Genomic DNA, 57,671 nt, shown 5'->3' with positions numbered 1-57,671 from the left:
ACAACTTCTTCCACAATGGACTAAGCCGGATAACGACTCATAATTTCACACTGTATCTGCATTTCTCCGACTAAGTAATCTTTACGTTTCCGATTGGCTATTTTCTTTTAAATTCACTGCTCATTAATGAAGATGAAAATGAGCAAAATCGCATTCATTACGGGAGCAACCTCTGGCATCGGCCGAGCTACTGCTTTACTATTGGCTGAGGAAGGGTATGACTTAATTATATGTGGACGCAGGGAAGACAGGTTGAAAGCATTGAGCGATGAGGTGGCTGTTAGAACACTTGAACTAAGTTTTGATGTTCGAAATAGAGTGGAAGTGGAAGGGGCGATTAACTCAATTCCCGATGCTTGGAAATCCATCGATGTTCTTCTCAATAATGCTGGAAATGCTCACGGGCTTTCTAAGATTCAAGATGGAAATGTGGACGACTGGGATGCAATGATTGACATTAATGTAAAGGGCTTACTTTATGTTACAAAGGCTTTGGTACCTGAAATGGTGAGCAAAGGTTCGGGGCATATTGTGAATATTGGGTCGATTGCAGGGAAAGAGGTATATCCAAATGGCAACGTCTATTGTGCCTCTAAGCACGCTGTTGATGCCATTAACAATGGTATGCGTATGGACTTGAACGGCACGGGAGTCAAAGTATCTCAAGTTTGTCCTGGTTTGGTAGAAACAGAATTCTCGATGGTACGCTTTAAAGGTGACACAGACAGGTCAAAGTCAGTTTACGAAGGTTTCGATGCACTGACGGCATATGATGTCGCGGACCTGATTCGATTTATCGTAACCCGACCTGCTCATGTAAATATTAGTGATACCGTCATTTTTCCGGCAGCACAGGCGGCATCAACATTAGTAGATAAAAAATAATATGGAAGAGCATAGAGAAGAAGAGGAAAGAGCGGAGGGGCTTCCAATCCCTGATATTTTTTTAAACAGCGATACAAAAGGACCTTTGACCAATTGTGTACAGTGTGACTATGACCTGATGAAGGGTGATCGCTACTATATGATTGAAAAAGTCTTTAAGAAATACCCGTCTTTTCAAAAGACCGAAGTGCTGTTTGAATATGCTGTCTGTTCTACATGCTATGAGAATATGAAAGACCAGATGTCTGCTGAGAGCATGGCCAATTTGTCAGAATACATGATGATGAATACGGATTTTCAGGCGATGCAAAGACGAATTGAAGAGCACCCAGACAATCCTGAGGCCTGGCTTTCAGAATGTATGATCAAGGGAACTCCAAAAAGTGAGATGACCGAATTTCAAATGGGGGCTTGTTTCAAAGGCGATCGCTTGGTTACCAATTTCATGCCTCCGTTTATGATTGGTGAATTGGCAATGGAAGAAATGAATGCATTGCTTTCTAAAGAGACCAAAGATGAAATGGACGATTTCATGGGAGAGAACTTCGGCATTCCTCCAGAATTAAGAAAAGACCTAATCCTGATTTGATATGTTAAAGAAAAGCCTGGCAATATTACTGCTTTCGATTACCCTTTTTGCCTGTAATGATGAGACCAAGTTATCGGTGGAGTCTGGGGTGTCACTCGAACTAGCAGAATACCGAAAAGGGGCGCTATCAATTATCAATTATAAGTTGGAGTTCAGAGTGCCGGACAACATAAATCAACAAATTCAGGCATTGGAAGACTTAACTTTCAACCTGAAAAACAATTCACAAGACCTTCAGCTTGATTTTAAGGAAAGCCCAGAGAAGCTCAAAGGACTGATCGTCAATGGTAAAAGCCAGGAGCTGTTAATCGAGAATGAACACATCATTCTGAAAAAGGAGAACCTCAAAGAAGGGTTCAATCAGGTAGAGATTAACTTCTTTGCAGGTGAGACTTCACTCAACCGAAAAGAAGAATTTCTATACACACTCTTTGTTCCCGATAGGGCCAGAACTGCCTTTCCCGTTTTCGACCAACCGAACCTAAAGGCAACTTTCGAACTTACACTTGATGTACCAGCAAATTGGTCGGCCATTAGCAATGGACCAATTGCCGTTGCGGCTGTTAAGGATGGTCGAAAGAACTATCAGTTCTATAAATCTGACTTAATTAGTACCTACCTGTTCTCCTTTGTAGCAGGAGAGTTCGATGTGGTCAGTAAGACAATTGCTGGTAGAGAAATGACCATACTGCACAGGGAGAGTGACAAAGAGAAAGCAGATCGAAACTTAGATTTGATTTTCTACCTGCATGCGGCCTCATTACAATGGCTAGAGGAGTACTCTGGTATAAAGTATCCTTTCAAGAAGCTGGATTTTGCATTGATTCCAAGTTTTCAATATGGAGGGATGGAGCATGTTGGAGCGATTCAATACCGAGCCAATTCATTGATGTTGGATAAAGATCCGTCTCAAAGCCAATTGCTCGGAAGAGCCAGCTTGATTGCCCATGAGGTAGCTCATATGTGGTTTGGTAATCTGGTCACCATGGACTGGTTCAATGACGTTTGGACCAAAGAAGTGTTTGCCAATTTCATGGCTGCCAAGATGGTTAACCCTAGTTTCCCAGATATCAATCACGACCTAAACTTCTTAGTCAGGCATTATCCATCGGCTTACTCAGTTGATCGCACCAAAGGAGCTAACCCTATCAGGCAATTTTTGCCTAACCTGAAAGAAGCTGGGCAAATGTATGGTGCGATTATTTATAACAAAGCACCCATTATGATGCGCCAGTTGGAGGCCATGTTGGGCGAAGAAGACTTTCAATCAGGTATGCGTGAATACTTGTCTACTTTTTCAAATAAGAATGCCACATGGCCAGATCTTATTGAAATCTTAGATAAGCGAACCCCAGAAGACTTGAATAAATGGAGTGAGGTTTGGGTGAACACACCTGGAAGACCGCATTTTGATATTTCGGCTGTAAAGAATGGCAATCAGGTACTTATAAAGCTTGCTCAAAACGATCCTGAGGGAGAAAGAGTTTGGGCCCAAGCCTTGCAATTGAATTTGTATAATTTACAACGATCAGAGAAAAAAGAAGAGCTTATTTACTCTAATGATATACCCTATACTATTAGTTTAAAATCTAATTGGGATTTCTTCGAAGCTCTGCCAAATGCTGATGGAATCGGCTATGGTTTATTTCCGGCAAACTATTCTATGATTCAAAGCCGCTGGGATCAGCTCAGCGAAGTAGAAAAGGGAACAATGCTTGTTAACCTCTACGAAAATCTTCTGGAACCTGAAAATTATGGAAAAGAAGGTCAGTACAGTCCTGAGCGATACGTTGAACTAATCAAATGGATGGTAGTCAAAGAGAAGAATCAATTGCTATTGAACCTCATGCTGGGGCAATTGAATAATGTCTACTGGAACTTGATGACGCCTGAACAAAGAGAGAGTGCTGCGCCTGATCTTGAAAGGACGCTCTTCCATGTAATGAATGACAAGACGGATGATCCTTCAGTCAAAAAGATATTCTTTAATGCCTTCAGAAATGTGACAATTACGAATGTCAACCTAGAAAGGCTCAGGAGTATTTGGGCTGGAGAGACTCACTCGAAAGTTGGGGGGCTGAACTTATCTGAAAACGATTTAACAAGCTTAGCAGGTCAACTGGCAATTAAAATGCCTCAACTTTCAGAGGATATATTGACCAAGCAGCTCGAAAATATTAAGAATCCAGATCGTAGAAAGAGATTTGAGTTTTTACTCCCATCTCTTTCTTCAGATGTTGAAGCTAGGGATCAATTCTTTGCTTCTCTGAAAGATGAGAAGAACCGCGAGACTGAATCATGGGTACTAGGAGGGCTTGGAAACCTGCATCACCCTTTGCGGAGAAAAGAGAGCGAAAAATATATCACCGAGAGCCTGGAACTATTACAAGAGATTCAGGTGACAGGAGATATCTTCTTCCCAAAGAGATGGCTCGATCGCACACTAGGTAGGCACAACACCGAAACGGCTGCACAGATGGTAAGAGACTTTCTGGATAAGAACCCTGAATACAATGCTCAGCTGAAAATGAAGATTCTTCAGGCAGGGGACATGACTTTTAGATCAAGTGAGATTCTTAAGAAGACCAGTTTGAAAGTAGAATAGTCGAGGATGGGCAAAAAAATAACCCCTCAAATTGAGCGGTTTTCTTAATGACCTGTTTTTACGACTTAGGGCTGTCTTACATTATATTTGCCCCATTTTATAGCGACTTGGGTTTGTCATTTCGATTGTAAAACTACCCAATTGCTTTTTTAGTTCCTGAAGAGCGTGTTTACTAAAAGATTAAGTTTATGTGAATAAAAAAAGCCTCGATTTATCGAGGCTTTTTATTTTTTGTTCTTGTCTGGCTTATCCAGCGATTCTTTCGATCAAGTCGGCAGCTCTGTTAGAGTAACCCGCTTCATTGTCATACCACCCAACAACTTTAACTAAAGTTCCTTGAGCAGAAGTCAATTGAGAATCAAAGATGTTAGAGTGAGGATTGCCAACAATATCGATAGATACAATTGGGTCTTCTGTGTACTCCATAATACCTTTCATTGGTCCATCGGCAGCAGCTTTCATTGCCGCATTGATTTCTTCTTTAGTAGCTTCTTTTTTCAAAACTACAGTAAGGTCAGTCAATGAACCATCAGGAATTGGAACTCTCATAGCGATACCGTCCAATTTTCCAGCGAGGTGAGGCAACACAAGGCCTACAGCTTTAGCAGCTCCTGTAGAAGTTGGAATAATTGAATAAGCACCTGCTCTTGCTCTTCTCAAATCTTTGTGAGGAGCATCTTGCAATCTCTGATCTGAAGTGTAAGCATGAACTGTAGTGATATAACCATGCTCGATACCGAAGGCATCGTCCAATACCTTAGCCATAGGGGCTAGGCAGTTGGTTGTACAAGATGCATTAGAAAGAATGGTCTCTTCACCAGTCATAGTGTCGTCATTAACACCAAGTACTACAGTTGGAACTCCACCTTTAGCAGGTGCAGAAATAACCACCTTTTTAGCGCCAGCTTCCAAGTGTTGTCCAGCACCAGCTTCATCTAAGAAGAAGCCTGTTGATTCTAGAACTACCTCAACACCAAGGTCTCCCCAAGGAAGGTTTCTAGGCTCTCTTTCAGCGTAAATTTTGATTTCTTTCCCATTTACAATGATGCCATCTGTGGTTGCAGAAACGGTACCATCGAACCTGCCATGTACTGAATCGTACTTCAATAAATGGGCTAGAGTAGTAGTGTCAGTTAGATCGTTGATTGCTACTACTTCAATGTTTTCTTTTTTCAATAATGTTTTGAAAGTCAATCTTCCGATTCTTCCAAAACCGTTAATCGCTACTCTTGTCTTAGACATAATCCTTAACAGTTTAAAGGGTTGTTTTTTGGAGGCGTAAAGCTAAGAAAGCTATCCTCCTTTTCAAACTTTAATCATGCTAAGGCCGAGTTAGTTCCATGGAAATCGATTGTAATTTTTTCGGATAGAAATTTTTGCAAATAAAATAGTGACATCTATATTTGCAGTCCTTATGATGGTCCGTTCGTCTAGGGGTTAGGACGCCAGGTTTTCATCCTGGTAACAGGGGTTCGATTCCCCTACGGACTACATTCTAAAAGCTCGACTTTGTCGGGCTTTTTTCATTTCGTCCTTCGGTGACTTGCCCTACAAGCTGGCTCTTCGCTTAAAAGCCCCACTGGAGCTTTTCTTAACGCTCAGCCCTCCTACAGACTACTTTCAGAGAGCTCAGCTAATGCTGGGCTTTTTTTATTTCATTTTCAAGACAATGGTGTGTCACCTAGCCTTTTGTCTGATTCATTCACCAGAAGAGTTATGAATATTTGACTCTAATGCTTGCTGCTTTTAATCAATTAGCCTGTTCGATAACGCTCGTGAAGCTGGTCGATAGCGTTCAGTTTTAGCGTATCTTTATCATTTAAAAATGCTGAATAGTGCCTTGAGCGCCTTGATGGACTGTTTTCATTCTTTGGTATTTTTTTTGAGTAACACCGACCAGTTTAGTCGATAGAATGCTAAAAAATTACCTCAAAATTGCATTTCGGAACCTAATCAAACGTAAGGTGACCTCTATGGTCAATCTTATGGGTTTGAGTATAGGTATCACATTAACGGTTTTACTCATACTCTATGCGCAGTATGAACTGGACTACGACAAGTTTCATCCAGAACCGGAGCAGACCTACAGACTGCTAAGGATGGAGGAATTGGGTAATAACACCCAAATCGTAGCCAAGACGAGCCCTAGAATCATGCTTTCCCTGACCGAAGAGTTCTCAGAGGTAGAAAGCACCACGCTACTCTTTAAGCATTGGAATGTGCCCTTACTTAGTCAAGAGGATAAGGGCTTTTATGAACAAGACTTTCTTTTTGCCGATTCCTCTTTCTTTGACGTTTTCGGATATGAGCTGCTTCTGGGTAATCCTGAAACAGCCCTCTCAGAGCCTAATTCACTAGTGATTACCGAACAAATGGCTAAAAAGTACTTTGGAGACAAGGATCCAATTGGAAGGGTGCTGCGCTATGAGCTTAAGTATGACTTGGAGATCACTGGGGTAGTGAAAGCCTTAAACAATGTGGGAGCCCATTTCGAATTTGACTTTTTGGCTTCGATGCCCACCTTACCTAAGGTGATGACTTTGGATGTGTTGACGGGTGCTTATAATGGCTTTTACAGTTACATCCATTTCCGGCCTGGTACAGATGTTCAATCATTTAAAACAAGATATGAGGAATGGCTGGTTAACCGATTTCCAGAAGAACGAATCCGAATTCAGCCCCTCTTAGATATACACTTGAGGTCAGATGCAATTTCTGAGATTGAAGGACAAAGCGATATCATGTTTGTTCGAGTTGTCCTCATCATTGCCATAGTGGTTATCATTTTAGCCACAATCAATTATATCAACTCAGCCGTTTCTACCTCTGTTGAAAGACTCAAAGAGATGGGAGTGAGAATGGTCTCGGGGGCCTTTGCTCAACATATTTATTTTCAGTTTATACTGGAAGCCATTCTAACTATAGCCATTGCCATTGTCATCTCTTTGATCGCCCTGTATTTTATGATTACTCCATTCAACACCATGTTGGATACGAGCCTTATATTGAACCCTATCGCTCAGTGGGAGATTTGGTTGGTGATAGCGAGCCTTATATTGGTTACGGCTATAATCTCGGGTATGGCCCCGGCTATTGTTATCCTAAGAATGGAGCTCACAGATGTCTTGCTCAATGTGGTGACACTTGGTAAAATTGGTTACCTGAGAAAGGGACTTATGGTTTTCCAATTTGTTGTTTCTGTTGTACTGATCGTGGGTGCTGTTACTATTAATAGACAAGCTGCATTTGTTAAATCGAAAGACTTGGGTTTCGATCAGAGTGAAGTAGTAGTTGTACCTATTAGGGATAGAGGTATTCACACTGGTTATGAAAGTTTAAAAGACGATGTTCTGGGTATTGCAGGTGTTACCTCAGTTTCTAGAGCGAGCACGATTCCGGGCAGACCTTATGCGGCAAAGTATTATAAGCCTGAGCCTGCGGCTTTAGACTCTATTCTCATGAATGTTGGCAGTATTGATGATCACTATTTTCAATCCCTGGGCATTAGAATGTTGACCGGTACCGACTTTGAGTTTCTAAAAGATGAGCTGACGAATCCGGTTGTTGTCAATGAGACAGTAATTGAGGCTTTCGAACTGGGTGATCCGTTGGAGGCATTGGGCAAATCCATGTATCATGATGGTCAAAAGTTTATGATAATCGGAGTGATCCAGGATTTCAATTATGAGACTTTACATAAACGTATTCAGCCATTAGTAATTCAGCCTGGAAGGGCACTGGAAGACTTTATGATAGTAAAATATCAGGGAGTAAATGGAGACGCTGTAGCCAAACAACTCTCAGCTTTGTGGTATTCAACAGCTTATGAACAACCATTTACATATTCGTCTCTATCAGATGATCTGGCTTCGCTTTATCAATCCGAGAAAGTTTGGGGGGATATTGGCAATCTATCGATGTTGGTTTCAGTATTGATTGGAGCTCTCGGAGTGTTTGGTCTAGTTTCTTTGGTAGTTCAGAAGAGATTCAAGGAGATGGGCTTAAGGAAGATTTTTGGAGCAAGCCATGGAAACATTATAGGCATCATTTATAGTGAGTTTTTCACGATACTCTTTATTACCCTTTTAATATCGGTGCCATCAGCCTATTTATTGTCTCAATTATGGTTGCAAGACTTTGCCTACCGGATCGATGTACCGATTGATGGTTTTGTGATCGCGATGGCTTTGCTTGCATCTGTTACTTGCTTGGCCGTATTGTTCCATACGCTCAGGGCACTGGCCAAGGACCCTATTAATGCCTTGAGTGATTAGGAAGACTTGGAGTTATTGGATAAAACTGCTAATATCAATCTCTAAATTTTGGATGTATGATTTTAGGTGTATGTGGATGGCTTGGTGAAAAAATGGGTATCCAGGAGTCGAGTATTAGAATAGGCTTTGTTGTAGCTTTCTTTTTGTTTGGTGCGGGTTTGGGCCTTTACCTTATTCTTTGGCTGGTTAAGGTGCTTTCCAAGGATTGATATTGGCTAGCTTTCTAGATTGAAGCCATTTAATGTAGGAGAGGTTACCCTGTTTTTTGCTTGCACTTTCGAAGGCGTTTGAGGGGTAAATTCTAATCTACCCTTATTATGGCTGACAGCTCTAGTGTTAGAATGAGATCAAAGCTGTCTGGGGATACAAGTGTCACATTACGGCCCGAAACTTCAACCTCAAGCTCTAAACGGCCAGCAAGAATGGATAGGTGTGCTGCTGTTAGACCATCCAAAGTGACATTCCCTTCATCGTTATCATAAATCCTTTCCTTGGAAAGTATTAACTGATTATTTCCTCCAATGTCGGTTGTATTATCAAGGTTATTGATTGTGAAAGTGGTAAGGCGCTGAGGAACGCCAAAGTTATTGACAACACTGATTGTCACATCGAATATCCCTGCCATATTGCCTGGGTCCCAACTATCAATGTCATAGTACATCGCACTGACTGTTGGGTCAAAAAATTGATCTGCTTCTTGTACGTCAAAGTCTTGGATACCAATGAACCTTGCTTGTCGGTAACGCTCAGGAAACGTGATGGCTATATTTTGGTTTGATGGTAAACTTCTCCAGTCTATGGTAAATGTTTGTTGTATTTCGCCAGTTATGACTTCGAATGAATCTGGGTCACTACCGCCTCCCGAACATGCTGTAAATAGTGCTATTATCGAAAATAGGAGCAGAAATTTTTTCATCACTTTAGCTTATAGGTACTCAAAACTAGTAAATTCTGATGTTATAACGGAGATTTTGCCAAATCGCTACATTGACATTCAATTCCTTACTCTTCTGAAAGTAATTTCAGTAATACACCGTTAGTCCAGCCGAAACCGTCCTGAACAGGGTACTCTCCACCACCACTAAGCAAGTTAGTGTCCATGACATTATATTTTTCCATGAGTTTTCCAGTGTTCTTGAAGACCTTCACATTTAATGAAACCCAACGTTCTTTGATAGTTCCGGCTAGCTGATCGTGGCCATAGTTTCTAAGCCCCTTGATGGCAACCCACTGTAGAGGTGCCCATCCATTCGGTGCATCCCACTGTTGGCCTGACTCATAATTGGTGGTTAAAAGACCACCATCTTTTAACAATTCGCGATCAATCACTTTTGCAACTCCTCTTGCCTGATCGGCACTGGAAAGTTCAAAAAACAGAGGAAAAGCTGCTGCTGCACTGATTGACTTAGTCTGCGCTTTTTCAACCCAGTTGTAGTCGAAATAGTAGTTTTCATCTGCATTCCAGAAGTAATCATTTATCGCTTGCTTTCTTCTTTCACAAAGCTCAAAGTAGGATTCGCATTTTTCCATATCTCCATTTTCTTGGTGGATACTGGCGATCAGTTTTTCCAAATGATAGAGCAGACAATTCAAATCTACTTGGACCAGATCAGTTGTTCGGATCGTTTCGAGCTTATCAAAGTCCGCACACCATCTGGAACTGAAATCCCAGCCTGATTCGCAAGCAGCTCTAATGTTCAGAAGGGTTTTCTTTCCCGCTTCGCCTTGTGCAGCAATTAACTCCACATCGTCTTGATACATTTCCGCTCTTGGGTTTGGAATGTTGTCAAAATGGCGATTAAGAATGGAGCCGTCATCCATCAATACCACTCTTTTGTGAGAGGGGTTTTCTGTGTTCAATCCATCAGAACCTTCCATCCAAAAACGATATTCCTTTTCGAGGGCAGGTAAAAACTCTTGGAGTATAGATCGGTCTTTTTCTTCTGCCAACAGGGCCACCATTAATGAGAAGAATGGAGGTTGAGAGCGGCCCAAATAGTAGCTTCTATTTCCATTAGGGATAAAGCCAATCTCTTGAATCATCCAGGCAAAGTTCTTCACCATGTCTTCAATCATATCTGTTCGCTCACTCACAGCAAGTCCTAACATGGTGAAGTAGCTATCCCAATAGTATATTTCATTAAACCGACCGCCAGGTACAATATAGGGGTGTGGCAGTTGAATCAGTGTGGAATGAGTACTCGTGTCTTGTGGTGTTCTTGCGAGAATATCCCACAGCTTATTGATATGCTCAGTAACCGGGGCTTCTGTATCACTTATATAACCCGTCTCGCTTGACGATGCTTTGGAAAAGTGATTGTTGAAGAATTCTTTCAAGCCAAAATTGGCATCGTCTTTTTGATTACGATAAGCTGAAAGCACTTGAGCTGCACCTTCCTTAAGCAATGCATCAGATATTTCTTTTCCATCTTCCCAAAGTCCGGAAGCATGAAGGTCAGTAAAGAGTTCTTGAAGGTCTTTTTCTAAGTGAAGTGTTTTGGCCATTGTCGATTGGATTTTGATTGGCACGCATCATACCTAGATAGTTAAGCTTCAAACTTACTCTCCTGGTTGTCAAGTCTTTCGACTTGACTTATTGTGAATACCTTGACTAACTTAAGAAAATGGGTTTAAGAAACCGATATCTCGTAAAGAATGAACAAACCTTTTTTGTTACAACAACATGTAATGGGCACAAGCGGTTGATTGAATTATCAAAGGCTTACGATTTAATTTGCGAGAGCTTGACCTTTGTTAGCCTGAAGTATAATTGCGCTATTTTGGCTTACGTCATTATGCCTAACCACCTTCATTTAATACTTCATTTCAAAGTAGAAAATCGTATTTCGGATTACATGAGAGACTTTAAAAAGTTTACGGCAACCAAAATTAGGCAGGGACTTGAAGCGCAAGGGTTGACTAAAGTCATTGAGGATATTAGAATCCAGATGCCGAATCGTGTTTTCAAAGTTTGGGAGCAAAGGTTTCATGAAAAGCCGATTGATAGTAAGGGAATGCTGGAAGAAGTTTTGGATTACATTCATTCAAACCCGTTGCAAGCGCAATGGACCATGGTAGAATATCCTGAAGATTACACCTATTCCAGTGCTCTGTTTTATGAGAAGGGGCGTGACCAAGGGTTGGAGGTAAGTCATTATCTTGATTACTTTTAAAAAGAAGTGTTGTAAGTCGAGTTGAAAGACTCGACAAAAGAATCAGATGTCAAAATCCGTAATCGTAGTAGGCGCGGGCGCATGGGGAGGGTGGACAGCCTTCCATTTACAAAAGGCCGGCTTTCAAGTTACACTGGTAGAGAAAGAAGGGCCTGGGAATGTGCTTTCTGGTAGTGGAGGTAAAACCCGCATTATTCGCATGGCCTATGGCGGGAGTCAGGTATATACCGATCTAACAGCGCAGTCCTTTAATCTTTGGGAAGCTTATTCTAAGGAGTGGAACGATCCGCTGTACCATGAGAAAGGAGCGTTGTGGATGTTTAGAGGTGTGAAGCCTACTTATGCTGAACTTTCAATTCCTTTGATGAAAGAAAAAGGATTTAACCTTGATGCATTGGACCTAAAAAACCTCTCGGTTAGATACCCTGAGATAAATTTAAAGGACATCACCAGTGCTTATTGGGAACCTAAAGTGGCTTATCTGGAAGCGAGTAGAGCTTGTGGAGTCATAGCCGACAAGTTCAAGGAAGCAGGAGGTCAATACCTCAAGGCAGAAGTGGAGGGTATTAATTATCAAGAAGATAATATCAGCGGTCTTACTTTTAAAGATGGGACAGTCATTCAAGCCGATGAATATGTTTTCGCATGCGGACCTTGGTTAACGAAACTAGTGCCTGAAATGAAAGGTTTGATTCATATCTCCAGGCAGGAAGTCTACTATTTCGATGCACTCGACCAATATTCAGACCTTCCTATTTGGTTAGAGTTTCGAGAAGGTGACCAAATGTACTACGGCATACCGGATCACTTTGGACAGGGCTTTAAGTTTGCTTATGACGAAAGAAGGTGGTCTCTCGATCCAGATCAAGATGATCGGGGAATAAGGGATGGAATTCTGGCAAAAATGAGGGGCATTTTAGTCAATAGATTTCCTTCACTCAAGGACTCAGCCGTGTTGAAACATCATACTTGCGTGTATGAAAACTCCTTAGATGGTGACTTCATCATTGACAAGCTGCCCAAAGCTCAAAACGGCCTCGTGTTGGCTGGTTCTTCGGGACATGGGTATAAGATGGGACCAGCAATCGGTAAGTTGGTTACTGATCATTTGACAAATCAAAAAGCCATTCCATCAGAATTCTTATTGCAGCGATTTGAGAAAAGTTCAGCACGCAAGAGCCAGTATGAGGTTTAATTCTGTTTTAGTTGGTACTGAAGAAATCTTTCAGAATATGGTTTCTTGCTCGGCACCTTTGGAAATAGTGACATTAATTCTCGACTCAGGTTTTTCATGCTCTGGATATACTTAAATTGGAAGTCGTGTTATAGTAAGATATTTCTTAAACTGTTTGATTTTGAATTCGGTCTTGAGTCAATCAATGAGTACTCGATTGTACTCGATTTTCCCTGAACCCCCCTGGCTAATTCTTAAGAGGGCCTCCCTGTCTAATTTTGTGAGAAGCTTACTCCGTTGACACAAACTTTCTGCCATCTCTAAGTCTGATTCCCATGCCTTTATTTTTTCATTATATTCTTTGATTTGCCAGTCAAGGTTTGATCGCTCATCAGAAGACCCTACTCCTTCGTTCCTTTTTTGGATTTTCTCTAAAAGACCTTCAGTCTTTGCTATGTCTGCAAGCATCAGCTTTATGTCGGTTTTTATTCTTTTAACTGGATGACGTGAGATATTGTTTGTCTGTTGAATTCCACCATTGAAAACTAGGTCAACGGTCTTCTCTTCAATCTTTGAATGAGCTTCAAGGAGTTTTTCAAAATTCTTTTGAATATTTTCCTCTCCCATACGCCATAACAAAGCAGACAATCCTTGGCCTTCAGATTTCTTTTCAGATTCCTTATATAAAAGACCCTTGTTGAAAGAAAGTTGAGATTGAAGTACAAGAAAATGCTGATAAGTGAAACTTTTTAAAATATGCATTTCCAATTCTTCAATTACAGTGGTCAATGGTTTAGCTTCGAAATATGGAATGAGTTCTAGTAGAGCATTGATACCAATTCCCTTTGCAGTAATAAGCCTTGAAATAGACTTGTTTTCCTGGACATTAAGAAGGTGAAGAATGCACAAAGTGCCTGCGGATTTATTTGAAACATAGAGGTTTGTGGTTAAATACTTAAAACAAATTTCTCTTACCGAGTAGAGCTGACATGTGTTGGCAACGGCTATTGTTGTTTGAATTCCAATCTTATTCGATTTGGGTTTATTCAATTTCTCTTTTAGTAGAGTTATTAGTAGAGATTCGTGAGATTCGTCTATCTTGACTCTTTTTAAAATCTTGACACTCAGCTCTACTCTCTCATTGTTTTGTATTGACTCGAAAACAAACTTCAAGTATTTTTCTGTAATCATACTGGTTGATGACTCATAATCATAATATGAATTATTTAAGGTGTTCAATAGATTAGATAAGTAGCTAACACTTTCTCCTTGACGTATTTTCTTAATAATTCTTGATACCAACCTTTGTCTTATTGCTGGTTTGTTTTTGAAAGCAAAAAGTAAGAATTCGCTTAGGGACCCATTTTCAATGTTGCTCTCAAGCTCTGATAAATTTTCTTCATTGTCCAATGCCTTGAGTGCGAGCACTTCTCTAAATAGCCTGTGTGGAAAATCGTATTCGCTTTTACCGTCTTTTTTCCCAGCAAAAACGAATACACCAGAATAAATTATCTGTTCCACCATATCTGGGATGATGAGATTTGAAAGGCTACGCTCGTTCTTTGATAGTCCTTTCAAAATTTCATCCTTATTTTCAAAGCTGGTATTGGAGATGTATTTTATGGCTATCTGTCTTAAGAACTCCTTTGTAAAAACAGTCTTGGAGTTTAGGACGATATGGTAACTCAAGAAAACTAGAAAACCGAACTTCTCTTTTTGATAGAGGCTCCTTCGTCTCTTAAATCGAATCTTAAATGAGTCGGATTTGATATTTCTAACCTTCAGATCATCGTTGTCTTCAAGAAGAAGTCTCAAACATGATTCGATTAATTCTATGACAGATATGAATGACTCACCGGTGATCAGTTTCCTTTCGGAAGCTACTTTATTGACATATAAATATGCCATCACGGTTAAAAATAATGGGCGCCTTGAAAACGATTTTAACTCACTGTCATCGATCAAATCTATTTCTTCCATAAAGAAGTAGGGGTCTAATAAATGCCCCTGTTGAAAGCTTCTATCCCCTGTATAGCGTTTGAAGATTTTAGATACAAGGTTAATTCTTTGTTCTGTTTCAAGCCCTCTTAACATAATTGCCTCAAAGACTTGACCGAGTCTTAAATTATAATCGGGATCATAAGGGACTAAATTGAGATCAAGTTTGTTGATATCATAAAACTGTTCTCTCGATGAGAGCCATACTCTACACCTACTTAATTCTTGGTAGATTATTATAAACTGGCTATTTAACTTCTTATTAGTGGCATCGCTTTGCTCTATTACGGATGACATAAGAGCTGTAAGTTCAGTTTGAAGAAATCCATCTTTCTCTACCCTATCAATTTCATCATACCCATCAAGTAGTAAAAAAATATTCTTGTACTTCGCAAGCTCAGTTAGTTTTTTTATGCCATAATCAGATGGTTTTTTTTCTATTGAACCTCCTTGAGAGACTACTTCCGGTTTGAAGTAATGTATTTCTTTTAAAATGTATGAAAGTATTGGTGAGGGATTTCTATTCTCTAGGATTTTGAGCGGAATTAATATAGGTAGTTCGTCCTGGAGAGGTTGAAATAATGGATGTCTTTTATTGTCAATAATGTTTAGTGTGGCGAACCTGAAGAAAGTTGTTTTTCCTATCCCGGCATTACCCAAAAACAGGAGTTTTTCCTTGTTTTTGATAAGGTACTTAAGGTCATGTGCGGTATCAGATGGTTTTGGCTGGAAAGTATCAATATCTATTTTGACAGACTCAATATTTACAAAATCATCAAGTACATCAGAGTCAATACCGAGATATATAAAAGGCATTCTATTTATTTCTTCTTTGGTCTTTCTGAAGTAATATTTCTTTGAGCTTCGCGATGATAAAGATCTCAAATCAATCTTTGAAATATAGTTTTTGATGTAAGTTACAAGTAGGGAGATGCCTAATTTTGACAGAAAAGTAGATAAAAGTGACATTTTTTCTCAAAAAGATAGATTCTTAAGGTGTGACAAAAATGACTTTTCTGCAACAACAAATGGATTTTAGTTTTAACCAAAGTCCAAGAGACCGCTATTCTTCACTAGTTTTTAATGTCCTGAAATAAGAAGGGCTATAGGTTGAGAATAAAAAAGATTTACTGTTTGTAAGAAAATGCGGAGGATGTGGTACTAACTTATTGACAATTCGCTCAATGACAGAACAAATACAATCTCAAGTCTTCAATGACTGGTTAAAAGACCACAAGGGCATCCTCTTTAAAGTAGTAAGGGCCTATGGTGCTAACCTTGAAGATCAGGAAGATCTCTTCCAAGAGATTGCTGTTCAAGTCTGGCGATCTGTCCCAAAATTCAGGAACGACTGCGCAGTCACCACTTGGATGTATAGAATAGCGCTGAACACTGCTCTTAAGTGGAGTAGCAAAGAGCGCAAGCATCAGGAGGGGCGAGAAGGTATCGATCAGAAAGCACACGTCTTAACAGAACAATCGGGTTTTGCCGATGACCGACTAGACTGGCTCTATGAACAAATTGCTCGCTTAGATAATGTAGACAGATCTCTATGTCTCTTGTTACTAGATGGATTTAGTTATAAAGAGATGTCGAAGATCGTGGGTATTTCGGAAAGTTATGTGGGGGTTAGGATCAGTAGAATCAAAAAACACCTCGCCAAGCAATCAGAAAAAGTGACTTAACATGGAGTTTGAAGAGATGAAAAAAATATGGGACGCGCAGAATGGTCAGGCAATGTATGCCATAGACGAGACTGCCTTGCACAATCGTGTAATCAAGAAGAAAAACAAGGCCAGAAGAACGGCTGATTTAACAGAAAAGATATTTATCGGTGCCAATATAGTGGCGGCCACAATGGTAGCCGTACCAAGCATCCTAAAAGATAAATACAGCATATCGGGTATCTTAATGGTGGTACTGATGTATGTAACCGCAGGGTTCATTCTTTATATAAGAAACAAGCGGCTTAGGACTCAGGATAATTTTGATAGCAGCATGATAGGTGACTTGGATAATGCCATAGCAACGGCTGATTATCAAGTTAAGTTTTCAAAGACGAGTAGGTTCTATTTACTATCTGTTGTATTACTAACACTCTTTTCATTGATAGAATCGGGTTCTCCCTGGTGGGTCATTGTATTGGTGGTAATATTCTTTACAGTCACATATATGGCCGCAAGGTGGGAGCATAGGACTTTCTATGTATCACAGAAGAAGGACATCAGAGCTATGCGCGATAAGATCATCAGCATGGAAAATGAAGAATCCGATAGCGAGCTCGATCAGCAGCTCTAAGCCATAATTCATCAATAAGTTTTAATCAAAAAAATGGAGGCCAAGGCTTCGGACAGGACAAGTACGTCCAATACAAATCAAAAAGTATAATCATGAGATCATTTCAATTAATCATATTCGCAATTCTAATTCAATTCAGCCTTTCCGCTCAGAAAATTACCGGAGATTGGCATGGAGAAATTGGTGGAGGAAAGAACAAGATTCAGTTCATCTTTCATATCGCCAATACAGACGAGGGGCTTGCTGCTACCATGGATATTCCAGCGAGAAATTTGACCGGTATCAAGACACAGAAAACTACCTTTCAAGACAATCAACTACATATTGACGGTAAGAATTTTGGTTTTGAGTATAAGGGCGCCTTTCGAAAAGACAGCGTCAATATTGAGGGTCATTTCATTGAAGGGCCTAATCAGGTGCCATTGAAGTTATACCCAGGGCCAGGTGATGTGGTTGAGAAAAGAGTAAGACCGCAGGAACCGACAAAGCCTTATCCTTATAAGGAGGAAGAGGTGGTTTTTGAGAACACAAAAGACAATGTGAAACTCGCAGGTACTCTGACAATCCCGATGACAGGCAAGAAACATCCAGTGGCTATTTTAATTACTGGCAGTGGACCACAAAACCGCGATGAGGAGATTTTCGGACACAAACCCTTTCTGGTATTGGCCGATCACTTAACCAAGTTAGGGATTGCTGTATTGAGATATGATGATAGAGGGGTGAACGAATCGACTGGCAACTTTACAGAGGCCACGTCAGCTGATTTTGCCACTGATGTCGAAAGCGCGATTGACTACTTAAAAACCAGAAGCGATATTGACAAGAAGCAAATTGGACTGATAGGGCATAGCGAAGGTGGGATAATTGCGCCTATGGTAGCGGCTCGTTCTAAGGATGTTGACTTTATGGTCTTATTAGCAGGAACCGGGGTCTCTGGCTTTGAGACTAATCTCATCCAGTCTGTAACCCTTAGGAAATTCCCAGTACCAGATGAAGAAGCTTACAAAAACTTTATCACTGATGTGCTGACAATATCTTCAGCAGATAAAGATGTCAAAGAGGTGAGACAAGAACTTACCGATTACTACAATAAGTCGCCTTTCTTTGAAGCAATGGCAGGTCAAAGCCCACAGCGGGATGAGATTCTAAAAGGCCTAGTGGAGGCGAGAACAACGCCATGGGTGAGATATTTCTATCATTATAACCCTGCCGATATGATTGAGAAAGTAAAGTGCCCAGTCTTATCCATCAACGGAACAAAGGATCAGCAGGTAGTAGCAGATGTGAACCAGGCAGGCATAAGAGCAGCCTTAGAAAAAGGAAAGAACAAAGACTATCAGGTGATCGCATTGGAAGGGCTTAATCACTTCTTTCAGACTGCGGAAACTGGTGCAATGAATGAGTATGACGATATTGAAGAGACTTTTTCCCCTGAGGCATTGACATTGGTGTCAGACTGGATATTGAAAAGGATCAAATAGAAATAGAGTCATTAATACCCCGAAAGTTCTTACCAGTACATGGTGAGTTCCTTCGGGGTTTTTAGTAGTCAGTCAGTTTTATTTGTTCTTTAGCGTTTTCCAATTCTCGGCAGCCATCTTCTCCATCTCATTCTCATTGCCTAACCAAGGGATAATTGTGTTAAAAGGCTTCCCTTCATAGAAATCATTAAAGAAGAGATACAGTTTCCCGTCATCCACTCTAAAGGTTTTTGGATCAACGGGCACCTTCTGATTCATTTGGGCAACTGCAAAAGCACAGTAGCCGTCAAACTGAGGTAAATACTTCTCAGGGCTTGCTTTGAACTGCTTTTGGTGGTCACTGTTGACAAAGTAATAAGTGGCACCATTGTGTTGTGCAGAATAGTCTTTGCTCCCCCGGACAGCACTATTAGCAGTGAAGTAGTTAACAATGTCGTAACCATTGTTGGCCACCTTATCTTGATTGGTATTTACACCTTGTGCATGCGCTTGGACTGTTGCTGCCATAATACAAATTGTTAAAAGTTTTTTCATTGTGATTAAGTTTTGTTAATCAAATGTATTGTTCATATTTGTTCTATGAGTATAATTAAGTACATAAAAATTGATTCAAAATACATTTTCGATTAATGGATGCATTGAGTGACGTACTGAGGAGCATCAGGCTTTCGAGCGCTTTTTACTTTAAATCTGATTTTTCCGCCCCGTGGGGGATGAATGTGCCTTCAGTACCTTTTGCACAGTTTCATATTGTCGTTTCGGGGCAATGTCTACTACAAACCCTTAAGGAACGGATCCTTTTGAAGGAAGGAGATATTGTTGTCTTTCCGCATGGTATTCGGCACTGGATAGCCGATAGTGAATCGAGTGTAAGAGTTTCAGGAGGAGAAGTAGTAGAATCAATAAATGCTGGATGCCCGGTTTTTCAGGGACCAGAAACAAATAATACCTTGGTATGTGGTCACTTTGAATTTGACCGAAGTGTTGCCGGACTATTCCTTGGTGAGTTGCCAAGCATCATTCATATTTCAAGTCAAAATCAGGAGACTAATCAATGGTTAAGACAAATCACTGACATTTTAACTTTTGAGGCAGACAATGAAATGCCCGGGCGAGATGTCATTATCCAAAAACTGGGAGAAGTACTATTTATTCATACACTTCGCTCTTATGCTGAAGGAGATAATCATATTACAGGAGTATTTGCAGCGCTATTCCATGAGAGAATTAGCAAGGCCTTAAAGGTGATTCATAGTGATTATGCTCAAAACATTCAGATAGAGCAGCTTGCCAAGGTAAGTGGCATGTCTAGAACTAATTTCATCAATAAGTTCAGAGCACTAACTGGTGAGACTCCTATGAATTATGTTTTGCAATGGCGTATGCTAAAGGCCAGTGAGTTGTTACAAAACACAGAACAAAGTATTTCTCAGGTGGCTGAAGGTGTAGGCTATACGGCCGAGGCAGCGTTTATCAGAATATTCAAAAAACGCACGAATTATACACCATTAAAGTATAGGCTGGCTAAACGCTAGTAAGGAAGGAACCTTTATTTCCATCATTCTTAGGATGGTACTACCTAAATCATCGAATTGAGGTCCTAATTAGATTGCTTCTCTGATTTTTTTATGTTGTAATAACTTATAAAAGCCGAGGTAGTCATGATCAACCATCCTAATCGAAAAAGCCAAATACTTCCTAATATAGCGCCAGGTTCAGCATCTAGTAAAGAGCTAACGAATACTATCCCGGCTAGAGTCCCAGCTATTAAGTATAAGTTCTTTTTGTTCATTCGGTTTTGGTTTTAGTGTTCAATATAATGAATGATCAGCTTTAGAGTACATACCGACCATTTCCTCAGAGTGACGTTGTTAATCAACTCGCATTCGCATCAAGAAGTCATCTTGAAGCTCATTGCCAAGTTGAAACTGGCGGACATCAAAAATCTCCATGCCTTGTCGCTTATAGAATTCAACTGCTTTGATATTCTCTTGCCAAACGCCCAGCCATAACCATTCTGACTTCCTCGTTTTCGCAAGGCCTAGACTAAACTCGAACATTGCCTTGCCGATGCCAGTACCCTGAGCCGTTTGGCGTACATAGATCCTTTCTATTTCTAGCCCTTTTTTAGAAGTGTTGAGTTTAAGGTAACCATAAATCTCACCTCCTTTTTCCACAAAATAGAATTCCGAAACTGATGAGACGAGCTGTTCCTTTACATTCGCCAAGTCAAAGCTTTTTTGTAGGTAAGCTGAAAGATTCTCTTCCGTATTCTGTGCTGCAAAGGTCTCCCGAAAAGTAGTAGCGCCAATCTCTTTTAACAAAGGTGCTTCTTCTAGTCGAACAGGTCTAATTACTAAGTTTCCGGTCATGTATTCTGCAAGGGTAAAGGATGTAAAGGTAGCCCTCGAAAGCGTTAAGGGCAAGCTCGAAATATCCACTCCCTAACCCCGCCAGCGGGGGGCATAAACGATGCAAATGCTCAAAAGTGATTGTCCACCCTTGGAGGAGCCTTTCCCATACTTACCGTCATTCTGAGGGAGCTTGCCTGCTGTAAGCAGGGTACGACCGAAAGAATCTCATCATTGATTTGGAAGACTCGCTGCCTACAGAGGGCAGGTTTCATCAGCATATCTCGCTATTGCTGATAAGCTTTGCCTCAGAGTGACGTGTTATAAGGAGGAAGCTATTTATCGAATCGCTTTAAATCCAAAAGCTTTTGATCAAATAGAATACCCTTCTCAATCTCAGCGATGAGTTTTCGACTTTTAGTCAAAGGATGGCTTGGGAAACGAACATCCCACTTAGCCTCTTCGGACCTAAGCATTAGGTTTTGCCCTTGTATATCAGCTTTGTATGGATCTAATGCCCAATTGCTATAACCATTACTGGTCTTTGAGATCACATTTTCACGCAGTAACTTCTTGATAATAAAGGAGTCGCGCATGCCAGAAAGGTCTAACTCAGGTGCTTGAATTTTTACGACATAACTGCACATAGCAAAAGGGATCACTAGGGAAGTCAGGTAAGTACTACCACTAGGTTCTTGAGGGAATTTAAGGATTGTTCTAATGCATTGGATGCCATGGAGCTCGACCAATTCTACCTCAATAATTCCTCCTTTGGCCGAGGCAATTGCATCGCGATAGTACTGCCGGAGTTGGTCAATGTCTTTGACTGTGGGTATGTCTGGTTCACCCTCGAAGAAGTTGAGTGAAATGGCCATGGTGGCGTCTGCATCTCCCCATTTCTTTATAGTCTTTGTTGTGTCTCCTTCGACCCAACCAAGGTCGGGTAGGCTTATAGCTTTTAGGTTAGGCTTCTTCCAATTGAAAAGTTTGAACATAGCATGTTTGGAGTTAGACTTGTTTACCCCGGTATGCTATACAAGTTTTTGAGCAGGCTGGTTCAATTTGGTTGTGACTTGTTGGTGAAAAAACCAACAGGGGGGAAGCGTAAAAAGGGAACGTCATTTTGGACTTGATCCAGAATCTTATTGTCCTTCTCCTTTGGAGGAGGCCTTTCCCATACTTATCGTCATTCTGAGGGAGCTTGCCTGCTGTAAGCAGGGCAGGACCGAAAGAATCTCCCTATTTATTTGGGAGACTCCCTGCCTGCGGTAGGCAGGTTTCGTCAGCATATCCTGCTATCGCGGATAAGTTCTGCCTCAGAACGCTTACGCTAAAGCTTCACCGCGATAGCATTAGCTTCAGCGGTTGTGAAGTGAAAGCGCAAGGGTGGAGGAGGTTTCCGTCATTCTGGGCAGAGACCTTCTCCACTAACCTTTCTATCCCGAGTTTATCGAGGGAACTTGTGTTAATGGACAAGTCCCTTCGTATCCTCAGGGTAAAAAGGGCAGACATTTCCTTAGCCTATACAGCGTAAAAGAACTGCTCAGATACAATTTTGCCATTCTCGACTCTATACAAAGCAATTTCTTCGTCCGTTCTTCTAGGTTGACCTTTCATGGTGATATCCATTTTCATTGTTGCCGTAAAGTGGTTACCAGCTACAATCGGTCCATCGATTTCTAGTCCATGGAACTCTTCTACCATTCCTTCCCATTGCTTACCTTTTTCAGCAATGCCTTCAATGCCCTCAACCCTTTGTGGAAACCCCTGTGCACCTTCCATTTCAAGGCTGACACAGTCCTTGCTATAGAGCTCTTGCTGTGCCTTTTCCATTTGACCAGTTCGGCAGTACTCTGCCCATTGTGTTGCAACTTCTTGTGTTGTCATAATTGATGATTCTTGTTTGATGATGTTACAAACCTAAAAGCCGATTATGACATATTATGTCAGGGGTGATTTTCGATTTCTGCGCATTTGATGAAATATTTACCCAGGTCAAATTGCCTGTCCTCAAATACTTCATTTAAGATTTGAAAGTCCTTGATCCTATCTAAGCGGAAAGCCCTATAGTCTGCTCTTAAGTGGCACCATGTGACAAGAATCCATTTTTCATCAAAACTATAAATGGCCAAAGGCTCAACTTTTCTTAAAGTAGTCTCTTTGCCCTTAGCCTGATAGGTCATTTCAATCATCTTAAAATTGATGATCGCCATTTGCACATGGGAAAGGGAGGAGGTTCTGGTTGGGTCCGTGTTGTTTTTGAAAACATACATCTTGCTGTCCAACATTTCGCCCTTTGTCTGAAGACTACTTTTAAACACAGACTTGATTTTTTGTAAGGTTTGCTCAAAGTGTTGAATCAGAGAGTCGTCATTGGTTTTGGCAATTAATTGCTCCGCTGTGATAAGGGCATTGACTTCCATTTCATCAAACATTATAGGGGCGACCATATAGCCATCCATAATGGAATATCCTCTTCCTTCAATAGTGACTACTGGAACACCAGATTCCTCCAGTTTTTTGATGTCTCTATAGATAGTCCGAAGACTTACCTCAAACTTTTTGGCAAGCTCATTCCCAGTGACTACTCGCTTGGACTTGAGTATTGTGAGTATGGACAATAGTCTCGAAAGGTGATTCATGCTTCTTGAATGTCAAGTTGCATACAAGATATGACATATTATGTCAGGGGTGGTTTTAATTTTGACCTTCAAGACTAACTAATAGAAGACAATGATTCGACTTTACTTTATTGTCTTCAATAGGTTCTTATAATCACTGGATTTCCGTAGGAATTCTACTCCCATTTAACCATCTTGTTTTAAGATTTTCAAACAACAATTATATTGGATAATTCAAATATTTGGTACCTAGAGCAGTTCGATTTTTGGAAAGTACTAAAGGACGAGGATATAAAGTTTTTGGACGAAAGACTAACAAAACGTACCATAAAGCAAGATGATATCATCAGAGTAGAAGAATATAATTATATCTACTTTCTGAAATCAGGAATCATGAAGTTGGTGTATCTCGATGAGGACGGAAATGAACGGATAAAATCTTTGCGCAAACCAGGTACAATATTCGGAGAATTGAACATCACAAGCCAGACTGATAAAAACGTTTATGCCATAGCCAAGGAGGATGCTGTGGTTTGTCTGATGACGAGAGATGAGTTTAACTACATACTGGACAAAAACAATGCACTAAAAGTAGAAGTAATCAAGACTTTTTCTGAGCGCATTCACAAGCTGGAAAAACTCGTAAATGACTTGGTCTTTAAAAGCTCTGAGGAAAGAATTATTGATTTTTTAATGTCTTTTAGAGATGAATTTGGTGAATCAAATGATAAGGGATTGATGGCAAGAAACTTCATCAGTCATGATGAGATTGCTAAGCTAACTTCGACCTCAAGGCAATTTGTAACTAAGACCTTGAATAAGCTGAAAAAGCAAGGTTGCGTTACTTATGATAATGAGTACTTCTATTTTCATGGCAGTTTAGAGATATAAGGAACATGAATATGTGAGCATGAAATAGACATAATAAGCCTTCCCGACTAGCCGGGAAGGCTTATTTGTTAATGATTAGACATTAATACGGCTCTTCATTTTGTCAAAACTGGGTATCCATCCATATATACCCAATCGGTTGAGGCCGCTGGTACATGGCAGCCAAGACAGTCCAGTTTGAAGTCAGTGGAGGTAGTTTTTATTGGATCATCTGCGTCAAAGTAGGCCCATCCCCAGCCATTTCCCCAGAGTTTGTTTTCCGGATATCGCCCCTCGGTATCTTTAATCATGACAAACCAGCCAGCAACGCCACTTGCTCTGCTTGCCCTCCCAGTAGTTAGGGTCTGCGACTCGGTGTTTTGCAATTCTTTAACAAGCACGGCTCCATCGGGAAACTCCCCCTTTTCCTTATAATGCGCAGCGGTTTCTGCTTGTGTATATACCAAGTGCAGACCAGCAGCACCGTTATCTCCCTTGATAGACCATGCGCCAATGAACGTCCAATCTCGATAGTCTTTCGGAACAGAGATATTTCCATCTTCATCCACATGTGCTGAAAATGGTTCGGGCACATTATTCACGAAAGTGAAACCAAAGATTATGAAGGCAAATATTGCCAGAAGAATTTTTTTCATAGTGCTATTATTTTGCTACTGCTCTTAAGACTGGGTAATACTGAGTAAATACAAAATCAGTATCTGCAGCGGCAGCGGCATGACATGCATTACATGATGCTGTTGGAAATGCCTTAGCAGTTTTGAGTAATGGCAACTCATGTCCAAAGCTGAAGTAGGCCCAATTACCTGGCTCATCAGGAAATTGCTTACTGTCTTTTACTGTGGCTTCTAGGCCGTAGAATTCTCCTTGGAAATAACCCTTACCGCTCACTGCTTGGGTGGAACCTACAGTGACAAGCTCTTTAACCAGTATGGTGCCATCCTGCCATTTACCGTGCTTCTCGTAGTATTTGAAATCAGAGGGATGGATATAAACATTATGAAAATCAGGGAATGCCGCTGCAGGTGGATTCAAATCATTTGGTGTTACCGGAGTACCTACATATACCCAGTGTCGATAATCTTCAATTGAAGAACGAATCAACTGCCCATCCTTATCGAATTTGTAATGCCTTCTTGCTTGCTCAGGAATCATGGCCATTGTAAATGCACTAATGAATATGAGTAGTACTACAGCGATATAATAATCTTTTCTTTTTAAACTTTTCATGCGTTCTGTTTAAGGGTTAACACTTCGAAAGTATTGGCATTAAATGTACCCTGTTGTCTTTTTGAAGACAGCCCTTAATTCAGGTTCTAGATTATAAAAGAACCGCATGTTTGACACATGACACTTGTGAAGGGTAAAGTCTTTTTAAATACACATCCCACAACTTATGACACCTTTATTTGCTGTAATGAGCAAACGGAATAATTTGGGATATGGAGACTTTAATGAATCTGAACTATCTCAATTGTACGGCTATCTCTGTTCAATTAAATCTGCTGAAATAGAGAGAACTATAAAAGGCCTTGAACAACATGAAGTTTTAATGTTGAACAAACTCAGTGATGGGATTATAGACTCGTTCTATAAACATTTGTTGATGAAGGTGTGCAAGGAGAAAAGTAAAACAAGGCAAGTGAAATACCTCAAGTGTCTGAGGTTGATATTTCAATTTTAGAGAGCACTCATTTTACATCTCGGAAGCTCTTACCTTCAGCACTATGATCCTAAACCAGATCAGTTAAATTTGAGCGTTCAATCTCTGATCCGTGATTCCAGTAGAAATTCTCGAAAGTTATAATTGCAGTAAAAAGGAAGTAAGTGCCGGCACCTTTCTCTTTATGGAAGGGGAGAATGCACACTTTTACTATCAGATTTTTTCTGGAAAAGTCAAGATGGTGAACACCAATGAGGAGGGTAAGGAGTTTGTACAAGGGACCTTTAAAGATGGACAGAGCTTTGGAGAGCCACCGCTTTTTCAAGGTAGAGAATACCCGGCTTCAGCATTTGCTGAAGTAGATACAGTGCTTTACTCACTACCAAAAGATGTTTTCTTCGAGCTTTTAAGTGAGAATTTCGAGATTCACCTGAAATTCACCAGCATCCTTACTAAGCGACTTATGTATAAGGCCATGATGTTGAGGGAAATCTCCAACCATGATGCCAAGCATCGCATATTGGCACTGATAGATTATATGAAGGATGAATTCGGCCAATCCAATGAAGCCTTTGAAGTCAATCTTACCCGTCAGCAGTTGTCAGAATTTTTGGGTATTCGAGTGGAAACTGTGATCAGAACAGTCAAGCAATTGCAAGAAGATGGTGATGTAAAGATCATCGACCGGAAGATTTTCAGATAAATTTTAATGCTTATGATCCATGTCATAAACTCCTCATCCATGAGGCAGCTAGACTTGTATCATGAAAAGGAAAGAAATTGAATCGAGAGAAGATGTTGCCCTCTTAGTCAATACTTTTTATGCTAAAGTCAGAGCGCACGAGACACTAGGTCCCATTTTCAATGGAGTAATTGAAGACTGGCCAGAGCACTTAGATAAGCTTGTTGACTTTTGGGAAACCAACCTCTTCTTCGTCAGGGCCTACAAGGGCAACCCTCTGAAAGCTCATCTAGACGTAGACCGTCAATTCGACCATAGCATTGAGCAGGCTCACTTTGGTAACTGGCTTCAGCTTTGGTTCGAAACCTTAGATGAGCTTTTCATTGGCGACAATGTTGATATCGCCAAGACACGTGCGCGTACCATGGCGCATACCATCTTCCTAAGAATTTTTAGCGCGCGACCACATTGAACTAATGGCAAGTAAACTCTATAACCTTCGGTTTGTAGCCTCATTGCTATGGCTAGGCTTTGTATTGGCCATCAGCTTTATGGAAGCTCCATTAAAGTTTCAGGCGCCTTCTGTTTCCTTACAGATTGGTTTAGAAGTAGGGAGAATTGTCTTTGACGCCTTAAATAAAGTCGAATGGGTGCTGTTGATATTGATTGCCTTATCGCTGACTGTCTCGCATCATTCGAAAAAGGGAGGTGTACTGATGCTCAGTCTCCTTACCATCTTACTCATCCAGACCTTTTATCTACTTCCAATACTAGATGCACGGGCAGAAGATATTATAGAAGGACAGTCCGTAGCAGAAAGCAATATGCACTTCTACTATGTAGGCATTGAAGTAGTCAAAGTAGTGCTCCTCATAGTCGCCACACACCATTTTATCAAGCGCGGTTCCAATTAAGAGATATGAATATGCAGACCTATACTATAATAGAGCCTCCGATTTTAGCCCAGGGTGTTTTGAACGAACCTGGTATCATGGGAACTGTCGTCCTTATGCTGCTGGTGGTGCTGGTCTTTATGGCCCTGCTAATTTTCAAAGCCAAGGGCTTCTTCGAAGAATTAAGGAGAGAAAAGCGCCTTAAAAGCCAAGGTCAAGTAGAAACAGTATTGGAGAATTTGACTGAAGAGGAGATCGAAGAATTGCTGAAGGAAAAGCAAGTAATGCATGTTAATGAAGGTGCCGAATCTAAGGAAGGCATAGTCATAGCCGATAAGATCATTACCCATGTGGAAAATGATGCGCATCATTCGCCTATGTTCTCCAAGAAGAAGTTATCGGTTCAGAAAATAGATTTAGAACCGGGGCTGAAATCTGTCTTGATATCCTATCTGGGTTCATCAGTATTTTGGTTGCTCTTTGGTACGCTGATCGGACAGTACTTGGGTCTAAAGTTCGTATGGCCTGACTTAGACCATGTATCCTGGCTCTCCTTTGGTCGATTGAGACCTGTGCATACCAATGCGGTGTTCTGGGGCTGGGCATCTCTCGCCATGCTAGGCTTAGGTCTCTTTGTGGTGGTCAGAACATGTAATACCAAGCTTTTCAGCCAGAAGTTGGCTTGGGCAACCTTGATATTGATCAATCTATCGGTGCTCATAGGGAGCCTCAGTTTAATGAATGGGATCAACAATGGAGGAGGAGAGTATCGAGAGTATACTTGGCCGATTGCAGCCCTATTCGCGATCGGTTTAATAATTGCCCTTTACAATTTCGCAAAGACCATTGCCCGAAGAAGCACTAAGGAGATTTACGTCAGTAACTGGTACATCCTGGGTGCTTGTACATGGACTCTTATTCTGGTTGTAATAGGTTACCTTCCTTTCTATCAGAATGGGCTCGGGGAGACTATAATTCAAGGCTATTACATGCATCAGGGGGTTGGCATGTGGTTTATGACTTTCACCTTGGGGCTGGTCTATTATTTCCTTCCTCAATCGCTCAATAAGCCTATTTATTCTTACTCATTGGGCGTGTTAGCCTTCTGGACACAGATGCTCTTTTACACCCTCATCGGTACGCACCACTTTGTGTTTAGTCCACTGCCATGGTCATTGCAGACCATTGCCATTGTCTTTAGTGCTGGGATGTTGATTCCAGTGATTGCGGGCACCACCAACTTTATCATGACCTTCAAAGGCGCTTGGACCAACCTAAAGACTAGCTACGTGCTGCCTTTCCTATTGGTTGGTGTGGTATTCTACTTTGTTGGCTCGGGTCAGGGCACCATGCAAGCCTTCCGCTATAGCAACTTAGTGTGGCACTTCAATGACTTTAATGTGGCTCATTCGCACATGACCATGTATGGCATCATCACCTTCTTTGTTTGGGGAGGAATGTATTATCTCTTGCCACGACTCACAGGAAATAGCCCTTCGGAATTGATGGTAGGTGCGCACTTCTGGATGGCATTTATAGGCCTAATGTTCTACATGTGGTCCATGATGATCGGAGGTACTCTAAAAGGAATGAGTTGGCTGACCGATGCTCCATTTATCGAATCGGTAAAACTGATGGCACCCTACTGGCTGTGGAGGGCAATAGGTGGAACGATGATGTTCCTTTCGCATATAATCTTTGCCTTCAACTTTGTCAAAATGGTTCGCAAAAAGGAAGAAGTCAGTCTCGCTTGGAAGGTGACCAAAAGACTTCAGTTAGAGAACGCTTAAACGAAGAGTTATGAATTTCAATTTCCATACAAATCATAAGGTGTTATTGGCTGCCATTACTATAGGATTTCTAACCCTAAGCCTGTTAATTGCTGTTTTTCCTGCCTACCGACTGCAGGAGAATAATCCCGCATTGCCAGGAGCTATTCGCCTTACAGATGTAGAACTTAAAGGTAAGGCACTCTATATATCCGAAGGTTGTCAGGCTTGCCATACACAACAAGTAAGAAGTAATGTAATGGATCAGGCATGGGGGAGTAGGCCTTCGGTACCTGCTGATTATGCCAACAATGTAAGACCAGGTGTCTTTAGAAATACAGGCTCAATTTTAGGTTCGGAAAGAACAGGCCCAGACCTAACCAATATTGGGCTTAGGCAGAACAATGAGACTTGGCATAACCTACACCTGTACAACCCAAGAAGTGTGGTAGAGGCTTCTATAATGCCCGCTTACCCATGGTTATTCCGTGAGGTGGATGAAGTGTTAGTCGGACAATCGGAAGTGCTCTTGCCGGAAGGTTTCGGCCCCAGAAATGGGAAACACGTGATAGAGACCACAAAATCGAGAGCACTAGTCGCTTACCTGAAGTCTTTGAAACAGCAAGAGCTTCCAAGTTATTTGAAGGTAGAATTCGATGCCTACGATTGGCAAAGCCCACCAGTCAAAACCCAAGAAATAGAAGGGACTCTGAAGCTAAACGGTCAAAAACTCTATAGCGCAAGCTGCGAAGTATGTCATCAGAGTAATGGGAGTGGGGTGCCTAATGCGTTTCCTTCCCTAAAGGGGAGTCCCATTGTCAATAAGGAGGACCCAACCGAACTTATCTCAATTGTACTTTTTGGGTTAGATAGAGACAACGAATTTGGAGCAATGCTGGCTTTTGGTCCACAGTTAAGTGATGAAAAGATTGCCGCCATTGTGAGTTTCGAAAGAAGTAGTTGGAACAATGCTGCGCCAGAAGTTACGGCAGAGCAGGTAAGGGCTATTCGAGAAAGAGGTATGCCGATCGATTGGCAAAAATAAGTGATATGAAGAAGAAAAGATTGATTTGGATAGGTGTAACGGTATCAACTGTGTTGATCTACCTTACTGCCGGTTACCTTCAAAACAATAGGTCTCCCTCTTACGATGGCTTGCTCGGAGCTATCGCTAATTGTGGCACTTTTATTCAGGCAAGTTTTAAGAATATTCAGCGCAGCCAGTTAGACTATTTCATAGTATTGGTGGCAGTGATCATTGTGGTCGCTACACTTTTCTATAGCGTCAAGTATTTGGTTAAGCCTAATGAAGGAAGAAATCATATCAAACATCAAATCTTAGAAGAATTGACGCATGGAAAAGACAGTTAAGATATTTTTAGATGATGTAAAAACTCCAATCAAGGAGATGCATCCACCTGCGAATTTTCAATTGGACACAACTCAAATTGCCGATGGCCCACACACCTTAACCATGGTAGCTACTTCCTCAGACGGTGTTAAAGGTATTAAGAAGGTGGATTTTGTGGTGAGAAATGGTCCAGAGATCGAACTGGTAGGTATGAAGCATAATGATGTGCTCAGTGAGCAAGTAGACTTGAGTATTAATGCCTATGGTAGTGAATCAAAGGAGAATTTTATTGTAGCAGGATCGGAAACCCCCAAGGCGGTTCCGGCTTGGCTCTGGGTGATTATCATTTGTTTTATCTCTTGGGGAGCATTTTATCTAATATCTAATTGGAACTGAAAGTGAACTATTACTGAACCATTAAACATAGAATTATGAGCGACATTTGGTTACCATCATTACAAACAGAAACACCACAAGAAGGCTATGAATTAGCTATTACACTTTCTAGAAAGGGAGTAAGGGCAACGCAACCCGATGTAGAAGTCCTGAAGAAACTAAGGCCAGAGTATGCCAATAGTGCAGATGGATTGACGGCTGCTTCACATGTGATAGCGGTCAATTTTCAGACAGTTGCAGCTGCAAATAATTACTGGCGTAAGTAGAATTTAAATCAACCGACAAATGGAGATCGCATCAATACTCAAAGAAGTTTCATTTAAAGAAAAGGGGCCAGCAATCAAGGTGTTGTTTGATACTCCGTTTACCAAAGAAATAAGAATAGCCATGAGGAAGGGACAGTTGATGAAAGAACATCAAACCCCTTTCCCCATTGTAATACAATTGGTTGAAGGGGCAATAGACTTTACAGTTTCTGGCAAAGTACTGAACCTAGAAAAGGGAGATTTAATTGTCTTGGAAGGGGCAATTCCTCATAGCCTCATAGCCCATGAAGAGAGTATCGTGCGCTTAACGCTTACCAAAGCTGATCAGGCGAGTAGAGTGAAGCAGGTGGTTGAGAATTAACCACCTGTGACGTCCATAAAATAGAGTCATTTCATTTCAGTTTGATTGCTTATCTTGGGACAAGCATTAACCTTATGAAACGACTTTTTAATTACGGGCTATTGTCCATCTGTTGTGCAACAGTTTTTCTCAGTTGTGCAGCCCAAGACCAAAGTATTAACCTCTTTAATGGCGAAAACCTTGATGGTTGGATTAACCATGGAGAGGAAAAGTGGTATGTCGAAAATGGAGAACTGATCTGCGAGAGTGGCCCTAGTGCTCAATACGGATACCTTTCTACCGAAGAGTTTTACGATGATTTTGAACTGACACTAGAGTTTAAACAAGATGCCAATGGCAATAGTGGCGTATTCATTCGCTCCACTGTTGATGGTACCAAAGTAAGTGGCTGGCAAGCCGAAGTTGCACCTCCAGGCAGTCATACAGGTGGCATCTATGAGTCTTACGGTCGTGGTTGGTTGATTCAACCAGAGCCAGAAAAAGATAAAGCCCTAAAAATGGGTGAATGGAATACCATGAAGATCAGAGCTGTTGGCCCTTCGGTGACCACTTGGCTGAATGGAACAGAAATGATCCATATCGAGGACGAAAAGATCGGTGAAGGCAAAGGAGGAATAGCCCTTCAAATTCATGACGGTGGCGGCATCAAAGTCCGTTGGAGAAATATCAAAATCACACCTATTAAAGATAACAAGTAGAAAGCCTTATGAGAGTGACCAACTTTACCAAAGTAATACTCGCTTTCCTAGCGACAGTCCTTTTCTCTGCTTGCCAGAGCACTGGTAAAACGGAGATAAAAACCGAAGAAGATGATTGGATTCACCTTTTCGATGGTACTTCCATGGAAGGATGGAGGGCTTATAATGGAGAGTCCTTGCCACCTCAATGGGTGATCGAAGATGGTGTGCTCACCTTCGATACAGAAAAGAAATTAGAGTCAGATCATAGTGGAGGCAAAGACATTATTTATGCAGCCGAAGAGTTTGACAACTTTGAATTATACCTCGAATGGAAGATTCCAGAAGGAGGTAATAGTGGTGTGTTTTACCATGTGAAAGAAGGCTATGGAGGTCCATATGAAGCTTCACCGGAGTATCAGTTGCTGGACGACCTCAAATGGGAAGAGATCAACAATGCGACTTTGGAGGAATGGCAGAAGACAGGTGCGGACTATGCAATGCATACGCCCGATAACAATGTCAAAATTGTGAAGCCTGCAGGCGAGTGGAATACCACTAGAATTAAATTTACCCCAGAACTTGCCGAACACTGGCTTAATGGCAAGAAGCTACTTTCTTTTGTGCCATGGGATGCTGATTGGGAGGCAAAGAAATTGGCAGGCAAGTGGAAGGACTACCCTGACTATGGAAAGTTTAAAACAGGATATATCGGTCTTCAGGACCATGACAGCCCACTGTGGTTCAGAAATATTAAAATCAGAAAACTATAGGTAAATGGATAAGAGAGAGTTTTTAAAAAAAGCAGCCCTAATGACATCTGCAAGCATTTTGCCCTCGTCTACTTGGGCCTTTTCCGATGCCGATAAACTGAGGACCGCCCACATTGGAGTGGGAGGTATGGGAATGGAAGATCTGAAGGCCATGGCCTCGCACTCAGCTGTAGAAGTCACAGCCCTTTGTGATGTAGATGCCAATCGGTTGGCAGCTGCTCAGAAGATGTTTCCCAAGGCAAAAACTTATGCCGATTATCGCGTTTTACTGAAAGAAATGAGTGATGGCATCGATGCGGTGGTGGTATCCACACCAGATCATACCCATGCGCCAGCATCTATGATGGCTATGGAGATGAACAAAGCTGTCTATTGCCAGAAGCCGCTGACACATCATGTATCAGAAGCCCGTGCCATGAACAAGATGGCCAAAGACAAGAATCTAGTAACCCAAATGGGTATTCAGGTGCATTCCTTTTATGATTATAAGCTTGGTACCGAACTGATCCGATCGGGGATTATCGGCAAGGTGAAAACCGTACATGCCTGGTCGCCTAAAAACTGGGGCTTCGATGGGCCAGAGCCTTCTGGTAGCGATCAGGTTCCTAGTCAACTAGACTGGAACTTATGGCTTGGCACAGCTGCAGAAAGACCTTTTAAAGAGAACGTTTATCACCCTGGAAATTGGCGAAAGCTTTTGGACTACGGCTGTGGAACACTAGGGGACATGGGAGTTCATATTTTCGACACGCCTTATAATGCTTTAGATCTTGATGTACCTTTTACCGTCAAGAACAAGTGCCGTAAACCGACTGGTTTTGGCTTCCCTGAAAACAACATTGTCACCTACCGATTCCCTGCTACGGATTATACCACCAATAAATTCAAGTGGGTGTGGTATGACGGTCCAGGTGCCCCAAAAAAGCACAAAGACCTAAGGCTACCTAACAATGAAGAGTTGCCTGATCAAGGGGCCATGTTTGTAGGAGAAAAGGGAAGACTTCTGTTACCTCACTTTATGCAATTGCCAAGGCATATTGTCAAAGGCAAGTATGTGGATTTGGATCTTAATAAGTTTTCCGATGTGGGCAGTCCAACACAAGACTATGGTAAGGAAAGTAATAAGCACTACCACCAATTTGTAGATGCCTGTTTGGGTAAGGATGAGTGTACAGCACCCTTCTCTTATGCAGCTCGACTTACAGAGACAATCCTTTTGGGAGTTATTGCTGGTAGGTTTCCTAACAAAACCCTACACTGGAACAATGCTACTTCTAAGTTTGATGAGGAAGAAGCTAATCAGTTTTTAGAGGGTGATTATCGGGAGTTTTAAAGGCTGATAAGAAATTAAATCAAGCTGTTAATTTCTCCTACCGGTGCTGAGGTGAGTTAAGTCCAGAACCTTTTATACCTAATGTCGTTATGTATATTTACCTAACAACATTACGTATAAATTATGGCTTATAAAACCCTTGTTGCTGCTTCTACCAAACCTCTTGTGCTCTCCATATTGTCACATGGAAAGAGTTATGGCTATCAAATTATTAAAAATGTCGAACAACTCTCTAATGGAGAACTCGAATGGACAGATGCGATGCTGTACCCGGTACTCCATCGAATGGAGAAGGACGGGTTGATTGCTTCTGAGTGGATAGTTTTGGACAACGGCCGCAAACGTAAATATTATACAATAACAGCTAAAGGCAAGGAGGAGCGTGATACTTCAAAGGCCCAATGGAATAATGTAAATACGGCTTTTAATCGCCTATGGGGTGCTAATCTAACGCTTGACTTAGGGTGATATGAAAAACTTCGATTTACAACAGCATATCAGGCAGTGGGCAAACCAACTGAGAACAGAACAAGGTTTTGAACCGGGTGACATTGAAGAACTAGAAGCTAACCTTTGGGACCGCATCGATGCACTAATGGAAGAAGGGCAAGATGCAAAGTCGGCCTTTGAAAAAGCTACGGAGAAAACTCTGTCTTCCACAAGGGAATTGGCCAACGAGTTTTATAAGGCCAAAGCGGTGAACCCAAATGTCAAACCGCCATGGGAAAGGTCAACGAGTTTTATCACCAAACTACCAGCGCATTTTAAGGTTGCCATACGGCATATGAAGAAGCGCAAGTCCTATGTCATCATGAATATTTTAGGTTTGGCAATGAGTATCTCCTTCTCTTTACTCATTTGGATGTATGTAGAGACTGAAAGCGGTTATGATCAGCATTATGAAAATGCTGGCCGTATTTATCGTGTGATTTTTGACGTCAAACATGATGGTATACATGTGCCACAAGCCGACATAGGGCAACCAGTTGGTCCGACTATGAAGTCCGACTTCCCAGAGGTAATTGAGAAGACGAGGTTAAGAAGAATTGGTGCAACTAACACCTTTGCTAAGGGTGATATAGTCATAGAATCCACTGACTTCTTTGTCACAGATCCTGACTTTTTCAAGGTTTTCAGTGCAGAAGTTCTTTTTGGTGATAAGGAAACTGCCTTGACAGCTCCTAATACTGTAGTGTTGACGGAATCACTGGCGATGCAGCTTTTTGGTAGGACAGATGTAGTAGGAGAAACCCTGATTTATTCAGGTGTGAGGCCTCCAATGGACATGAAAGTCAAGGCTGTAATAAAGGATCTGGGTAAGAAAACTCATTTGCCCATGAGGGCATTGATCTCTTATAGCACCTATTTCGATCAGCGAGAATTGATTAATTGGCTTCGTAAATCCTATACCTATGTATTGTTGAATGAGCAGAATGAGGTTGAGACACTACGTAGCAAATTGCCAGATTTCAGTGATAAATACCTGGCTGAGGTATTGAGACAGCGAATTAGTCCAACAGCGACTGTAAAGTTGCATTTACAGCCATTAACAGAGATTTATCTGGCTGATGAATTCTTGGGAGAGCCCTACCCACATGGTAGCAGAGAGAACCTGGAGATTTTAAGCACTATTATGATCTTTCTATTGGTGATGGCCTGCATTAACTATGTTAATCTCTCCACTGCTACGGCCGTAGAACGTGCGAGTGAAGTTGGTATACGGAAAACACTGGGCTCTTCAAGAGGTAATTTGATCTTTAAATTCCTTTCAGAGTCTATATTTCTTGCACTCATAGCGGGTATGGTCGCTATGCTCATTTCAATAGTACTGCTGCCTTATTTTTCAGAAATCACAGGTCTAGAGAAAAGCGTCTTAGATCTTTTCTCTGGGACCAACCTGATAATAGTTCTACTACTTAGCCTAACCATGGGGCTTCTGGCGGGACTTTACCCGAGTTTATACATTACGCGCTTCCAGCCTTTGATGGCATTGAAGCCTGGCGGTGTCGGTGTCGGAAAAAGAGGTTGGCTACGAAAAGGGTTGATAGTAATCCAATATGCCATTGCTGGCAGCCTTATGATCTGGATTTTTGTAATCGGTCAGCAAATCAATTTTGTTAAAGAGAGGGATGTGGGCTTCGACAAATCGAACCTTCTAGAATTAACATTGCCTGAGGATCAGGCGGCTCTACAGTCCGCAGCTGCTTTTTTGAGCGAGCTTAATGAATTGCCTCAAGTAAAAGGAGTTACCAAGGCTAATTTTGATTTGGCATCTGGCTATGGCGTTGGTAGTCACCTGATGAAAAGCCCAAAGGGCGAACAGGTAAATGCCAACCTTGCAGCCATCAGTGTTGGTTATGGTTTTGTTGAGGCACTAGGAGCGCAGTTTGTAGTGGGGAGAGACTTTAACGAGAACAGACCTTCTGAAAAGGGTGTCCTCATTAACCAATCTGCCATGGATCAATATGGATGGAGCGACAACCCCTTAAAAGCCAAATACCTTTCTAGAGATCGTCAGGGTGAAGTCACGGGTGAGTGGGATGTGATTGGTGTGGTCAGTGATTTCAAGCCAGGTGAGTCTTATGATATGGTCAGCCCGCTGATTATCTTCTTGGATGCTCGCACTACACCTGGGATGAGAGTTTTGGTAAATGTTGATCTACAAAACCCTGCGACCTTTGCTCCGGAGCTTGGTAAATTATGGGAAAGGCACTTTCCAGACAATATATTTGAATTTCAAGTTTTAGAGGATCGATTGAACAGGCTTTATGCCAAGGAGGAAACTTTCCAGCAGCTGCTTACGGTGCTCAATTTGATCACTGTGATGATCACAATTCTAGGGGTTGTTGGCCTGATCTCATTTACGACAGAAGTTCGTAAAAAGGAAATAGCTATTCGAAAGATCAGCGGAGCTAGGGTCGAGACTATTATGACTTTACTGTCAAAACAATTTTTGACACTCTTGGTGATAGCTTTTGCCATCGCAGGACCAATAGGTTATTACTTATCGAGTAATTGGCTGTCAAACTTTAGTATTCATGCAAAATTTACAATGCTACCAGTAGGTTTCACCTTCTTGATTTGTTTGCTATTTACCATTATGGCCATTTCGTATCATGCGTTGCGAGCTGCAAATGCAAACCCTGTAAAGGCTTTGCGCTATGAGTAATCGGTGATTGGGGCTTTGTAGGATTTAAACAATAGGCTTTTTAGAGTGTTATTCTAAAAAGTCATTATGTCCTTTTCGCTCTTATTGAAAGCCTATTTGCTCACAACGCTTGTGTTTTTTGCCATTGATATTCTTTGGTTAGGCGTCATTGCTAAGAAGCTTTACAATAAATACTTGAGAAGGCTTTTAGCGCCTAAGGTCAATTGGGTGGCTGCAATTATTTTCTATCTGATCTTTATTGTAGGGATTTTCTATTTCGCGATAGTTCCAGCTGTGGACGCTTCGTCTTTAGAACAAGCAGTATTGAAAGGAGCACTCTTCGGCTTTTTTACTTATGCCGCTTATGACTTGACTAACCTCGCTACATTGAGAGGCTGGCCGATCAGAATTGTTATTATCGACATCATTTGGGGTTGCATCCTGACAGCATCAGTTAGTACCGTGGGTTTTTACATTATGAATTGGTTGATGGCATGATACAGCTGGTGATAAACCTTTTATTACTTGCCTGGGCATATGCTAGTTGCTGGTTTGTCATCTCGATTGTCTTAAAAAGAAATGACATAGCTGATGTCGCTTGGGGCATGGGATATGTGGGACTTTGTGCTTATTTATATTTTACTCAAATAAATAGTGAGGTGGCCAACCTTGTTTATCTCCTTACCTCATTGTGGGGTATTCGGCTGAGCTTACATATTGGCTTGCGCAACCGAAGGAAGAAGGAAGATTTTCGGTACAAGCAATGGCGAGAGGAGTGGGGAAGCACTTTCTATTGGAGATCTTATTTACAGGTTTATCTGCTGCAAGTGCTGCTCTTATTGGTGATCAGCACACCCATTGTTATTGCCTCACAATCCGCTGGTAGTGAATTGAGTTTTCTCGCTGGTGCCGGGCTGGCCCTATGGCTGTCAGGCTTTTATTGGCAAGCTGTTGGAGACTATCAATTAGGACAATTCAAAAAGCGGAAAACGCATAAAGATCAGGTGATGCAGTCAGGGCTTTGGAAGCACTCACGTCACCCCAATTACTTTGGTGAGATCGTGATGTGGTTCAGTATTGGGCTGATCGTTTTGGAGGTGACTTATGGCTGGATTGGCTTGGTTAGCCCTATTTTAATAACCTTCTTATTGCTCAAAGTATCGGGTGTACCTATGCTCGAAAGAAGATATAAAGACAACCCTGAGTTCGAGACTTACAAGAAAAGAACTCCTGCAGTATTTCCCTGGAAGATTTTCTCTTGATTACTGTTTTGTAATTGCCAACAAGGTTTGACCTTGATCAATGCTTGATTTGATTACATCCCCACCCGATCTTATAACACAAATAGAGAAATTTTCATCCTCAACCTGCTTTACCCTGATTTCTCCAATTTCCTTTTTCCTTTCTAGTGTTTTATTGCCCACCTTAACCTCTCTCACTTGTACTACCTTAAGTTTATCTCCTTTTTTTAAACCAAAGGAAGTACCACCAGCAATTAAGAGTTCGCTTGCCTTGCCTTTTTTGTCAGTATTTGAAATTTCAACTATGTAAAAGGTGGCAGGAAAGTAGGTGTTTACAAATTCTCCAACCGCTCCTCCTATCGATACAATGGCCTGATCAATTGCTTGTTCTGGTGTTTTTGCCGAATCATCTCCAAAAAGATCACCAAGCAGATTGTCTCCATCTGCAGAACTGTTAATGGTTTCAGAGCTCACGATTTCACCCGTTTGAGCATTTGTTATCTTTAATTGCACAGAGAGCTTCGCGGTATAGGTAGTTACTTCCTTGTCTTCTTCATTTTTCTCTTTGCGCTCATTTTTCTGGATGGATATGATGTGTCCTTCAAGTTTGAGCGTGCCCTCCGCTAATTCACTGGTGGTTTCCCCTGTATTTCCTATAACAACAAACCGTTTCGTTTTTACAAAGGCCTCTATCACGGTTTGCTGAATTGAATTGACATCACCTGACTGAATAGAAGTTTCAGCATTTGTAAAATTGATAATGCTGAGAGGTGTCTTTTCTTGAGCAAAGGCCAAGAGGCTAGTACTTCCAAAAATGACGAGAACGAACAAATACTTTTTCATACCAAATATTTTAGATTCACTTTGTTACACTGGTTTCAAAACCAATACCAAATTCTCATAAATCAAGATGTTAAGGACTCAATTGTACATGGATTAGTCTAAAAGCTTCATGAACAGACTAAACAAATGCATGAGAGGAATACAGGTTCATTCGACTAATGACCTTATCTCAGTCCATCGTCTAAGGAGGTAGCGGTTATAGGGGAGGTGCCACTGGTTTTTTCATAGCCATATCCTGCAAGCACCGGCACCTGATTCCTCCAATTTCTGGTCTAATTCAAGTCGTAATTAGACCAATCTCCTTGTCAACTAGGGTTTATTTGTTATATAAAATATAACTAATTGAAATTTCCTTCGTATGTTCATTCTATTAAATAGAACATATAGATGGAAAAAGAACACCTTGGCGAGCTAGAAGAGTTGATTCTTCTGTTAGTAGTGATGCTCAAAAATGATGCTTATGGCTTTGCCATTCGTAAAGCATTAAAATCGCAGGCTGGTCGTATGGTTACCATTGGAGCGGTACACGGAACGGTGAATAGACTCGAAAAGAAGGGCTTTGTTGAATCCAACATGAGTGATGCCACAGAAGTACGTGGAGGTAGGAGAAAACGAATTTTTACAGTGACTGCCTCTGGAAAAAGGGCTTTGGAAAGAAGCCGTGAGCTCAAGCTCAGTTTATGGATGCAAATCCCTGAGTTTTCAATAAGCAATAATTCATAGTAAGGGTTTGGATAGAAATAAACGGTCAACCTTTTCAGAAAAGCTTCTCAGTTTACTGTGTCGCGAAGAGTACCTGGAAGAGATTCTAGGTGATCTAGGTGAGTATAGGGAGGAACTCTCCGCTAGGCCGAAGTGGCAACGGAAAGTACTCTACTGGTTCCATGTTCTCAACTTTCTAAAGCCCTGGTCACTAAAAACAATTGAAGGTAGTCAAAAACTTAATCAATACGGAATGTTTAAAAACTACTTTAAAACTTCGCTGAGAAGCCTCAGGAACAATGCATTGTTCTCTACGATCAATGTGGCGGGTTTGGCTATCAGCATGTCTGTTGGTGTGCTAATGATTCTCTTGATCGAGGAAGTCTCGTCATTTGATGATTTTCATTCCAACCGAGAAAACATTTATAGAGTAACGTCAACTCAAATTCAAGGAAATCAGGGTGTTACTGTAAGGCAGGCTACAGGTTCATATTTTATGGCTGATCTTCTTTCTTCTCAATTTTCAGGAGTGGAGGATGTATTAGTAATGAGCAATAGTCCTGTGAAATTAGATTTGGGTACAGAAGAGAAGGCAGTGCCCATCAACTGTCATTACGCTGGAGAGTCATTCTTCGATATCTTCTCATTTCAAATGATCAAGGGTAATCAAGAAACTGCACTGTCCCAACCAGGTCAGGTAGTGCTAACAGCTACGGCTGCCAAGAAATTATTTGGTGATGCTGATCCAATTGGTCAGTTAATTACTGCTGAAATGAGTAGCTATCTTCAGAATGGGCAGCTTGCTCAATCGGACTTAGAAAAAGGCATAGTATCAGGAGTGGTTGAAGACCCTCCAGTTAACTCTCACCTTCGTTTTGAGGCATTGATATCCTTAAAAACCCTCGAATTGAGTATTCAACAGCAAGGGTTGTCTCATAAGACAAACCCCGGTTATGTCAGCAACCTTCTCGTTTATCTCTTGCTTTCTGGTGATGCCGACCCACTTATTATTGAAGAGTCAATGGCAGCCTTTTTAGAGGGCTTTAATTCAGAGAGGTTGGATAATCCGCTGGTGCACAACCTTCAGTCCATGAAGGACTTTGTTACCAGCGATACCTATCATAGTACAGGCCCTACGTTTTCGAGAAGTAAGGTGCTGGTGATGATAGGTCTTACGGCCATTGTATTGCTCTCTGCATGTTTTAATTATACCAACTTGTCCCTTGCAAGGGCTCTGAGGAGGACAAAAGAGGTAGGTGTTCGCAAAGTAGTTGGCGCTAGTCGTTCTCAAGTCTTCAGTCAGTTTATTGTTGAAGCTGTGGTCTTGTCACTACTAGCACTAATTGTGGGCGTTTTCCTTTTTGTCTTTATAAGGCCGCAGTTCTTAGCCTTACCAGACCCTTCTGCCAGAGGATTCGAAATGTTCGAATTGTCGATTGACTATTGGCATATTTTCTATTTCGTTCTTTTTGCGATAGTAATTGGGGTTGTTGCGGGAGTCCTGCCAGCCGCTTTTCATTCAAAATTAAAAGCTGGCAATGCATTTAAGAGTGAAGGGATGCCAAAGGGCTTTTTAGGAGCACAACTTAGAAAAATCCTTGTCGTCTTTCAGTTCACACTGTCCATTGGGCTGATCATGTGTGCCGTCCTAATCAACGATCAATACCAATATACACTCGACTATGATTTGGGCTATGAAACTGACGATATCCTTACAGTAGATATTCATGGCGAATATGCTAACGTTCTTGCCAATGAATTTGGCACATTACCAGAGGTTAGTCAGGTTTCTAAGTCGTCATGGGTCCTTGGAGTGGGGGGCGATGGTCTTAATGCAGGAATGATTTTCACCGAGGGCATGAGTAACCGAGCACTGTCCCTGATCAATTACATTGATCAGAATTACATCGGCATGCATCAGATAGAGATAGTTGCGGGTACACACTTTGAGGCTCCACTAAGTCTAGGGAGTTCGCCAAGCTCAATTATTGTAAATGAAGCAATGCTCAGAGAACTGGAATTAGGAAATCCGGAGGAAGCTCTGGGTAAACGACTTATCTACAATGGAATGAATGTGAGTATCCAGGGGGTCTTCAAGGAGGCCGTGAGTATAGGGCTAACTAAGAAGTTTATCGAATCCATGGCCTTTATTCAAACCAATAGGGAGAGTGATTATAAAGTTCTAAACCTGAAGGTCAGAAGTGAGGATATAGTATCCACATTAACAAAACTCGAAGAAATCCATGCTCGCCAAGACGCTGTAAACCCTTTTACAGCGGCCTATTATGAAGACAAAATTTCCGAAAGCTATAAGTATGAGAGAAGCAACTATAGTGTCATTTCGTTTTTAGCTGCTATTGCAATATCGATCTCAACGATGGGTTTATTGGGGATGGCAGTGTTTACCACAGAAACACGAATGAAAGAGATTGGTATTCGTAAAGTACTAGGAGCAAGTGCTAAGAACTTAGCTATTCTTCTGTCTAAAGGCTTCTTTCCACTAATGATCATAGCCGCGATTTTAGCCATTCCGACTACCCTATGGATAGTTGAAAACGAAGTCCTGAATACCTTCTGGGAGCGGGCCCCAGTCAACCTGTTCGAATTACTTTCAGGCTTCTTGGCAGTGCTAATTATTGGTTTGTTAACAATTGGTTGGCAAGTGCGACAAGCAGCGAGAACTAACCCTATAGACAGTCTTAGAAGTGAATAGAGAGAAGAGAAATTTCTCGGAATGGTTACTCGAACAACTCTGTCGCGAAGAGTACCTGGAAGAGATTCTAGGCGATCTAGGTGAGTATAAGGAGGAACTCTCATCTAAGCCGAAGTGGCAGCGGAAAGTGCTCTACTGGTTCCATGTTGTCAACTTTCTAAAACCTTGGTCACTGAAAAAATTTGAAGGAAGTCAAAAACTTAATCAATACGGAATGTTCAAAAACTACTTTAAAACATCGCTGAGAAGCATAAAAAGCAACGGATTATTCTCGTCCATCAATATCGTTGGACTGGCTATTAGCATGTCAGTTGGGATCCTGATGATTCTTCTTCTCTCCGAACTCAATTCGTTCGATGACTTTCATGAGGATAAGGAGAATATCTATAGAGTCACCTCTAACAAGTTTATGTATGGTCAAGAGTTGGACATGGGTTCAGCTTCATATTTTGTTGGCGATGAGGTTAGTAGACGAGTTCCTGGGATTGAAAGCAGTGTAATCATTCGCGAGGGTGTATCAGCGGATATTGGAGTAGATGCAGGCCTAATACACCTGTCAGGTCTTTATTCAACGCCAGATTTCTTTGAGGTTTTTTCGTTCAAACTAAAGCAGGGAAACCCCGAGACAATATTGGATGGTCCGAATAAGATTGTGCTTACCTCATCCATTGCAATGAAACTGTTTGGCACCGAAGAGGTGATCGGTAGGACACTCGATTTTCAAAGTACGGGTGGCTGGCAGACACGGCAAATTAATGCTGTTGTGGCAGGTGTAATGGAAGACCCACCGAAAAATTCTCACTTACAGTTTGAATCAATTGTCTCAATGGATACATATGATCAACCAGCTACTTCTGGGACAGGTTGGGATGCTAATTATCGTACCGACCCTCAAGACTTCCAAGGTAACTATGCATACCTAAAGCTTAAAGACAGTACTAGCCCAAAAGATGTAGAGTCTTCAATGGCTGAGATTGTCGAGAGCTACAATGCAGCACAAGATCATGCTGTAACCCACCTGCTTCAACCAATGGATACTTTTGTCACTAGCGACAAATATGAGAACGACCTGGGTCCTCGTTTTTCTCAAAGTCAGTTGAACGTAATGCTAGTTCTTGCTTTAGTGGTACTGCTTTCAGCATGTTTCAACTATACCAATCTTTCTTTAGCTCGTTGGCTTAGAAGGTCGAAAGAAATAGGGATCAGGAAGGTTTCAGGAGCAAGAAGAGGTCAGGTTTTTACCCAGTTTATTGTGGAGGCTGTTATGCTTTCACTTTTAGCCTTAGTTGTTGGTATAGGTATATTTCTGCTCATAAGACCAGGGTTCCTAAACATGCCTAACCCAGCTTCAAGTGGGCACAGTATGTTCTCTTTAGACATAGGTCTGAGACAAGTCCTTTATTTCATAGCATTCACTTTTGGTATAGGTTTGGTAGCGGGGTTTATGCCAGCCTACTTTCTTTCAAAGCTTAAATCCACTGTAATTTTTAGTGATGCTAGCAAGGTTAAAGTCTTTGCCGGCCTCAATTTCAGGAAAGTGCTATCTGTACTTCAGTTTGCCCTTTCAATAGGGCTGATAATGTGTGCCATTATGGTGAATAAGCAATATCAGTTTGCCTTGAATTATGACATCGGGTTGGATACTGAAAACATCGTGAATGTTAAGATCAAAGGAGACTATCAGGAGCTTCTAGAGAACGAATATGCTAAGCTTTCAGATGTAGTGGAAATGTCTACTTCCATGATGACCATGGGTACTGGGAGTGCTGAATTGGCCATGATACAGCCAGAGGATAAATCTAGTCAGTCAATAATCTTTTGGAATGGGATAGACCATAGATACATAGAGATGCATAATGTTGAGTTGTTGGCAGGGCAAGGGTTCCTAAATCCATTAGTTAATGGACAGGACAGAGAACAGATTATTTTAAATGAACATGCACTAGAAGCGTTGAATCTAGGTAGTCCAGAGGAAGCGATTGGCAAGTTTGTACATATGAGAGGCTTCTGGAGAGCGAAATTGCAGGTGGTAGGAGTAGCTAAGAATTTTGTGAATACATCTATTAATACTTTGGGGCAGGGGGAGATTATGATGAACAAAGGTTTCGGCTTTGTACAGCGTGTGCATAGCGAAACAAGCGGACTACTAGGGGTTAAATTCAGAGGTAACGATTTAGTCGGTTTGATGCGTGAACTAGAGGCAGGTTTTAAGCTTCATGACCCTGAACATAATTTTGAGGCTGAATTTTATAGTGATGAGATTGCTGACACTTATGCAGCTCAGAAGACTGCTTTCACATTAATATCGTTTTTGGCCTTTCTGGCAATCTCTATTTCCGTTCTTGGGCTTCTTGGCATGGCGGTTTTCACCACTGAGAGTAGAATGAAGGAGATAAGTGTTAGAAAGGTACTTGGAGCAGGCATAAAACAACTCATGTTTGTGCTATCCAAGAGCTTTATTTGGATGATTCTGGTGTCAGGTGCGATAGCAATCCCTTCGGCATATTATGTGGTAGATAAAGAACTACTGGCATCATATAACTACAAGGTAGACATAGGCCTAGTTGAATTCTTATCAGGCTTTGTCATTGTACTTTTCATCGGAGTGAGTTCGATTATTTGGCAAATAAGAAAAGCTGCTGTTCAGAACCCTGCTGACCTTTTGCGAAATGAATAGATGTACCTCCAAAAGATTCCTGTGCTGTCTGTTATTGAGCATTTGCCAGGTCGGGTTGAGTCAAAATGTGCAACTGTGGAGTGTGACATCCAACAATGGGGCTCATGGTTATGGTTCTATTTTCCACATAGAGAATAATGGAACTGGCTTCACCAAGGTCCATGATTTCACAGGTGAGCATGGCTATCCCTTTGCCAGTCTTACGCTAAGCAATGGGAAATTATGGGGTATGACAATGGGGCGAACCGGTAGTCCGACTGCTCAGGAAACAAGAGGACATGGAGCCATTTTTAACTTGGATCTCACAGGTTCTAACTTTAAAGTCATTCATGTTTTTGATGGAGTAAATGGGAGTATGCCTTTGGGAGAACTCACTGAAAATGACGGCAAACTATGGGGGATGACTAACCGAGGTGGGCAACATGACCAAGGGGTTATATTCTCTCTTGACCTAGAAACCAACAGATTTCAAAAGGTCTATGATTTTAATCAAGCCAATGGGAGTAACCCGCGAAATAGTCTTTTAGTACATGAGGACAAATTCTGGGGGACTACCTCAAGAGGAGGAGGTCAGGGAGTGGGGGTGATCTTTAGCCTAAATCTTGATGGAACTGGATACCAGAAAGTCTATGACTTTCAGAAGGAAAATGGAGGAGAGCCTGAAAGTGGTTTGACCCTTTTCGAAGGAAAACTATGGGGAATGACGGCCAGAGGAGGAAAAAACAATGAGGGCACAGTGTACTATCTGAATCCTGAAGACAATAGCCTGGTCTCAGTTCATGATCTAGAATATCCCGCACTTGGAGAGTTAAATGCTGATAGCGAAAAACTCTGGGGGATGATGGCTCTGAGAGGTGAGAATAATGCTGGAACGGTTTTTACTATTGAAGATGAAGAACACCTTGTAGTTCACCATTTCGATAAAGCGAATGGAAGATTTCCCGAAGGAAACCTGATGGAATATGAAGGGGTCATGTGGGGGATGACAAGATTCGGAGGCATGAACAACCTTGGTGTGATTTTTACGATTGACAAGGCTAGCGGTCATTTTAAAAAGATTTTTGATTTTAATAAGGAATCCGGTGGTGTACCATATGGTTCATTTGTGGAAGTGTCTCGTAAGAAATGAAGAAGGATATGTTAAAAGAGTTCAGTCAGGTACTATTGAAGCTTATTTTCTCATTGGCCATTGCGTTTCAATTCTCTAGTGTCCATGCACAAAAGCAAAAAGATATTTTGGGTTCTTGGGTGCGAGTTAACTCCGGGGAGGGTTTGTCATTAAAAACTGCCGTTCAAAGCGGCAAGGAAGAGGACTACTTGAAGTTGCAGTTTGACAAAGACGGTAAGCTGAAGATTTATGGAACTTACCGAGCAAACGGTATATCAACAGACTACAAGTTCAAACGGGGTAAACTGACCTACGGCTTCGATCGAGCATTTAATATAGATGCCTATAGCGATTCTAGCCTAGTTTTGTCAGAGGAAGGGAGTTCTTCCAAGCACTATTACCTTAGGGAAAAGACCTTTTTGAAAGGGCTACCTATCAATGAAACAGATTGGTATTCAAATAAGGAAAACAGGGTTTACTTCGCTTCTAAAAAGTTATATCCTCAGTTTATAACTCAGAAGTACCCCGATTTTCATCTTTATGTTCACAATGCAGCCAAGGCTTCATACAATCTTGGTCCAAATTACTTGTTTGCGACCTTTTCAATCCAACCAGATGGTAGTATCACGGATGTGGAACTTTGGCACCATGTCAATCAAGAAGCAGATGAAAAAATTGTTGAGGCTATCCAAAACTCATCTCAGAGATGGAAACTACCATTGCTGGAAAGCAGAGGAGTTGCGATTAACATGTATGTAGATGACAGCTTTGTGAAAAGGGGTAGAAGCGAGAATCTCGAAATTTCATTGACTCCCAATGAAGTATTTGCCAACAATGCTGATGCTTATACCTACGGCATTCTGAGCTTTATGAAGGCACTAAAGCGACAAGAATATGAGTCAGCACTAGAATCGATTGGCATATGTGAAATGATTAAGCCTAATGAGCCTAATTTAATATACCTAAGGTATCTCTTAGCAAAGGCAAGAGGGGATAGTAAATCAATGGAGGAATACCAAGAGCAACTTTCGTTGTCAAGCCTCAGCTATTTGTTAAGACAATAGTCATAACTAACGACCATTTGAGACAAGGTCTTTGTGAAATGTAAATAAAGAATAAAATTTAGTAGGGGTTGGGTAACCTTCAACCATGTCCGTTGCATTCCTGAGTTCACCACTCGGAAAAGCTTCTTCAACCTAAGATGCACCACTAAATTTTAACCCAAAAACGGACAAAACGAATGAAGAAGGTAAAAAACAAACTAATCTACTTGGCAATGGTATTGACCATAGCTGTTCAGAGTTGTGATAATCAAGATGGTCTAGACATTGAGACTACTGTAGGAGAGACAAACGAGGATTTATCTTTAGAGGGGAATGGACTTGCACAGGCATGGACCGATCTCTTCTTAGAACTCGAGCGATATTCTGCGGGTAGACCAAATGCATCGGCAAGAGCAACAGCATATATCTATTTAGCAGCCTATGAAACCGTTGTGCCTGGCATGACAAATAGTACTTCAAATGAAGATAGATTAAGAGGCTTGAGTATTAGACAAAGTGAAAAGGCAGATGAAATCAGTTATAGAATTGCTTTGAACACCTGCTTTGCTCAAGTAATAGATCACTTTCTTATAAACGTTACTGATGATAGAACAAGTGCTATCAATGCCTTAGAAACGGATTTTGAGAGCACACTATCTACCGGGCTAAGCGAAGAGCTTGTAGAGGATTCCAAAGCTTGGGGTCAGTATATTGCTGAACGAGTAATCACATATAGCCAAACCGATGATGATGCAGAGGAGCAAATCTTAGAGCCTCAACCTACCTCATATGAGCCACCAACTGGAGAGGGCTTCTGGACATATTCTGCGGACCCTGAACGAGCATTATTTCCATATTGGGAATCAGTAAGAACCTTCGTGGTGAAGCCAAAAGAAACAACTGCTGTTGATCCAATAGCCTACAGTGAAGATCCAGAGAGTGAGTACTACCAGCAGATGGTTGAGGTCTATAATGCAAACAACGCTGCAAGGGAAGAGAATGGTGAGCAGTTATGGATAGCAGAATTCTGGAGTGATGATGTTGAAGGCCTTATGATGAGTCCTCCGGTGCGTCAAGTATCGATTGCCAACCAGTTGATTGAACAGTACAATTTGAGCCTTGAAGAATCATTAGTCCTATTTCTCAAATTGGGCTTTGCTTTAAACGATGCAGCAGTAGCTGCTTGGAAGTACAAGTATGAGTTCATGGTGATGAGGCCAAATGTATTCATCCATGAGTTTATCGATCCAGATTATCAGACTAACCTCTTTCGCTTGGTTTTCTGGCCGAACCCAAGTTTCCCTAGCTACCCGTCAGGACACTCAACTTTTGCTTCGGCCGCAGGAGGTCTGTTTATAGACACTTTCGGTAATGAGACGAATTTTACAGATAGAACCCATGAGGGTAGAACCGAATTCGTGAGTACTCCGAGGACATTTAGCACATTTGAGCAGATGGCCTATGAAAATGCCTTTTCTCGATTGCCGCTTGGTGTGCATATGAGTATGGATTGCGAGGAGGGCCTACGTCTGGGATATGAAATTTCCGATGCGGTGAAGAACTTGGACTTATCGTCCACGAATCAGTAGTTTTTTTAATCATATATCATGTCGATTTAGGTCCTCTTAGGAGGGCCTTTTTTTTATGAGTGCTCTTTACTTTTTGGAACTAAATAATAAAGACTGCGTTTAGGACTTATATATTTTAATTACTTTTAGGACTTAAATCAATTTCTATGGGTAAGTATTCGATAGGAGAGTTTGAAGAAGTCATCTTACTTACGGTGGCGGTACTTTATGAAAATGCCTACGGTATTTCAATTAAAGAAGACATTGAAAAGCGTTTAGGGCGAAAAGTCAGTGTTGGTGCCATGCGTACTGCTTTAAGCCGCTTGGAGAAAAAGGGCTTTCTTAAATCTGAGTTTGGAGAGGCCTCCGCAGTTAGGGGAGGAAAACGCAAACGCTATTTTAAAGTGACGCCTCACGGAAAGAAAGCACTCGAAAAGGTGATGGAAGATAGAAGCAAGTTATGGGAAGCAATCCCCTCCATGGCTTTTGATTTCAAATTCGCATGAACAATTCATTACAAACAGTTCTCCCAAAATTGCCGCTTCGCTTTCTGAAGTGGTTCTGCAGCCCCGAGCTTATTGAGGATGTAGAAGGCGATTTGTCTGAACTGTTTGCCATGCGCGAAGAAGAGAGTAAGGTCAAAGCAAGGTTCTGGTTTTATCTGGATGTACTGCTACTCTTTCGCCCTGGTATTATCAAACAAGTGGAATTCAACAAAGGTCTAAACCAATACAACATGTTAAGTAATTATCTAAAAATAGCATTCAGAAATGCCCTTCGCTATAAGGGCTATACTTTCCTGAACTTATTCGGTCTAATAGTCGGAATCGCCTCTAGTATTCTAGTTTTGATGTGGGTCGATGATGAGAGAAGTATCAATAAGTTTCATGCCAACGGAGACGAGATTTACCAAGCCTTCAGGAATATGAAGCAGTCTAATGGTATGGTGTCTACTACCACTTCTACTCCTAAGCCGCTAGGCGATTTGGTCAGAGAGGAATATTCCGAAGTGGATCAAGTGGTATGGTTAAGCCAATCGATGGAGCTTAAAATCCAGTTGGGAGACCAGTTGGTAGATGAGAGTGGCAGCTTTGCCAGTCCAGAGGCCCTCGATATGTTCACCTTTGACTTGATTTTAGGGGATAAGGGCACCGCTCTAACCGAACTCAATAGCATTTTGGTTTCTGAAAGTGTGGCACTCAAGTACTTTGGGGATAATTGGAGAAATGAAGCCATTGGTAAAGTCCTTAGGATTGAAGATGCCATGGATGCCATAGTAAGTGGGGTTTTCAAAGATTTGGGAGCCAAGTCTACTATGGATTTCAATTGGTTAATGAATGCTCAAGCCTATTTTGGTGTTAATCCATGGGTAAATGATTGGGGTAACGGAAGTTTTCAAACGTTCTTGAGAATCTCTGATGAGAGCAAGGTTCAAACCGTTTCGGATAAGATCTTAATGGAGATTAAAGACCATACGGTGGGCAATCCAAATGCTGGAGACGAGGAGGTGATAATTTATAAGTACGAAGACACTTACCTCTACTCAAACTTTGATAATGGTGTGGTTTCTGGTGGCAGAATTGATTTTGTGAGAATCATGACCATTGTAGCCATTTTTATCTTGATTGTGGCCTGTATCAATTTCATGAACCTGACCACCGCAAGGTCTAGCCGAAGATCTAAGGAAATAGGCTTGAGAAAAGTCATGGGAGCTCCAAAAAAGTCAATTCGTACACAGTTCTACTTCGAGGCTTTTCTATTAACCGCAGTGGCAGTAACCATATCGGTGTTTGTGGTAATTATGGCAATGCCATACTTCAACGATCTGGTGGGCAAGCAATTGAGTGTCGACTTCTCAGATCAAAGAACTTGGTATTTTCTTATAGGCCTGATTTTTTCAGTAGGACTTGTTTCAGGAAGTTATCCGGCAGTATTGCTACCAGCAATTAGCATTGTTCAGTCCATCAAGGGGACTATGAAGCAGCCCTCTTATGCAGCGTATTTTAGAAAAGGACTTGTAATCTTTCAGTTCACGGTATCCACACTACTTATTATTGGAACCACAGTAGTTTACAAACAAATCGATTATGTGCTCAATAAGGATTTGGGACTTAATAAAGACAATCTTCTGGCTGTTGGTATTGACCAAGGTATTTTAGGTCGCTTAGATACTTACAAAAGCGAGTTAATGAGGCTTCCAGATGTGAAGGCTGTGAGTGCTGCCTCTGGAAACCCGTTGGATTATGGTAGATCGACAAGTTCTACGAATTGGGAAGGTAAAAATCCGGCTGATGGGTATGAAGTCAATGTCATGCTCACAGATGAAGACTTAATCTCTACCATGGGTATGGAAATGCTTCAAGGCCGTGATTTCTCTTTGCAACTAGAGGACTCCACCAACTTTATTATCAATGAAGTGGCTGCCGAAATGATGGGTTTCGATGACCCTCTGGGTAAAAAATTATCCTTTTGGGGAATTGATGGAAGAATTATAGGCGTGGTTAAAAACTTCCATATGAGAAACCTCTATGAACCCATTGCGCCATTAATCATAACGTGTATCGATCCACAGCGGTCAAATGTGGTTCTAGTAAGAATTGGAGACAATATGAGCGAAACCATTAGCGCTATAGAGAAAGTTACAGCTAGTCTAAGCCCTGAATCTGAATTCGAGTATCAATTTATTGACGAGGCCTATGAGGAAAGCTACAGAAATGAAAAGACAGTGAGCAAACTAGCCAATATATTTGCACTCATCTCGATCCTAATTTCCAGCCTAGGACTCTTGGGTCTAGCTTCTTATTCGGCTGAGCAAAGATCACGAGAGATTGGGGTAAGAAAGGTACACGGGGCGTCAGTCCTACAAATCTTGATGCTTTTGTCTAAAGACTATTCAAAGCTGATTTTCATTGCCTTTATAGTGGCTATCCCATTTGGTTTTATGGTGACGCAAAACTGGCTCGACAATTTCGAGTTTAGAACCTCGCTTGATCCTATGGTGTTTATCATCGCTGGTGTAATGGCACTTCTAATAGGTGTACTTACTGTGACAGCAAAGTCCTATCAAGCCGCCACAGTCAATCCAGTTAAATCGCTCAAGCAAGAATAAGCAAATGAAAACCTAAAATCTAAAGCCTCTTTTAAAAGAGGCTTTTTTTATGCTAGAGAGCTCTTTTTAAAACTTTTTTAAAATTTCTGAAAATAAAAGTAGGGCAAGGTCTGGTGGCTGCGGTGTAAGGGTAAATATTTCATCGTATAAACTAGAAAGCATGAAGAAGTTAAGATTTATATCACCCCTTATCGCAGTAATTTTTGCATTGGGTGTGTATTCCTGTGAAAACGAAGAGGGGGCAGATCCCGCTTTGGAAGATGACGCGTTGATTGCGGCCATAGAAGTAGCGAGTAACAAAGTTGAGGTAGATCCATCCACACTACCTGCGAATTCTGTTTCGATCATTGAAACTGATTTTTCTGAAAGTGTAGTATCAAGCGCGGCAATGGCACCAGAATTAGGGTTTTCGGTCACACTTATGAGGGCTGGTGGCACAAGGGTAGGCGAGATAGTGGTCATCTTCTTTGATCTAACAGGTAGAGAGTTAAGGTCAATAAGAGACTTTTTAAGCCGAAGAAGAAAGAGAAGGCAAGCGAGAGACTGTTTTGATTTTGTGTTCCCACTTTCAGTGACGGTTCCCGATAGCACAAGTATCACATTAGAAAGTAAATCTGACTGGAGACTAGTGAGAGCCTGGTACAAGGAGAATCCAGACGCGGATGTCAGACCTGTATTCAACTATCCAATTGATATTCTTTATGGAGATACCGTCATCACAATCAATAATAAGGAAGAACTGATTAGGGCCCGAGCAAGCTGTGAAGTAGATACGGCAGATGGGAGATGTTTCGCCTTTAACTTTCCTATCAGCTTTGTGATGCCTGACGAGTCTGAAATTGTGTTGGATTCACGACAAGACTGGACACTGATAAGACAATGGTATCGTGCCAATCCAGATGCTGAAGGAAGACCCGATCTCGTTTACCCTGTAGACATCACCTTTGAAGATGGTACAACTGTCACCGTCAACAGCGATGAGGAGATGCTTAGGGCAAAAGAAACCTGCGATAACTAGTAACTGTCTAAAAGTAGATGTTGTAGTTTAAAGTTGAGTGTCGATTAGGGTAGTGCGGTCAGTTGGCCGTACTACTTTAAATTATCATCCTTTGACCAAACAAGAATTTAAAAAGTGTTTTGACAGCTGGTTCGAAGAAATTCGGAACTATGTGAACTACCGTTGCTGCGATTCAGAGCTGGCAACGGATATTGTTCAAGAGGCTTTTGTGAAGTTGTGGGAGAAGAATTTTGAATATCAAGGCGATAGAACGAAAGGGTTAATCTACAAAATGGCAAATGACCTTTGGATTAATCAATACAGAAAGGCAAAGGCAGAGCGTAAGTACAGGCTTTCACTTTCATGGAAGGAGGGCAGTCATCAGACAGAGGATGATTTTAACTATCAAGAACTAAAAAGTCGGTATGAGAAGGCCTTGTCAGGATTACCCGAAAAACGAAGAGCGGTTTTTTTAATGAGTAGAATGGAGGACTTAAAGTATACCGAAATCGCAGAGAAATTAGATATATCAGTCAAGGCAGTCGAAAAACGGATGACATTGGCACTGCAAGAATTAAGACAAGTTTTGAATCATGGAAAATAATAAGCGAGATAAGGATTTGACTTCGGCTGAGGAGCAAGCACTCTTCTCTAAGCTGGAGTTTTCCTATGCCAAGTCAAAAGATGACGTTTGGGCAGACTTAGATGATTTGATTGAGAATAATTCAAGCGAGACTGAGCCTGTGAAAGAAGGCCGAGTTATTCGTATGAACTGGGTTTCTATGAGCATCGCTGCCTCCATGGTTTTGCTCTTGAGCTATGGTCTTTTTGCTAGATTCTATACCAAAACCGTAACGGTGGGAGCCGGAGAATTTATAAGTCATGTATTGCCAGACGGATCGCAGGTGCATTTGAATGCAGCGTCTACCATCAAGTATGCACCCTACTGGTGGAAGTTTGATAGGAAAGTCAAATTAGACGGAGAGGCCTTCTTTGAAGTCGAAAAAGGGGAACGCTTTGCAGTTTATTCAAGCCTTGGGGTGACTGAAGTTTTAGGGACTAAGTTCAACATCTATGCCCGAGGTTTGGACTATGAGGTTTTTTGTGAGACTGGAAAAGTGGGTGTAAGTAATAAGTTCTCAGATCAGGTAGTCTTACTTCCGGGTGAGTCAGTCAAACTCAATATTGAAAAACTTGAAAAAGAAGATTCCAATGCTGAGAAGGAAGCCATATTGGCTTGGAGAAACAACGAGTTTAACTACAATACAACAAGACTTTCAAAAGTCTTTGCCGACTTTGAAAGACAATACAATATCACCATTGAGTTGGAAGACCCGAGTATAGCCAATGAGGAACATACAGGTGTTATGAAAAGGCCAGAAAAAGCTGTTGACGCCCTGGAGCTTATTCTTCCAAACTATAACTTGTCTTCCACCAAAAGAGGGAAAACGTATTTGATCAAAAGAAAATGACTTGACACGATTCGCACTCATGTTAGTCCTGGCTTTGTGTTGTACCACTAAGTCAATCGCCCAATCTATTCGTCTTGATTATCAGGACGAATTGTTGAATGAAATCCTATTGGATTTAAATGACCGATTTGATGTTCAGGTCTCTATCAATTCTAAACTTTCCAATGCTTGCTCCATAACGATCAACCAGTCTTTCCAAACCATTGACTTGGCCTTAGACGCATTGGCCGCTAAGTGCCGTCTGGAAGTGGTGCGGATTGGTGATGTTTACAGCTTCCGTGTTTTCGAAGAAGCAGAGCCAAAGCCAATAGAATACCTATTTCAAGGCAGAGCAGTTGAACAAGGCTCTGATGAGCCATTGCCATTTGCCGTATTGTATACTTCTGAAAGAAGCTTAGTGACAGATGAAAATGGGAGGTTTTCTTTCAAGTCCTTGGCCTCTGAAGAAAACATTAAACTGAGAAGCCTCGGTTACTATGAAGCCGATACACTGCTGAGCCATGGGGAAGTATTACAAATCAGCCTTTTACCGCGTGTTACGGCTTTAGATGAGATAGTGGTTACAGGCGACAGAGGTAGTGCACCCGTCACCAACATCGGTGAGAAGAGTGGTTACATCCAGTTGAACGATGTCGGTAACAATCTAGTGGCAGGTCTAAGTAATAATCTAATTTTCAATAACCTGAGGCAATACCCCGGCATTACGGCAGCAGGAGAATCCATTGCTGATTTTGTGATCTGGGGCTCTTATGCCGGACAAAATCACGTGATCTACGATGGTGTCAGTCTGTTCAATAGCTGGGGCATCAATGATGATATGGGTAGGGTGAACCCTTATATGATAAAACATGTGGAGGTGTACAAAGGGGGATATAATGTGCCTTACGGAGATCGGGTTGGTGGTGTAGTTATGATTGATGGTAAGTCGGGAAATACCAATCAACTGGAACTGGGCGGAAGCCTCACCAATCAGTTGGTGAATGCCTATGTGAATGTGCCATTATTCAAGGGCTCTTCTTCCTTTCAAGTAGCAGGACGAAAGACACTAACACAAGAGCTTGCCTTGGCTTCCGATAACTTCGATGAAGATACAAGTCTGATCGTACCCAGATATAGTTACAGCGATTTACACTTTAAGTTTTCATCTAGCCTAAGCCCCAGTGATCAATTGGAGATTAGTTCAGTAATCAGTACAGATTCTTACAAAGGAACCCTCAGAACACGATCCACACGACTACAGCTATTTCAAGATATCAAAGTCAAATCAGAGCAGATTGGTGGTTCACTCAAGTATTTAAAAAACTGGCCCAAGGGAGGACTTTCATCTGTTGTCCTTTCCACTAGTAGATATACGCCAAAGCTGGGTACTAACTACTTTATCAACAGAAATGTACTTGCCCCTGTTGTGGATTTAAGAGCTGACAATTGGAGTAATCCGATCGTTGAAAACCGAGGCAGAATTACCCACACATTTGCGGCAGCTAAGGCACATCAACTTCAGGTAAACCTAGAGCATGTAGACAATGAAGCCAGTTTTAAGACCAATGAGGGCGACTCCCTTTTTGCTGCTTCAGTGGAGCAACTCATACGAGTTTCTCTCTATGCACACGATCAGATTCAATTGGGGCAGGGCTTTACACTGCAATTGGGGCTAAAGGCTGAACTGCCCTCACAGGGGAATAATGTTTACTGGCAACCTCGAGTAAATGGGCAGTTTGACTTATCTGAAAAATGGAATGCTCATTTTGGGTGGGGCCATTACAATCAATTCATTTCCAGAAACTCGGTGATCGATGAGTTAGGTAATAGGGCCGATGTTTGGCAAGTATCTAACGGGAATACAATACCCATATTAGAGTCTGTACACAATGTGCTCGGCTTAGGCTTTAGAGATAAAGGCTTTGAAGTTAGTCTGGAAGGTTTTGTAAAGACCACCTCTGGGTTTACTAGATATTTTTTTGACAGACGAGGTACGGTTGTAATAGGTGAGGGAGAATCCAAAGCCAAGGGTATTGACCTATTTGTGAGAAAACATATCAATGATCATGTGATTTGGCTTTCGTACTCACTGTCGAAGGTTGAAGAGAGATTTGGGAATGGTGGCAGAGTAAGTCAGTATCGGCCTGCACCACAGAATCAGCGACATGAGTTAAAGGCAACTGCTATTTTTGACTTGAGTCCATTTGAATTGTCAGTTACGAATGTTTATGGTTCTGGCTTTTCTGACAATACCTTTGTTCGAAATATGGAGGACTTTAAGCCGTATTGGAGAACGGACTTAGCCTTTCAATATCGATATCAGTTAGCAAATACAAATGTCGAAGCTGGTATATCATTTTTGAATCTATTCAATAGCCGTAACATTCGACTCAATCAGTCTGTGAGTGTTCCTGATGGCAATGTGATCAATACAGTAGGAGTTCCTTTTACGCCTACCGTGTTTCTGAATTTTGATATTAAATAGACCCTTCTTCTGGTATTGAAGTACTGCTGCCTGCGATAATTCTGGGACCGCCTTCAGTCATTTTCCAAACTCTAATGAATTT

At 41.4% G+C, this 57,671-nt stretch carries 55 protein-coding genes and 1 tRNA gene (2 of these 56 only partly in view); 43 read left to right on the top strand and 13 right to left on the bottom strand.

Annotation, left to right across the window (positions count from 1 at the left end):
- The 4 genes from J4E76_RS07430 to J4E76_RS07415 form a co-directional block, all read left to right on the top strand.
- Positions 1-74, top strand: partial view of an outer membrane beta-barrel protein gene (locus J4E76_RS07430; protein ID WP_208502606.1) — the 3' portion only. It extends 667 nt beyond the left edge of the window; only the last 74 of its 741 coding nucleotides appear in the window; its start codon lies off the left edge, out of view; its stop codon occupies positions 72-74.
- A 64-nt stretch (positions 75-138) separates the two neighbouring features.
- Positions 139-885, top strand: a complete 747-nt coding sequence (locus tag J4E76_RS07425; protein ID WP_208502605.1) for an SDR family NAD(P)-dependent oxidoreductase — start codon at positions 139-141, stop codon at positions 883-885.
- Position 886: 1 nt separating this feature from the next.
- Positions 887-1,474, top strand: coding sequence for a hypothetical protein (locus tag J4E76_RS07420; protein ID WP_208502603.1), 588 nt, complete (start codon positions 887-889; stop codon positions 1,472-1,474).
- 1 nt (position 1,475) lies between these two features.
- A complete protein-coding gene (locus J4E76_RS07415) occupies positions 1,476-4,079 on the top strand; it encodes a M1 family aminopeptidase (protein WP_208502601.1) in 2,604 nt (867 codons plus the stop codon).
- A gap of 246 nt (positions 4,080-4,325) precedes the next feature.
- Here the strand turns inward: J4E76_RS07415 and gap are convergent, their stop codons facing one another.
- Entirely contained in the window at positions 4,326-5,321 is a 996-nt protein-coding gene (gene gap, locus J4E76_RS07410) for a type I glyceraldehyde-3-phosphate dehydrogenase (protein ID WP_208502599.1), read from the bottom strand.
- A gap of 177 nt (positions 5,322-5,498) precedes the next feature.
- On the opposite strand from gap, the gene J4E76_RS07405 reads away from it, so the two are divergent.
- The 3 genes from J4E76_RS07405 (at position 5,499) to J4E76_RS07395 (ending at position 8,562) form a co-directional block, all read left to right on the top strand.
- Positions 5,499-5,570, top strand: a tRNA-Glu gene (locus J4E76_RS07405).
- Between the two features lie 422 nt (positions 5,571-5,992).
- Complete coding sequence (locus J4E76_RS07400; RefSeq protein WP_208502598.1) at positions 5,993-8,353, top strand: ABC transporter permease; 2,361 nt, start codon at positions 5,993-5,995, stop codon at positions 8,351-8,353.
- 56 nt (positions 8,354-8,409) lie between these two features.
- Positions 8,410-8,562 (top strand): PspC domain-containing protein, encoded by a 153-nt coding sequence (locus J4E76_RS07395; RefSeq protein ID WP_083262348.1) that lies wholly within the window; start codon positions 8,410-8,412, stop codon positions 8,560-8,562.
- A gap of 92 nt (positions 8,563-8,654) precedes the next feature.
- On the opposite strand, the gene J4E76_RS07390 is transcribed toward J4E76_RS07395, so the two are convergent.
- Together J4E76_RS07390 and treF are read right to left on the bottom strand one after the other, a co-directional pair.
- Complete coding sequence (locus J4E76_RS07390; protein ID WP_208502596.1) at positions 8,655-9,269, bottom strand: hypothetical protein; 615 nt, start codon at positions 9,267-9,269, stop codon at positions 8,655-8,657.
- Between the two features lie 86 nt (positions 9,270-9,355).
- A complete protein-coding gene (gene treF / locus J4E76_RS07385) occupies positions 9,356-10,858 on the bottom strand; it encodes an alpha,alpha-trehalase TreF (protein ID WP_208502594.1) in 1,503 nt (500 codons plus the stop codon).
- 119 nt (positions 10,859-10,977) lie between these two features.
- Between treF and J4E76_RS07380 the strand changes: the two genes are divergently transcribed.
- Positions 10,978-11,526, top strand: a complete 549-nt coding sequence (locus J4E76_RS07380) for a transposase (protein WP_208502592.1) — start codon at positions 10,978-10,980, stop codon at positions 11,524-11,526.
- 46 nt (positions 11,527-11,572) lie between these two features.
- Positions 11,573-12,721 carry an FAD-binding oxidoreductase gene (locus J4E76_RS07375; RefSeq protein WP_208502590.1) on the top strand — a complete coding sequence of 383 codons (1,149 nt, stop codon included), beginning with the start codon at positions 11,573-11,575 and terminating at the stop codon, positions 12,719-12,721.
- A gap of 177 nt (positions 12,722-12,898) precedes the next feature.
- Here J4E76_RS07375 and J4E76_RS07370 read toward each other — a convergent pair whose 3' ends face one another.
- Complete coding sequence (locus J4E76_RS07370) at positions 12,899-15,667, bottom strand: NACHT domain-containing NTPase (protein WP_208502588.1); 2,769 nt, start codon at positions 15,665-15,667, stop codon at positions 12,899-12,901.
- 215 nt (positions 15,668-15,882) lie between these two features.
- Between J4E76_RS07370 and J4E76_RS07365 the strand changes: the two genes are divergently transcribed.
- From J4E76_RS07365 to J4E76_RS07355, 3 genes are all read left to right on the top strand, one after another.
- Positions 15,883-16,383: an RNA polymerase sigma factor gene (locus tag J4E76_RS07365; protein WP_208502586.1), complete on the top strand. Its 501-nt coding sequence runs from the start codon at positions 15,883-15,885 to the stop codon at positions 16,381-16,383.
- Between the two features lie 16 nt (positions 16,384-16,399).
- Entirely contained in the window at positions 16,400-16,996 is a 597-nt protein-coding gene (locus J4E76_RS07360) for a hypothetical protein (protein ID WP_208502584.1), read from the top strand.
- 92 nt (positions 16,997-17,088) lie between these two features.
- Positions 17,089-18,480, top strand: coding sequence for a S9 family peptidase (locus J4E76_RS07355; protein ID WP_208502582.1), 1,392 nt, complete (start codon positions 17,089-17,091; stop codon positions 18,478-18,480).
- Positions 18,481-18,558: 78 nt separating this feature from the next.
- On the opposite strand, the gene J4E76_RS07350 is transcribed toward J4E76_RS07355, so the two are convergent.
- Complete coding sequence (locus J4E76_RS07350) at positions 18,559-19,014, bottom strand: YHS domain-containing (seleno)protein (protein WP_208502580.1); 456 nt, start codon at positions 19,012-19,014, stop codon at positions 18,559-18,561.
- A 95-nt stretch (positions 19,015-19,109) separates the two neighbouring features.
- On the opposite strand from J4E76_RS07350, the gene J4E76_RS07345 reads away from it, so the two are divergent.
- On the top strand, positions 19,110-20,015 hold the full coding sequence (locus J4E76_RS07345) for an AraC family transcriptional regulator (RefSeq protein ID WP_208502579.1): 906 nt from the start codon (positions 19,110-19,112) through the stop codon (positions 20,013-20,015).
- A 336-nt stretch (positions 20,016-20,351) separates the two neighbouring features.
- On the opposite strand, the gene J4E76_RS07340 is transcribed toward J4E76_RS07345, so the two are convergent.
- Both J4E76_RS07340 and J4E76_RS07335 read right to left on the bottom strand, forming a co-directional pair.
- On the bottom strand, positions 20,352-20,852 hold the full coding sequence (locus J4E76_RS07340; RefSeq protein ID WP_208502577.1) for a GNAT family N-acetyltransferase: 501 nt from the start codon (positions 20,850-20,852) through the stop codon (positions 20,352-20,354).
- A gap of 314 nt (positions 20,853-21,166) precedes the next feature.
- Positions 21,167-21,826, bottom strand: coding sequence for a hypothetical protein (locus tag J4E76_RS07335; RefSeq protein ID WP_208502575.1), 660 nt, complete (start codon positions 21,824-21,826; stop codon positions 21,167-21,169).
- Positions 21,827-22,032: 206 nt separating this feature from the next.
- On the opposite strand from J4E76_RS07335, the gene J4E76_RS07330 reads away from it, so the two are divergent.
- Positions 22,033-22,365, top strand: a complete 333-nt coding sequence (locus J4E76_RS07330; RefSeq protein ID WP_208502573.1) for a hypothetical protein — start codon at positions 22,033-22,035, stop codon at positions 22,363-22,365.
- On the opposite strand, the gene J4E76_RS07325 is transcribed toward J4E76_RS07330, so the two are convergent.
- Positions 22,353-22,718, bottom strand: coding sequence for a nuclear transport factor 2 family protein (locus tag J4E76_RS07325; protein ID WP_208502571.1), 366 nt, complete (start codon positions 22,716-22,718; stop codon positions 22,353-22,355). The two genes, J4E76_RS07330 and J4E76_RS07325, sit on opposite strands and share 13 nt — an antisense overlap.
- A 59-nt stretch (positions 22,719-22,777) precedes the next feature.
- Positions 22,778-23,473: a YafY family protein gene (locus J4E76_RS07320; protein WP_208502569.1), complete on the bottom strand. Its 696-nt coding sequence runs from the start codon at positions 23,471-23,473 to the stop codon at positions 22,778-22,780.
- A 204-nt stretch (positions 23,474-23,677) separates the two neighbouring features.
- Here J4E76_RS07320 and J4E76_RS07315 point away from each other — a divergent pair, with 204 nt between their 5' ends.
- Positions 23,678-24,343 (top strand): Crp/Fnr family transcriptional regulator, encoded by a 666-nt coding sequence (locus tag J4E76_RS07315; protein ID WP_208502567.1) that lies wholly within the window; start codon positions 23,678-23,680, stop codon positions 24,341-24,343.
- A 95-nt stretch (positions 24,344-24,438) separates the two neighbouring features.
- Here the strand turns inward: J4E76_RS07315 and J4E76_RS07310 are convergent, their stop codons facing one another.
- Together J4E76_RS07310 and J4E76_RS07305 are read right to left on the bottom strand one after the other, a co-directional pair.
- Positions 24,439-24,978: a cytochrome P460 family protein gene (locus J4E76_RS07310; RefSeq protein WP_208502565.1), complete on the bottom strand. Its 540-nt coding sequence runs from the start codon at positions 24,976-24,978 to the stop codon at positions 24,439-24,441.
- 7 nt (positions 24,979-24,985) lie between these two features.
- A complete protein-coding gene (locus J4E76_RS07305; protein WP_208502563.1) occupies positions 24,986-25,570 on the bottom strand; it encodes a cytochrome P460 family protein in 585 nt (194 codons plus the stop codon).
- Between the two features lie 545 nt (positions 25,571-26,115).
- On the opposite strand from J4E76_RS07305, the gene J4E76_RS21160 reads away from it, so the two are divergent.
- From J4E76_RS21160 to J4E76_RS07225, 16 genes are all read left to right on the top strand, one after another.
- Positions 26,116-26,706 carry a Crp/Fnr family transcriptional regulator gene (locus tag J4E76_RS21160; protein ID WP_370592794.1) on the top strand — a complete coding sequence of 197 codons (591 nt, stop codon included), beginning with the start codon at positions 26,116-26,118 and terminating at the stop codon, positions 26,704-26,706.
- A gap of 61 nt (positions 26,707-26,767) precedes the next feature.
- Complete coding sequence (locus J4E76_RS07295; RefSeq protein WP_208502561.1) at positions 26,768-27,157, top strand: group III truncated hemoglobin; 390 nt, start codon at positions 26,768-26,770, stop codon at positions 27,155-27,157.
- A 4-nt stretch (positions 27,158-27,161) separates the two neighbouring features.
- On the top strand, positions 27,162-27,599 hold the full coding sequence (locus tag J4E76_RS07290) for a hypothetical protein (protein ID WP_208502560.1): 438 nt from the start codon (positions 27,162-27,164) through the stop codon (positions 27,597-27,599).
- Between the two features lie 11 nt (positions 27,600-27,610).
- Positions 27,611-29,368, top strand: a complete 1,758-nt coding sequence (locus tag J4E76_RS07285; RefSeq protein WP_236017292.1) for a cbb3-type cytochrome c oxidase subunit I — start codon at positions 27,611-27,613, stop codon at positions 29,366-29,368.
- Positions 29,369-29,378: 10 nt separating this feature from the next.
- Complete coding sequence (locus tag J4E76_RS07280; RefSeq protein WP_208502556.1) at positions 29,379-30,392, top strand: cbb3-type cytochrome c oxidase subunit II; 1,014 nt, start codon at positions 29,379-29,381, stop codon at positions 30,390-30,392.
- A 5-nt stretch (positions 30,393-30,397) separates the two neighbouring features.
- Positions 30,398-30,718, top strand: coding sequence for a hypothetical protein (locus J4E76_RS07275; RefSeq protein WP_208502554.1), 321 nt, complete (start codon positions 30,398-30,400; stop codon positions 30,716-30,718).
- Positions 30,702-31,094, top strand: coding sequence for a cytochrome C (locus tag J4E76_RS07270; protein ID WP_208502552.1), 393 nt, complete (start codon positions 30,702-30,704; stop codon positions 31,092-31,094). The genes J4E76_RS07275 and J4E76_RS07270 overlap by 17 nt, the downstream gene beginning before the upstream one ends.
- 35 nt (positions 31,095-31,129) lie before the next feature.
- Positions 31,130-31,360 carry a hexameric tyrosine-coordinated heme protein gene (locus J4E76_RS07265; RefSeq protein WP_208502550.1) on the top strand — a complete coding sequence of 77 codons (231 nt, stop codon included), beginning with the start codon at positions 31,130-31,132 and terminating at the stop codon, positions 31,358-31,360.
- Between the two features lie 19 nt (positions 31,361-31,379).
- The gene (locus J4E76_RS07260; RefSeq protein ID WP_208502548.1) at positions 31,380-31,721 is read left to right on the top strand and encodes a cupin domain-containing protein; all 342 of its coding nucleotides are present in this window, start codon (positions 31,380-31,382) and stop codon (positions 31,719-31,721) included.
- Between the two features lie 74 nt (positions 31,722-31,795).
- On the top strand, positions 31,796-32,419 hold the full coding sequence (locus J4E76_RS07255; protein WP_208502547.1) for a DUF1080 domain-containing protein: 624 nt from the start codon (positions 31,796-31,798) through the stop codon (positions 32,417-32,419).
- Between the two features lie 8 nt (positions 32,420-32,427).
- Positions 32,428-33,171: a DUF1080 domain-containing protein gene (locus tag J4E76_RS07250; protein ID WP_208502545.1), complete on the top strand. Its 744-nt coding sequence runs from the start codon at positions 32,428-32,430 to the stop codon at positions 33,169-33,171.
- A gap of 4 nt (positions 33,172-33,175) precedes the next feature.
- The gene (locus J4E76_RS07245) at positions 33,176-34,504 is read left to right on the top strand and encodes a Gfo/Idh/MocA family protein (RefSeq protein ID WP_208502543.1); all 1,329 of its coding nucleotides are present in this window, start codon (positions 33,176-33,178) and stop codon (positions 34,502-34,504) included.
- Positions 34,505-34,627: 123 nt separating this feature from the next.
- Positions 34,628-34,972, top strand: coding sequence for a PadR family transcriptional regulator (locus tag J4E76_RS07240; protein ID WP_208502542.1), 345 nt, complete (start codon positions 34,628-34,630; stop codon positions 34,970-34,972).
- A 1-nt stretch (position 34,973) separates the two neighbouring features.
- Positions 34,974-37,673, top strand: coding sequence for an ABC transporter permease (locus tag J4E76_RS07235; protein ID WP_208502540.1), 2,700 nt, complete (start codon positions 34,974-34,976; stop codon positions 37,671-37,673).
- A 66-nt stretch (positions 37,674-37,739) separates the two neighbouring features.
- A complete protein-coding gene (locus tag J4E76_RS07230; RefSeq protein WP_208502538.1) occupies positions 37,740-38,150 on the top strand; it encodes a DUF2177 family protein in 411 nt (136 codons plus the stop codon).
- Positions 38,147-38,914, top strand: coding sequence for a DUF1295 domain-containing protein (locus J4E76_RS07225; protein WP_208502537.1), 768 nt, complete (start codon positions 38,147-38,149; stop codon positions 38,912-38,914). Before J4E76_RS07230 ends, J4E76_RS07225 begins: the two co-directional genes overlap by 4 nt.
- Here J4E76_RS07225 and J4E76_RS07220 read toward each other — a convergent pair whose 3' ends face one another.
- Positions 38,915-39,736, bottom strand: a complete 822-nt coding sequence (locus tag J4E76_RS07220; protein WP_208502534.1) for a hypothetical protein — start codon at positions 39,734-39,736, stop codon at positions 38,915-38,917.
- A gap of 387 nt (positions 39,737-40,123) precedes the next feature.
- Between J4E76_RS07220 and J4E76_RS07215 the strand changes: the two genes are divergently transcribed.
- From J4E76_RS07215 to J4E76_RS07160, 12 genes are all read left to right on the top strand, one after another.
- A complete protein-coding gene (locus J4E76_RS07215; RefSeq protein ID WP_208502533.1) occupies positions 40,124-40,459 on the top strand; it encodes a PadR family transcriptional regulator in 336 nt (111 codons plus the stop codon).
- A 7-nt stretch (positions 40,460-40,466) separates the two neighbouring features.
- On the top strand, positions 40,467-43,151 hold the full coding sequence (locus J4E76_RS07210) for an FtsX-like permease family protein (protein WP_208502531.1): 2,685 nt from the start codon (positions 40,467-40,469) through the stop codon (positions 43,149-43,151).
- Complete coding sequence (locus tag J4E76_RS07205) at positions 43,144-45,828, top strand: ABC transporter permease (protein ID WP_208502530.1); 2,685 nt, start codon at positions 43,144-43,146, stop codon at positions 45,826-45,828. Before J4E76_RS07210 ends, J4E76_RS07205 begins: the two co-directional genes overlap by 8 nt.
- Positions 45,821-46,957, top strand: a complete 1,137-nt coding sequence (locus J4E76_RS07200) for a choice-of-anchor tandem repeat GloVer-containing protein (RefSeq protein WP_208502528.1) — start codon at positions 45,821-45,823, stop codon at positions 46,955-46,957. The genes J4E76_RS07205 and J4E76_RS07200 overlap by 8 nt, the downstream gene beginning before the upstream one ends.
- Positions 46,954-48,000 (top strand): hypothetical protein, encoded by a 1,047-nt coding sequence (locus J4E76_RS07195; RefSeq protein ID WP_208502526.1) that lies wholly within the window; start codon positions 46,954-46,956, stop codon positions 47,998-48,000. Before J4E76_RS07200 ends, J4E76_RS07195 begins: the two co-directional genes overlap by 4 nt.
- A gap of 176 nt (positions 48,001-48,176) precedes the next feature.
- Positions 48,177-49,568 (top strand): vanadium-dependent haloperoxidase, encoded by a 1,392-nt coding sequence (locus J4E76_RS07190; protein ID WP_208502525.1) that lies wholly within the window; start codon positions 48,177-48,179, stop codon positions 49,566-49,568.
- A 146-nt stretch (positions 49,569-49,714) separates the two neighbouring features.
- The gene (locus tag J4E76_RS07185) at positions 49,715-50,053 is read left to right on the top strand and encodes a PadR family transcriptional regulator (RefSeq protein ID WP_208502524.1); all 339 of its coding nucleotides are present in this window, start codon (positions 49,715-49,717) and stop codon (positions 50,051-50,053) included.
- Positions 50,050-52,656: an FtsX-like permease family protein gene (locus tag J4E76_RS07180; protein WP_208502523.1), complete on the top strand. Its 2,607-nt coding sequence runs from the start codon at positions 50,050-50,052 to the stop codon at positions 52,654-52,656. The genes J4E76_RS07185 and J4E76_RS07180 overlap by 4 nt, the downstream gene beginning before the upstream one ends.
- 160 nt (positions 52,657-52,816) lie before the next feature.
- A complete protein-coding gene (locus tag J4E76_RS07175) occupies positions 52,817-53,674 on the top strand; it encodes a hypothetical protein (RefSeq protein ID WP_208502521.1) in 858 nt (285 codons plus the stop codon).
- A 91-nt stretch (positions 53,675-53,765) separates the two neighbouring features.
- Complete coding sequence (locus J4E76_RS07170) at positions 53,766-54,257, top strand: RNA polymerase sigma factor (RefSeq protein WP_208502519.1); 492 nt, start codon at positions 53,766-53,768, stop codon at positions 54,255-54,257.
- A complete protein-coding gene (locus J4E76_RS07165; protein ID WP_208502517.1) occupies positions 54,247-55,125 on the top strand; it encodes a FecR family protein in 879 nt (292 codons plus the stop codon). The genes J4E76_RS07170 and J4E76_RS07165 overlap by 11 nt, the downstream gene beginning before the upstream one ends.
- Position 55,126: 1 nt before the next feature.
- A complete protein-coding gene (locus J4E76_RS07160) occupies positions 55,127-57,589 on the top strand; it encodes a TonB-dependent receptor plug domain-containing protein (RefSeq protein WP_208502515.1) in 2,463 nt (820 codons plus the stop codon).
- Here J4E76_RS07160 and J4E76_RS07155 read toward each other — a convergent pair.
- A protein-coding gene (locus J4E76_RS07155) for a nuclear transport factor 2 family protein (protein ID WP_208502513.1) crosses the window boundary here: on the bottom strand, positions 57,582-57,671 show its final stretch. Its footprint extends 294 nt past the window's final position; only the last 90 of its 384 coding nucleotides appear in the window; its start codon lies beyond the right edge, outside the window; the stop codon is at positions 57,582-57,584. The genes J4E76_RS07160 and J4E76_RS07155 overlap by 8 nt on opposite strands.

This window comes from Roseivirga sp. E12 (assembly GCF_017592825.1).
Classification (GTDB): Bacteria; Bacteroidota; Bacteroidia; order Cytophagales; family Cyclobacteriaceae; genus Roseivirga.
The sequence above is the reverse complement of the archived record's forward strand: the minus strand, read 5'-3'. Positions and strand labels throughout refer to the sequence as shown.

Coding starts and splice junctions, on each gene's coding strand:
- J4E76_RS07425 (WP_208502605.1), top strand. CDS start 139: ATGAGCAAAATCGCATTCATTACGGGAGCAACCTCTGGCATCGGCCGA.
- J4E76_RS07420 (WP_208502603.1), top strand. CDS start 887: ATGGAAGAGCATAGAGAAGAAGAGGAAAGAGCGGAGGGGCTTCCAATC.
- J4E76_RS07415 (WP_208502601.1), top strand. CDS start 1,476: ATGTTAAAGAAAAGCCTGGCAATATTACTGCTTTCGATTACCCTTTTT.
- gap (WP_208502599.1), bottom strand. CDS start 5,321: ATGTCTAAGACAAGAGTAGCGATTAACGGTTTTGGAAGAATCGGAAGA.
- J4E76_RS07400 (WP_208502598.1), top strand. CDS start 5,993: ATGCTAAAAAATTACCTCAAAATTGCATTTCGGAACCTAATCAAACGT.
- J4E76_RS07395 (WP_083262348.1), top strand. CDS start 8,410: ATGATTTTAGGTGTATGTGGATGGCTTGGTGAAAAAATGGGTATCCAG.
- J4E76_RS07390 (WP_208502596.1), bottom strand. CDS start 9,269: ATGAAAAAATTTCTGCTCCTATTTTCGATAATAGCACTATTTACAGCA.
- treF (WP_208502594.1), bottom strand. CDS start 10,858: ATGGCCAAAACACTTCACTTAGAAAAAGACCTTCAAGAACTCTTTACT.
- J4E76_RS07380 (WP_208502592.1), top strand. CDS start 10,978: ATGGGTTTAAGAAACCGATATCTCGTAAAGAATGAACAAACCTTTTTT.
- J4E76_RS07375 (WP_208502590.1), top strand. CDS start 11,573: ATGTCAAAATCCGTAATCGTAGTAGGCGCGGGCGCATGGGGAGGGTGG.
- J4E76_RS07370 (WP_208502588.1), bottom strand. CDS start 15,667: ATGTCACTTTTATCTACTTTTCTGTCAAAATTAGGCATCTCCCTACTT.
- J4E76_RS07365 (WP_208502586.1), top strand. CDS start 15,883: ATGACAGAACAAATACAATCTCAAGTCTTCAATGACTGGTTAAAAGAC.
- J4E76_RS07360 (WP_208502584.1), top strand. CDS start 16,400: ATGAAAAAAATATGGGACGCGCAGAATGGTCAGGCAATGTATGCCATA.
- J4E76_RS07355 (WP_208502582.1), top strand. CDS start 17,089: ATGAGATCATTTCAATTAATCATATTCGCAATTCTAATTCAATTCAGC.
- J4E76_RS07350 (WP_208502580.1), bottom strand. CDS start 19,014: ATGAAAAAACTTTTAACAATTTGTATTATGGCAGCAACAGTCCAAGCG.
- J4E76_RS07345 (WP_208502579.1), top strand. CDS start 19,110: ATGGATGCATTGAGTGACGTACTGAGGAGCATCAGGCTTTCGAGCGCT.
- J4E76_RS07340 (WP_208502577.1), bottom strand. CDS start 20,852: ATGACCGGAAACTTAGTAATTAGACCTGTTCGACTAGAAGAAGCACCT.
- J4E76_RS07335 (WP_208502575.1), bottom strand. CDS start 21,826: ATGTTCAAACTTTTCAATTGGAAGAAGCCTAACCTAAAAGCTATAAGC.
- J4E76_RS07325 (WP_208502571.1), bottom strand. CDS start 22,718: ATGACAACACAAGAAGTTGCAACACAATGGGCAGAGTACTGCCGAACT.
- J4E76_RS07320 (WP_208502569.1), bottom strand. CDS start 23,473: ATGAATCACCTTTCGAGACTATTGTCCATACTCACAATACTCAAGTCC.
- J4E76_RS07310 (WP_208502565.1), bottom strand. CDS start 24,978: ATGAAAAAAATTCTTCTGGCAATATTTGCCTTCATAATCTTTGGTTTC.
- J4E76_RS07305 (WP_208502563.1), bottom strand. CDS start 25,570: ATGAAAAGTTTAAAAAGAAAAGATTATTATATCGCTGTAGTACTACTC.
- J4E76_RS07295 (WP_208502561.1), top strand. CDS start 26,768: ATGAAAAGGAAAGAAATTGAATCGAGAGAAGATGTTGCCCTCTTAGTC.
- J4E76_RS07290 (WP_208502560.1), top strand. CDS start 27,162: ATGGCAAGTAAACTCTATAACCTTCGGTTTGTAGCCTCATTGCTATGG.
- J4E76_RS07285 (WP_236017292.1), top strand. CDS start 27,611: ATGCAGACCTATACTATAATAGAGCCTCCGATTTTAGCCCAGGGTGTT.
- J4E76_RS07280 (WP_208502556.1), top strand. CDS start 29,379: ATGAATTTCAATTTCCATACAAATCATAAGGTGTTATTGGCTGCCATT.
- J4E76_RS07275 (WP_208502554.1), top strand. CDS start 30,398: ATGAAGAAGAAAAGATTGATTTGGATAGGTGTAACGGTATCAACTGTG.
- J4E76_RS07270 (WP_208502552.1), top strand. CDS start 30,702: ATGGAAAAGACAGTTAAGATATTTTTAGATGATGTAAAAACTCCAATC.
- J4E76_RS07265 (WP_208502550.1), top strand. CDS start 31,130: ATGAGCGACATTTGGTTACCATCATTACAAACAGAAACACCACAAGAA.
- J4E76_RS07260 (WP_208502548.1), top strand. CDS start 31,380: ATGGAGATCGCATCAATACTCAAAGAAGTTTCATTTAAAGAAAAGGGG.
- J4E76_RS07255 (WP_208502547.1), top strand. CDS start 31,796: ATGAAACGACTTTTTAATTACGGGCTATTGTCCATCTGTTGTGCAACA.
- J4E76_RS07250 (WP_208502545.1), top strand. CDS start 32,428: ATGAGAGTGACCAACTTTACCAAAGTAATACTCGCTTTCCTAGCGACA.
- J4E76_RS07245 (WP_208502543.1), top strand. CDS start 33,176: ATGGATAAGAGAGAGTTTTTAAAAAAAGCAGCCCTAATGACATCTGCA.
- J4E76_RS07240 (WP_208502542.1), top strand. CDS start 34,628: ATGGCTTATAAAACCCTTGTTGCTGCTTCTACCAAACCTCTTGTGCTC.
- J4E76_RS07235 (WP_208502540.1), top strand. CDS start 34,974: ATGAAAAACTTCGATTTACAACAGCATATCAGGCAGTGGGCAAACCAA.
- J4E76_RS07230 (WP_208502538.1), top strand. CDS start 37,740: ATGTCCTTTTCGCTCTTATTGAAAGCCTATTTGCTCACAACGCTTGTG.
- J4E76_RS07225 (WP_208502537.1), top strand. CDS start 38,147: ATGATACAGCTGGTGATAAACCTTTTATTACTTGCCTGGGCATATGCT.
- J4E76_RS07220 (WP_208502534.1), bottom strand. CDS start 39,736: ATGAAAAAGTATTTGTTCGTTCTCGTCATTTTTGGAAGTACTAGCCTC.
- J4E76_RS07215 (WP_208502533.1), top strand. CDS start 40,124: ATGGAAAAAGAACACCTTGGCGAGCTAGAAGAGTTGATTCTTCTGTTA.
- J4E76_RS07200 (WP_208502528.1), top strand. CDS start 45,821: ATGAATAGATGTACCTCCAAAAGATTCCTGTGCTGTCTGTTATTGAGC.
- J4E76_RS07195 (WP_208502526.1), top strand. CDS start 46,954: ATGAAGAAGGATATGTTAAAAGAGTTCAGTCAGGTACTATTGAAGCTT.
- J4E76_RS07190 (WP_208502525.1), top strand. CDS start 48,177: ATGAAGAAGGTAAAAAACAAACTAATCTACTTGGCAATGGTATTGACC.
- J4E76_RS07185 (WP_208502524.1), top strand. CDS start 49,715: ATGGGTAAGTATTCGATAGGAGAGTTTGAAGAAGTCATCTTACTTACG.
- J4E76_RS07180 (WP_208502523.1), top strand. CDS start 50,050: ATGAACAATTCATTACAAACAGTTCTCCCAAAATTGCCGCTTCGCTTT.
- J4E76_RS07175 (WP_208502521.1), top strand. CDS start 52,817: ATGAAGAAGTTAAGATTTATATCACCCCTTATCGCAGTAATTTTTGCA.
- J4E76_RS07165 (WP_208502517.1), top strand. CDS start 54,247: ATGGAAAATAATAAGCGAGATAAGGATTTGACTTCGGCTGAGGAGCAA.